This window comes from Chitinophaga sp. OAE865, from assembly GCF_040546735.1.
GTDB classification, from domain to species: domain Bacteria; phylum Bacteroidota; class Bacteroidia; order Chitinophagales; family Chitinophagaceae; genus Chitinophaga; species Chitinophaga polysaccharea_A.
On record NZ_JBEPOF010000001.1, the window covers coordinates 7627630 to 7685300 of the forward strand.

General features: G+C 48.5%; 41 protein-coding genes and 1 tRNA gene (2 of these 42 only partly in view). 22 read left to right on the plus strand and 20 right to left on the minus strand.

Annotation, left to right across the window (positions count from 1 at the left end; all coding sequences use genetic code 11):
• From ABIE50_RS30380 to ABIE50_RS30390, 3 genes are all read right to left on the minus strand, one after another.
• Positions 1 to 2419 carry the 5' portion of a TonB-dependent receptor gene (locus ABIE50_RS30380; protein WP_209862697.1) on the minus strand. 911 nt of this gene lie to the left of the window's left edge, so 2419 of the gene's 3330 nt are visible here — the first part of the coding sequence; the start codon lies at positions 2417 to 2419; its stop codon lies off the left edge, out of view.
• Positions 2420 to 2661: 242 nt separating this feature from the next.
• Positions 2662 to 3828, minus strand: coding sequence for a FecR family protein (locus ABIE50_RS30385; RefSeq protein WP_209862700.1), 1167 nt, complete (start codon positions 3826 to 3828; stop codon positions 2662 to 2664).
• Between the two features lie 147 nt (positions 3829 to 3975).
• The gene (locus tag ABIE50_RS30390; RefSeq protein WP_209862702.1) at positions 3976 to 4569 is read right to left on the minus strand and encodes an RNA polymerase sigma factor; all 594 of its coding nucleotides are present in this window, start codon (positions 4567 to 4569) and stop codon (positions 3976 to 3978) included.
• 167 nt (positions 4570 to 4736) lie between these two features.
• Here ABIE50_RS30390 and ABIE50_RS30395 point away from each other — a divergent pair, with 167 nt between their 5' ends.
• From ABIE50_RS30395 to ABIE50_RS30420, 6 genes are all read left to right on the plus strand, one after another.
• Entirely contained in the window at positions 4737 to 5309 is a 573-nt protein-coding gene (locus ABIE50_RS30395; RefSeq protein WP_209862705.1) for an RNA polymerase sigma factor, read from the plus strand.
• A gap of 81 nt (positions 5310 to 5390) precedes the next feature.
• On the plus strand, positions 5391 to 6407 hold the full coding sequence (locus ABIE50_RS30400; RefSeq protein WP_209862708.1) for a FecR family protein: 1017 nt from the start codon (positions 5391 to 5393) through the stop codon (positions 6405 to 6407).
• An 83-nt stretch (positions 6408 to 6490) separates the two neighbouring features.
• Complete coding sequence (locus tag ABIE50_RS30405) at positions 6491 to 9649, plus strand: TonB-dependent receptor (RefSeq protein ID WP_209862710.1); 3159 nt, start codon at positions 6491 to 6493, stop codon at positions 9647 to 9649.
• Between the two features lie 86 nt (positions 9650 to 9735).
• Positions 9736 to 11376, plus strand: coding sequence for an NHL repeat-containing protein (locus ABIE50_RS30410; RefSeq protein ID WP_354028246.1), 1641 nt, complete (start codon positions 9736 to 9738; stop codon positions 11374 to 11376).
• A gap of 14 nt (positions 11377 to 11390) precedes the next feature.
• Positions 11391 to 12122 (plus strand): DUF4397 domain-containing protein, encoded by a 732-nt coding sequence (locus ABIE50_RS30415; protein WP_209862714.1) that lies wholly within the window; start codon positions 11391 to 11393, stop codon positions 12120 to 12122.
• 11 nt (positions 12123 to 12133) lie between these two features.
• Complete coding sequence (locus tag ABIE50_RS30420; RefSeq protein ID WP_209862718.1) at positions 12134 to 13255, plus strand: IPT/TIG domain-containing protein; 1122 nt, start codon at positions 12134 to 12136, stop codon at positions 13253 to 13255.
• Between the two features lie 125 nt (positions 13256 to 13380).
• Here the strand turns inward: ABIE50_RS30420 and ABIE50_RS30425 are convergent, their stop codons facing one another.
• The 6 genes from ABIE50_RS30425 to ABIE50_RS30450 all read right to left on the minus strand — a co-directional run bounded on the left by ABIE50_RS30425 (position 13381) and on the right by ABIE50_RS30450 (position 20923).
• Positions 13381 to 16551, minus strand: coding sequence for an ABC transporter permease/M1 family aminopeptidase (locus ABIE50_RS30425; RefSeq protein WP_209862721.1), 3171 nt, complete (start codon positions 16549 to 16551; stop codon positions 13381 to 13383).
• 9 nt (positions 16552 to 16560) lie between these two features.
• Positions 16561 to 17427: an ABC transporter ATP-binding protein gene (locus ABIE50_RS30430; RefSeq protein WP_209862724.1), complete on the minus strand. Its 867-nt coding sequence runs from the start codon at positions 17425 to 17427 to the stop codon at positions 16561 to 16563.
• Between the two features lie 458 nt (positions 17428 to 17885).
• A tRNA-Gln gene (locus tag ABIE50_RS30435) sits at positions 17886 to 17956 on the minus strand.
• 48 nt (positions 17957 to 18004) lie between these two features.
• Complete coding sequence (locus ABIE50_RS30440) at positions 18005 to 18481, minus strand: DUF4126 family protein (protein WP_354028247.1); 477 nt, start codon at positions 18479 to 18481, stop codon at positions 18005 to 18007.
• A 67-nt stretch (positions 18482 to 18548) separates the two neighbouring features.
• Positions 18549 to 20201, minus strand: coding sequence for an FAD-dependent oxidoreductase (locus ABIE50_RS30445; protein WP_209862729.1), 1653 nt, complete (start codon positions 20199 to 20201; stop codon positions 18549 to 18551).
• Positions 20198 to 20923 carry an SGNH/GDSL hydrolase family protein gene (locus ABIE50_RS30450; RefSeq protein WP_209862731.1) on the minus strand — a complete coding sequence of 242 codons (726 nt, stop codon included), beginning with the start codon at positions 20921 to 20923 and terminating at the stop codon, positions 20198 to 20200. The genes ABIE50_RS30445 and ABIE50_RS30450 overlap by 4 nt, the downstream gene beginning before the upstream one ends.
• A gap of 186 nt (positions 20924 to 21109) precedes the next feature.
• Here ABIE50_RS30450 and ABIE50_RS30455 point away from each other — a divergent pair, with 186 nt between their 5' ends.
• Genes ABIE50_RS30455 through ABIE50_RS30465 form a run of 3 tightly spaced genes read left to right on the plus strand, consistent with a single transcriptional unit; the run spans position 21110 to position 23014 of the window.
• Entirely contained in the window at positions 21110 to 21763 is a 654-nt protein-coding gene (locus ABIE50_RS30455) for a FadR/GntR family transcriptional regulator (RefSeq protein ID WP_209862734.1), read from the plus strand.
• Positions 21764 to 21774: 11 nt separating this feature from the next.
• Positions 21775 to 22608 (plus strand): sulfite exporter TauE/SafE family protein, encoded by an 834-nt coding sequence (locus ABIE50_RS30460; protein ID WP_209862737.1) that lies wholly within the window; start codon positions 21775 to 21777, stop codon positions 22606 to 22608.
• A 10-nt stretch (positions 22609 to 22618) separates the two neighbouring features.
• A complete protein-coding gene (locus ABIE50_RS30465; RefSeq protein ID WP_209862741.1) occupies positions 22619 to 23014 on the plus strand; it encodes a DUF1634 domain-containing protein in 396 nt (131 codons plus the stop codon).
• Between the two features lie 3 nt (positions 23015 to 23017).
• Here ABIE50_RS30465 and ABIE50_RS30470 read toward each other — a convergent pair whose 3' ends face one another.
• Genes ABIE50_RS30470 through ABIE50_RS30500 form a run of 7 tightly spaced genes read right to left on the minus strand, consistent with a single transcriptional unit; the run spans position 23018 to position 33595 of the window.
• Positions 23018 to 23410, minus strand: a complete 393-nt coding sequence (locus ABIE50_RS30470; RefSeq protein ID WP_209862743.1) for an acyl-CoA thioesterase — start codon at positions 23408 to 23410, stop codon at positions 23018 to 23020.
• A gap of 29 nt (positions 23411 to 23439) precedes the next feature.
• Complete coding sequence (nagA, locus tag ABIE50_RS30475; protein ID WP_209862746.1) at positions 23440 to 24630, minus strand: N-acetylglucosamine-6-phosphate deacetylase; 1191 nt, start codon at positions 24628 to 24630, stop codon at positions 23440 to 23442.
• A gap of 3 nt (positions 24631 to 24633) precedes the next feature.
• Positions 24634 to 25383 carry a glucosamine-6-phosphate deaminase gene (locus tag ABIE50_RS30480; RefSeq protein WP_209862749.1) on the minus strand — a complete coding sequence of 250 codons (750 nt, stop codon included), beginning with the start codon at positions 25381 to 25383 and terminating at the stop codon, positions 24634 to 24636.
• A gap of 7 nt (positions 25384 to 25390) precedes the next feature.
• Positions 25391 to 26851, minus strand: coding sequence for a Gfo/Idh/MocA family protein (locus ABIE50_RS30485; RefSeq protein WP_209862751.1), 1461 nt, complete (start codon positions 26849 to 26851; stop codon positions 25391 to 25393).
• Positions 26852 to 26869: 18 nt separating this feature from the next.
• Entirely contained in the window at positions 26870 to 28891 is a 2022-nt protein-coding gene (locus ABIE50_RS30490; RefSeq protein WP_209862753.1) for an alpha/beta hydrolase family protein, read from the minus strand.
• Between the two features lie 23 nt (positions 28892 to 28914).
• Positions 28915 to 30471: a SusD/RagB family nutrient-binding outer membrane lipoprotein gene (locus tag ABIE50_RS30495; RefSeq protein ID WP_209862755.1), complete on the minus strand. Its 1557-nt coding sequence runs from the start codon at positions 30469 to 30471 to the stop codon at positions 28915 to 28917.
• Positions 30472 to 30490: 19 nt separating this feature from the next.
• Positions 30491 to 33595, minus strand: coding sequence for a SusC/RagA family TonB-linked outer membrane protein (locus ABIE50_RS30500; protein WP_209862757.1), 3105 nt, complete (start codon positions 33593 to 33595; stop codon positions 30491 to 30493).
• Positions 33596 to 33651: 56 nt separating this feature from the next.
• Between ABIE50_RS30500 and ABIE50_RS30505 the strand changes: the two genes are divergently transcribed.
• Entirely contained in the window at positions 33652 to 34752 is a 1101-nt protein-coding gene (locus ABIE50_RS30505) for a LacI family DNA-binding transcriptional regulator (protein WP_354028248.1), read from the plus strand.
• A 46-nt stretch (positions 34753 to 34798) separates the two neighbouring features.
• On the opposite strand, the gene ABIE50_RS30510 is transcribed toward ABIE50_RS30505, so the two are convergent.
• On the minus strand, positions 34799 to 35425 hold the full coding sequence (locus tag ABIE50_RS30510) for a TerC family protein (protein ID WP_354028249.1): 627 nt from the start codon (positions 35423 to 35425) through the stop codon (positions 34799 to 34801).
• Positions 35358 to 35588: a TerC family protein gene (locus ABIE50_RS30515; RefSeq protein ID WP_354028250.1), complete on the minus strand. Its 231-nt coding sequence runs from the start codon at positions 35586 to 35588 to the stop codon at positions 35358 to 35360. The genes ABIE50_RS30510 and ABIE50_RS30515 overlap by 68 nt, the downstream gene beginning before the upstream one ends.
• A 185-nt stretch (positions 35589 to 35773) precedes the next feature.
• Between ABIE50_RS30515 and ABIE50_RS30520 the strand changes: the two genes are divergently transcribed.
• Positions 35774 to 36874 (plus strand): fatty acid desaturase family protein, encoded by a 1101-nt coding sequence (locus ABIE50_RS30520; RefSeq protein ID WP_209862761.1) that lies wholly within the window; start codon positions 35774 to 35776, stop codon positions 36872 to 36874.
• 57 nt (positions 36875 to 36931) lie between these two features.
• Here ABIE50_RS30520 and ABIE50_RS30525 read toward each other — a convergent pair whose 3' ends face one another.
• A complete protein-coding gene (locus ABIE50_RS30525; RefSeq protein WP_209862762.1) occupies positions 36932 to 37759 on the minus strand; it encodes an AraC family transcriptional regulator in 828 nt (275 codons plus the stop codon).
• Positions 37760 to 37850: 91 nt separating this feature from the next.
• Between ABIE50_RS30525 and ABIE50_RS30530 the strand changes: the two genes are divergently transcribed.
• Positions 37851 to 38915, plus strand: coding sequence for an SDR family oxidoreductase (locus ABIE50_RS30530; RefSeq protein WP_209862764.1), 1065 nt, complete (start codon positions 37851 to 37853; stop codon positions 38913 to 38915).
• Here ABIE50_RS30530 and ABIE50_RS30535 read toward each other — a convergent pair whose 3' ends face one another.
• Entirely contained in the window at positions 38916 to 39476 is a 561-nt protein-coding gene (locus tag ABIE50_RS30535; protein ID WP_209862767.1) for an RNA polymerase sigma-70 factor, read from the minus strand.
• A gap of 217 nt (positions 39477 to 39693) precedes the next feature.
• On the opposite strand from ABIE50_RS30535, the gene ABIE50_RS30540 reads away from it, so the two are divergent.
• The 10 genes from ABIE50_RS30540 to ABIE50_RS30585 all read left to right on the plus strand — a co-directional run.
• Positions 39694 to 40773 carry a FecR family protein gene (locus tag ABIE50_RS30540; RefSeq protein WP_209862769.1) on the plus strand — a complete coding sequence of 360 codons (1080 nt, stop codon included), beginning with the start codon at positions 39694 to 39696 and terminating at the stop codon, positions 40771 to 40773.
• Positions 40774 to 40951: 178 nt separating this feature from the next.
• Positions 40952 to 44410 carry a SusC/RagA family TonB-linked outer membrane protein gene (locus tag ABIE50_RS30545; RefSeq protein ID WP_209862772.1) on the plus strand — a complete coding sequence of 1153 codons (3459 nt, stop codon included), beginning with the start codon at positions 40952 to 40954 and terminating at the stop codon, positions 44408 to 44410.
• A gap of 19 nt (positions 44411 to 44429) precedes the next feature.
• Entirely contained in the window at positions 44430 to 46223 is a 1794-nt protein-coding gene (locus ABIE50_RS30550; RefSeq protein ID WP_209862775.1) for a RagB/SusD family nutrient uptake outer membrane protein, read from the plus strand.
• A gap of 116 nt (positions 46224 to 46339) precedes the next feature.
• Positions 46340 to 48802, plus strand: a complete 2463-nt coding sequence (locus ABIE50_RS30555; RefSeq protein ID WP_209862778.1) for an outer membrane protein assembly factor BamB family protein — start codon at positions 46340 to 46342, stop codon at positions 48800 to 48802.
• Between the two features lie 123 nt (positions 48803 to 48925).
• Complete coding sequence (locus ABIE50_RS30560; RefSeq protein WP_209862782.1) at positions 48926 to 49546, plus strand: RNA polymerase sigma factor; 621 nt, start codon at positions 48926 to 48928, stop codon at positions 49544 to 49546.
• A 91-nt stretch (positions 49547 to 49637) separates the two neighbouring features.
• The gene (locus ABIE50_RS30565; protein ID WP_209862785.1) at positions 49638 to 50810 is read left to right on the plus strand and encodes a FecR family protein; all 1173 of its coding nucleotides are present in this window, start codon (positions 49638 to 49640) and stop codon (positions 50808 to 50810) included.
• Positions 50811 to 51013: 203 nt separating this feature from the next.
• Positions 51014 to 54331: a SusC/RagA family TonB-linked outer membrane protein gene (locus ABIE50_RS30570; RefSeq protein ID WP_209862788.1), complete on the plus strand. Its 3318-nt coding sequence runs from the start codon at positions 51014 to 51016 to the stop codon at positions 54329 to 54331.
• 10 nt (positions 54332 to 54341) lie between these two features.
• Positions 54342 to 55781, plus strand: a complete 1440-nt coding sequence (locus tag ABIE50_RS30575; RefSeq protein ID WP_209862791.1) for a RagB/SusD family nutrient uptake outer membrane protein — start codon at positions 54342 to 54344, stop codon at positions 55779 to 55781.
• A 33-nt stretch (positions 55782 to 55814) separates the two neighbouring features.
• A complete protein-coding gene (locus tag ABIE50_RS30580; protein WP_209862794.1) occupies positions 55815 to 56570 on the plus strand; it encodes a DUF4843 domain-containing protein in 756 nt (251 codons plus the stop codon).
• Between the two features lie 27 nt (positions 56571 to 56597).
• Positions 56598 to 57671, plus strand: partial view of a PKD-like family lipoprotein gene (locus ABIE50_RS30585; RefSeq protein ID WP_209862798.1) — the 5' portion only. 432 nt of this gene lie beyond the right edge of the window; 1074 of the gene's 1506 nt are visible here — the first part of the coding sequence; it begins with the start codon at positions 56598 to 56600; its stop codon lies beyond the right edge, outside the window.

The window sequence follows — 57671 nt, forward strand, 5'->3', positions numbered from 1 at the left end:
ACAGGTCCTGTTTATAATGCGCTTCCACTCCCACATTGGTGATCACAGCACGCTCCCAGGTAAATACCGGGTTAGGCAGTACATTGGGCGATAGCGTTTGATAATACTGAGGCACAGTTCCTCCCAAAGAATATCCCGGTGTAGCTCCCAGGGCATAGGTAGTCAGGAACTGGTACGGATCTACACGATCATTACCCAGCTGTCCCCAGGAAGCTCTCAGCTTCAGGAAATCAAGGTTATCGGATACATTATCCATAAAATGTTCTTCCGATAAAACCCAGCCTGCAGAGAGCGACGGGAAAAATCCATACCGGTGATCAGGAGGAAAAATATCAGAGCCATCATACCGGAAATTAAACTGGAACAGGTAGCGCGACGCATAGTTATAAGAAAAACGCCCTACCAGGCCCCTTCTCGCATTCTGTGTGCCGTTGCCTCCGTTGGTTACCCGTGTAGGATCTCCCAGGTCCAGCTGCGATAAACTGGATGATACAAAGCCCGAACGCTGCGTATTAAAATTGTCGCCCGTGTTATTGGTTTGCGTAAAGAGCAGTAAACCGGATAAATCATGCTTACCCAGCGAACGGTCGTATTGTGCGCCGGCTTCCAGTGTAAGGCTCTGTGTTTGCGCAAAGGTTTCCCTCAGGTAAGGCTCTGTTGGATAGGGTGTTGCTTTTCTGAAGTTTCCTGCCGCATCAATAGTGTACATATCGTACGGTGTAGCAAACCGTTTACCAAAGGAATAAAGCTTATCAAAAGCGCCGTTTCCTTTGAGCGACAAGCCCTTTATAAAAGGAACATCATATTGCAGGTTAACTACTGAATTAAAGATATTGGTATTAGTGAGATAATAACCGGATGCGCCTATCGATTGCTGGTAAGCATTGCCCCGCTGTTCCGGTACCATGGCATATAATCCGTTGGTAAAGCGGTTGGCGTGGATAGGAGGCGTAGAGTACATATTCGAAATAACGTATTCTGATCCATACACTGATTCCGCATCCTGCTTGCTAAAGGAGCCGCTTAAATTCATCGTCACTTTCAGGTCGCGTGTTACCTTTGCTTCCAGGTTGCTGCGCAGGTTATAGCGGCTGTAACCTTCCACCGGTACCAGCCCGTTGTTCTTTGAATAGCCTCCTGAAATAAAGTAACGGATATTTTCACTTCCACCTGCGGCCGAAAGATTATAGTTGCTTTGCCATAAGGAAGTGGCCAGTACTTCATCAATCCAGTTCACGTTAGGGTAGCGGTCGGGATCGGAACCATCCTTGTATTTCTGCAGGGCTTCGTCACTGAAACCCATACCTATGCCGGGCTGATACAACCCTTCATTTTTGAGTGCTTCATTGTAGGTGGAGGCATACTCAAAAGCATTCATCTGTTTGTAGTACTGCGTAGGACGCTGGTTCACCACGTTAGCGGCAAAAGTGATACTGGGCTTACCGATGTTTCCTTTTTTTGTAGTTACAAGTATCACCCCGTTAGCGGCACGCGCGCCATAAACGGAAATCGCAGAAGCATCTTTCAATACCGATATTACATCAATATCGTTGGCGTTCAGGTCGTCCAGCCTTCTATCGGGGATACCGTCTATCACCACCAGCGGCGCTGAGTTGTTAAAGGTGCTCAGTCCGCGTACAAACAGCGTGGAACCTGAGCCGGGTGCCCCACCGGACTTTACCGCGTATAATCCCGGCAACCTGCCGGCCAGCATGTCCGATACTGCTATGCTGGAATGATTCTCTGTAAGTTCCTTTGATCTTACGGAAGACATTGATTCCGTTTTGTTACGCGCTGTAGTGACCCCATAACCAACGATCACAGAAGCATTCAATTCCGTAAGTACCGGTTTCAGTGCAATGGTCAGTTCCACCGGGGTGGCGCCTACTTTAATATTTTTTTCATAAGATCCGTAGCCTACGAAAGTCACTACGATGGTATAATTGCCTGCAGCCAGGTTTTTAAAAGCAAAGGAGCCGTCTTCTTTAGTAGCGGTCCCCCGGTTGAATGGCCGCAGGCTCACGGTAGCTCCAGGTATGGGCTTCCCCTGATCGTCGACCACCACACCGGTTATCGTACCTGATGCTACTGCAATGTTTATCAGCGGTGTTACAGTAACTGTTTTCCTGCCGATGACCACCATCTTATTATCTTCATCAATACGCCAGGTAAATGGCTGCCCCTGCATACTTTGCTCCAGTGCCTGCCGGAGCGTGGCGTTCTTCAGCTGCACACTTACAGGCATGGATTCCCGCAGCAGCCGGGCATCATAAAAAAAATGGTAAGTGCTCTGTTTTTTAATACCTGACAGTACTTTTTCAAGTGAAGCCTCTTTCAATGATAATGTAATCTCCTGAGACACCCCCTTTGCGCTTACATGCAGGCAAAGCACAACAATCAGGAAAAAATTCAATCTCATAATGAGCATCGTTTTTTTAAGGAGGGAACGGGCAAAGAAATGCCGATAGCAATTACATAATTGCATACATTTGTAATGTTTGGGTGAATTGATTAAACTTTCTTTAGTCGGATAGTTGTCGGTAAACCCGGATTAAAAACAGAAGTGTTGCAAGCACTTCTGTTTTCTTTTTTATGACGTATTTTTTTTCATTGATGGTTGGTTGTTTTTTGGTTGATAATAAATCGTAGTTGGCTAATTAATCAATCGATGATCCTGATTGTTCTTCCTGTTATTACATAATGAACATTACTGAACTGAAGTATTTCTAAAGCTTTCTCCAGGCTTACGTTGCGGGGTATTTCACCCACAAAGGCCTGTTCTGTATTTTTGGTTTCAAATATTACATTCACATCATACCATCTGGCCAGTTGCCGCATCACTGTAACAATATTGGCCTTGTTAAAAGAAAAATACCCGTTTTTCCAGGCCATCACAGTTTCTGTATCTACATTCCTCAGCAGTTGCCATTGGCTGTTTTCCTGCTGCTGTACCTGCTCCCCCGGTTGCAACACGCCGGCATATCCTGCGCCGGATACCTTTACCTTACCTGTGATCAGTGTAGTGGCAGTCATTGCTTCATCCGGGTAAGCATTGATATTAAAATGGGTGCCCAGCACCAATACTTCCTGTCCTTTCGATTTTACCCGGAAAGGCTGACCAAGCCTGGCTGCTACCTCGAAGTAGGCCTCCCCGGTAAGCTCTACTACCCGCTCTGCGCCATTGAATTCCACCGGGTATTTTAAAGAACTGGCGGCGTTTAGCCACACCGTTGACCCATCCTGCAATACAATCCTGAATTGCCCGCCCCGGGGTGTGATCATTGTATTGTATTCCACGGTATTGTCGGCAGCTGCTGTTCCGCGCTGGTACGCCAATACACCATTATCTGTTTTTACTATCTGTGCACTCCCCTGCCGGCCTACCACGCCATTCTGCGTATCGGAAAGCACAATGGTTTTCCCGTTCGATAACTGCAGCAAGGCCTTATTGGCGCCTGGTGCTATAGCTGCGGCTACTTCCGGAACATGATGCGTTACCTGCTTTCTGTGCTGTAACAGGAACCATGCGCCCGATGCCGCCACGATGAATACTACCGCTGCTGCATATTGCCACCATTTCCGGTACATTATCTTCACAGGAGTATTTCCCGGTTTATCTGCCAGTAGTATATTCTGCAGCACAGGCTCCCAGTTTACAGTATCCACCGCCTCATCACCCGGGATCTCTACCGGCCATGCGGCAGTAGCGCTGTTAAACAGCTCCCGGTTAGCTTCATCCTGAAAAAAAGCGGTCAGTTCCTTCTCCTCAGCTGCAGTCAATACTTCCTCCCTGCTTTTTTTCAATAAAAAAATAATTCTCTGTTCCATAGTGGTTTTCAAAACGTAGTAAAATAATTACAGGTGCACGCCGGCAGGCAGCGTAATATTATAAAGAATGAAAAAAAGGCCGTTGGTACTCATCGGCCTTTCACTTTTTTTAAAAATAACAGGAAATAAAAATTAAGTACTTTATTTTCAGTGTGTTAAGGAGAGGAAAAATAAGAGAGAAAGTATTTTACCGGCAGCAGTAAGGCGTCCGCGGATAAAGCTCAGCGCGGCGCTAAGCGTATTTTTCACATAGCTGGGAGAACAATGCAGGCGGTCGGCAATTTCCTGTATTTTCAATCCTTCTTCCCTGCTCAGCTGGTAGATCTTTTTACGCTGCGGCGGTAATTGAGCCACCGCCTCCCTGATCAGCTGCAGCGTTTCCTGCACCTGTAGCCGGTCTTCCGTGTAGTTGGCAGCTGCAGTACCTTCCTCTTCGTTGATACCGGTCACCCTACGAAGCGCCGCCTGTTTATGGAACCAGGTGAAGCACTCATTGCTGGCTACCCGCACAATCCATGCCTGCGGTTCAAGAAGCCCGGGTAGCTTATCCCTGCTCAGCCAGATCCGGATAAAGGTTTCCTGCACAATCTCCTGGGTCCCCTCCGGCGATTTAACCATCCTTTGTATAAAAGAAGTAAGCCAGGGAAGAGCCCCATAAAAAAGTTCACGAAAAGCCACTTCGTCCCCTTCCGATATACTGATCAGTAATTCTTTTGCTATATAAAACTTGGCACCGCGCAATATCTCCTGAGTTAGACCGGGAGCAATTTAATCATTCTCTTCTTCTTTTTTTAATAAAGAAGAACTGAAAAAAGATATACAACTTGTTCATCTCCCCAAATCCACTCCATTCTCTTTTACTTCTTTTTCTGTTGAGATGCCCCGCAGGCTTAACAATTTCTTAAAACGTGCCTCCCAGCCGATATGGTAACTTTGAGCACACCGGATCGCTTATACATGAAATGGATAACAGGGATGCCATCTTACAACTATACCAGACGCATTATCATATGCTGTTTGCCGCAGGCTGTTATCTTACGGATGATAAGGAGCTGATACGCGACTGCATCCACCAGCTGTTTCTCCATTGCTGGCAAAAACAAGACGAACTTTCAAAGATCCTGCATCTGAAAAATTACCTTACCGTTTCACTGCGCAACCGGCTGCTCACTGCCTTAAAGCAGCAAAACAAAACAGTATCCTACGAGCCCGGCGAAATGGATGGCGTGGAATACTCCTATGAAGAAATACTGATACGCAATGCAGATGAAACAGCCATGCAGCAAAATTTACAACGTGCCCTGCAGAATCTCCCGCCCCGGTACAGGCAGGTGATAGAGATGCGTTTTTTCCGGCAATACAGCTACGAAGATATTGCCCGGATCACCGGACAGCCTGTAAAAACGGCTTACAACTATGTGCATGAAGCCCTCACAGCGCTCCGGAAGCAATTGAAGGGCAAACCCACATTCCCATATTAAGGAATCGTTAACTCCGTTTTTCTACCATGGAAATCCAGCCTCCTGCTTTGTCCTACTAACGGAACTATAAACACAGGATCGTTGAAAGAACAATTTTACGCACTGCCGGAAGACTTTTTATCTGACATCTCATTCTGTAACTATTGCAAGGGCGCGCCCGAAAAGGATGTACGCTACTGGACCAATTGGTTTAAAACACATCCCGAAATGGCGCACATATTCCGGGAAGCGGAACAACTATATAAAATGATAGGCGTTTATGACGAAGGCTATCAGCAGGCTTTCGGGCGCTTCAGCAACGAGATCCATACAACCATACAGCCCAAACGCCGCCCGCTTAATGTACGCAGCGTGGTGGCAGCAGCAACTGTACTGGCACTGGTATCTGTATCGCTTTATTATATCATGCGGCCCGCCGGTACAACTGCTATAGCGCAAACAAGCGGGCCTTTGTATGATACCATAGATGCCGGCATTGGCCAGGTACGCAGCATCCTGCTGGCAGACAGCACAACGGTGGTGCTTAACAGCCAGTCGCGTTTGCTGGTCCCAAAAGATTATAATAAACACGAAAGGAAAATTGTACTTGCAGAAGGCGAGGCTTTCTTTGATGTAACCCATCATGCCAACCACCCTTTCACTGTAAAAAGTAAAGGAGTGGAAACCAGGGTGCTCGGCACGTCCTTTAATATACAGGCCTATACAGAAAAAGAAGGCATGCGTATCACGCTGCTCACGGGATCAGTATCCGTGCATACCGGCATTGCGCCACAGCCCATCCTGCTAAAACCCGATGAGCAGCTGACAATTACGGCTGATCGCACTTATGCAGTGCAAAAGGTATCAGCCGCCAGGTACAGCAAATGGATCAACGGTGAACTGAATTTTTACGAAGAGTCATTGCAGGATATTGCTGCCATACTCTCTTCCCGTTACGATGTCTCTTTTGTATTTACAGACAATCGCTGCCGCAAGGAATTGTTCACCGCCTCTTTTGACAAAAACGTGCCGCTCAAAAAAGTATTGGAACTGTTAAGCATCAGCCGAAATATTCACTTTGTACAAAAAGGGGATACAGTGCTTATTAATATGCGATAACCAAACATTCATATTCATTCCCGGACCTGGTACAACCGCAGCAAAACTGCGGCAGGTCGCTTATTGTCCCATAAAAAACAAATATGTATCACAGAATTTTACACTTTTGCTTAGGCTGGCTCCTGCTGTCCCTGCTCCCTTCATTTGCCGCGAAAGCTATCGTGGAACAGCAGGAAACACTGGAGGCTGTGTTGAACCGTATTGCAGACCATACGGGCTTTCATTTTATTTATGATCCGGCCATTGTAAAACAGAAGATCGTAACCATCCCTATCACCGTTGCCGGTCGTACAGGCATACACTCCTGCCTCGACCGGCTTTCTGCCAACACCGCCATGCAGTTTACGATAGATGGCAACAATATCATCGTATCGCCCAAACCACAGATAATACCGGGCAGGATCACCGGCCGTGTAGTGGATTTTGAAAGCGGTGATCCTTTGATCGGCGCTACCGTAAGAGTGGCCAATACTTCCTTCGCCACTGTTACAGATGAAAAGGGATATTACACGATCGACAAAATTCCGCCCGGCAAATACAACCTTCTGTTCAGTTATGTTGGATACGAAACGGGCAGTCTGAACGGCGTGAAGGTGGAAGCCAGGGCTACGTTACAAGCCAGCTTTAAATTACAGCCCAAACGCGGATTGAAGGAAGTAGTGGTAACCGGTATTCCACATCGTAAGGTGATCAATACCACGGATGCACAGCTGGTAGATGAAGTACGCACGGCACGCAGCGTGATATCCGGCATCTCCAATGAGCAGATCTCCCGCAGCATGGACCGCGATGCGGCTGAAGTGGTGCGCCGGGTAGCCGGTGTGAATATCACAAACGACCGGTTCATTGTTGTACGCGGACTTAACCGCCGGTATAATGTTACCTTTCTGAACGATAACATCGCTCCCGCAACGGAGCTGGACAGTAAAGCCTTTTCCTACGATCAGATCGCCAGCAGCATGATAGATCGTATCCTTATTTATAAATCCCCCGCACCGGATCTTCCCGGGGATTTTGCAGGAGGCGTCGTAAAAATATATACGAAGAAAAGCCAGCTCACACGGCAGTTCGATCTGCAACTCTCCGCTCAGTACCGCCCCGGCTCCAACTTCAGCGATATGCCCACTTATGCAGGCGGCCGTTATGATGTGCTGGGTTTCGACGATGGTACACGTGCATTGCCTGCCGGATTACCTGACCTGGTAAAGTTCAATACCGGTAACCCAAAAGACAATGCACAATACTGGAAAGCCTTTCCCAACAATTTTAAATCATTCAAAATAAAAACCGATCTCGATAAACGGATACTGGCCAATTACTATGATGCATGGAAAGTAGGCCGCAAACATATCAACAACCTCACCTCCATCGCTTACACCAATACCACGCAAAACAATACGATCCCGGTATACGACAGCCGCAATTCAAATGGGTCGGAAGGCGTGATCCGCAGCGGCACACAGTCCGCACGCATCACTGTTATCCAGCAAAACACCCTGCCTGTTGGCGACAGTGCGCACCTGGAATTAAAACAGTTTGCCAACCAGCTGGGCAATAAACAAATGATGTCGTATATCCTGTCGAGAGAAAGTGATTATTCCGGGCAGAGTAAAGACAACCAGCTGATCTTCCAAAGCACCTTCCTCTATACAGCCCAGCTCAGCGCCTACTGGAACCTGAAGAACAAAGGAAACACCCACCTCTTTGCCAATGCAGGGTATACCCTGGTGCGCAGGAATGATCCTGATACCCGTGAAATATGGTACCGGCGGAACAGCCAGGACAGTACCTATCCTGAGCATATCGCCGGCGATCCCTGGCTGGTGGGCAGCGCAGCCCAAACCTTCGGCATACGCCGCATTTACACCCGTATCAACGAAAATACCGCACAGGCCAATGCAGAAGCAGAGCATTGGCTGCTGCCCTGGTGGTCGGCAAAAGCAGGGTTCTTTTTCGAGCAGAAAGAAAGACGGGTAAACCTGCGCCAGTTCGGGCTGAACGAAGGCACTGCATACAACGGTGATTTTGAAAACGGCCATATCGGCTATCAACTCACAGAAGATATGCTGGATCATTATATGTCGCCGGACAATTTCCGGCCAGATAATACCGGCCATACCTGGTTTGAAGAAACCAGTCCTTACGACAGCTATTTTGCAGATAACCGCAACCTCTCCTACTTCCTGGCTACAGACATCCGCATCCCCCATTCCAATCTTTCCATCTTTGGCGGCCTGAGGGTGGAAAACAACCGCCTCCGGATTATTGGCGCCCTGATGGCCGGCCAGGCCAATTATCCCCTGGTGGTAGAAAACTCCCGCACACATATGCTCCCCTCCATAAACCTTAACTGGAAACCGGCGGAGCGTATCATTATACGCGCAGGATATGGTAAAACACTTAACCGTCCCGAGTTCCGTGAAGTGGCCCCATTCCCCTATGCTGATATAGAAAACTACCTGATGTATGTAGGTAACCCTGCGCTGCATCCCGTTAATATCGACAACTATGATATACGGCTGGAATGGTATCCGGAAAGCATGCTGAAAAACGAAATGTTCAACCTCGGCTTCTTTTATAAAACACTGGATAAACCTATTGAACAAATCCTGATCAGGGAAAATTACTACGCATCATTCATCAACGAAATCGGGTTTATCAACTCCGGCCCGACAAAAGTATATGGCATAGAAGCAGAAATGCGTAAAAGCCTCAGCTTCATACCCGGCGCCTTCTTCCGCAACCTTTCCTTTATGATGAACGGGGCATGGATATACAGCCGTGTAGATATGCAACCCCAGGGCTCAGACGGAAACCAGACAGGCCGCAAACGCCCGCTGCAGGGACAGGCGCCTTACATCCTTAATTCGTCGCTGAATTATGAAGATCCCGCCATCGGTACCAAAATATCCCTCGGCTATAACGTTACAGGCCCCATGATCGTACTACTGGGCACCAACAGCCACCGGCCCAGTGAACAGATCACCGGCATCCCGGATGTAATGCAGCGCCGCCAGCACCTGCTTGATTTTACCTGGAGCCAGCGCCTGAACAAACATGTGCATTTCAAAGCCGGCGTGCAAAACCTCCTGGATCAGAAGCGGGAATTATTCCTGGACTTTAACCGCAACTACAAATATGACGGGGTTGTGAAAGATCGCGACAACTGGACAAAAGACAGGCCATACCAGCTTTTCAGCCCAAGACCTTATTATTCTTTTGGTCTCAATTTTATTTACTAATCCTGACCAATCAGTGCATATGAACCACATAAAATATTACCTGCTGCTCTTACTACCGGTATGCTTCTCCTGTAAAAAAACATTCAATGAAGAACTGGATAAACGGGGAGAAAGAATCAGGCATTGTTAAGACCTCCACCACTACCCCCGGTATTGCCATGCGTGGTGAGCCAATCACCCTTTATGTAAAGTCCGGCGAACCGGATGCCAATATGAAAATTTTTATAGGCAACGCTGAAGCAGCCATACTCGCGCATGGGCAAACTCAACTGGATGTGCCCATATCCAAATACACAGACGATAAAGAAACCATTGTAGCCGATACTTTCAGGATGCTGGTGCCCGACTCTTCACAGATCGGCGAAACAAGCATCTACATTGTAGTAAATGGCGTTAGAAGCGCGCCCTTCAAATTCACAGTAAAGAAGCCTGATATCCTTTATCCCGGCGATGTGACCGTAAGCCCACTGCTGATGACAGCCCGGGCTGCCCTGGAACCGGTAGACGGGGCCGTGGGCGTTGCTACCGTGGGCGCAGTACATGATATGGGCATGGATAAGGAAGGAGCCATTTATTTTATTGACAACGGGGCTTTTGATTATAACCCGGATCATGGTTACAACAGGCGGAATATGACCATCCGGAAATTTGCCGGCAACCGCATCGTTACGCTCGGTGGCGGAGGCAGCAATGAATTTGCAACGAAGTTGGGTGATCTTAAACTGAACAGCATCGATGCCATGAAGATTGCAGAAGATGGTACCATCTATCTCGCGGTAACCAATGCCCCGCTGACGCGTATTACACTGCCAGGCACTACCGACGTTATAGAATACGAATTACGTTTTCACCGCATACTGAAGATCAATCCCCAAACTAATGAAGTAAAAACACTGGTAGGGCGTAACGACAAATACTGCCTCGACAACGGTATGCTTTACGAAGCCATCGTGGACGGGCCCGCGGATAAGGCGATGATTGGCGCTGTGCAAAGTATGGAACTGGATAAGGCAGGTAATCTCTATTTCCTTGATGGCGGCCTCGCAGGAGGAGGAGCTGTGCTCCGGAAAATATCTGCCGATGGCATGGTAACAACAGAGGCCGGCGCAATAGACGACCTGGCAGATTATGTATTTTATGACAACGACGGCACCCACCCGGAAACTATAAAAGCCGGCGCCTATGTGAACAATAGCGCCAACACGGCAGACGGCTTCGGCTCAAAAGCCAGGATCTACGCTCCCAGGGGTATTGTGCTGGGAGGGAACGGTAAAATATACCTTGCTCAGGGAGCCGGCAGCGCTGAAATGAAAGAATGCATACGGGAATACAACCCGCTCACCAAAGAGGTAACCACTATCATTGGAAAGGCGGTGAACGCACCGGATCACTTCCTGTACTCCGGCACTTTTAAAGAAGTAGATATGCGCACCATCACTTCCTTTGATGCAGATTTCGATGGCAATATTCTCATCGGGTATGATGAACAGATCTATGTGGAAGAGCCCCGCTGCATTTATAAAATTGATGTAAATAAAGAAATGGTGTACAAAATAGCCGGTTATAAAGGCACATCAGACGCCACAAAGCCCCAGCCTGGTCAAACGGCCATTGTGGGTGCGGTAAGCCGTATCCTGTTCGACCAGTTCGGGAAACTATATGTAGGCTACACGCGATATGATTTCTTTGACCAGATACATTTATCCACCATCTCCATCACCCGGTAATAAACGATCCTGCTATGCGAAACAGCTTTTTTAAATTATTGCTATTACTCACTTTTTGCTGGATAACCGCCTGCAATAAGTCCACTGAAATACCGGCATCTCCTGAAATCACCCACCTGATGATCTATAACGGCAGTACGGCATTTATCGGCAAACCAAGCCAGGTGTTTGTAGATACCGCATTTATAACAACACGCGCCTACAATGATATCAATGGCTCCGGGATGGGGATGTTCAACAATGCCAGCTATAACTGGGTAGCCCCCGGCAAACACCGCATAGGCTTTACCGATACCAGCGGCCAGGTAAAGATCGTGGAGAAATATGCCACACTGGCAAAGGACACCTGGTATACATTTTACCTGGCAGATAGTTTGGGCTATTACCAGGTACTGATGTCTGAAGAAAATATGGCCGACCGCCCCGAGCGCAATGCACGCATCAGGTTCGTACACCTGTCGCCCGACAGCGGACCGGTGGATTTTTTTATCGATACGGTAAAAGTGAGCGGGATGGACAGCCTGGTATATAAAACCATTACTCCTTTTACAGAAGTAGCACCTGCTGAGAATCCATCCTTCCGGGTAAAAAGGACAGGCGCCGCGAAAGATGAGCCACACCTGCTCCGGAAAGCCTTTGCCATGTATGCAGGGCGCTCCTATACCTTCATCTTCCGGGGATACATACAGCAGCAGGGAGAAGATCCCAACACCACCATTAACATGTCTGCAATTATCAATTTTTAAACAGCTGAAAAATGCGTATAGTCTATACCGTTATCATACTAGGAATAATGGCATCCTGCCGGAAGGACAAAGAGGAAGCTCCTGCACTGCCATCACCGGAAATCACAGCAATAAGCCGTGAAACTGTCCAGTCGGGCGATACACTGGAGCTTTCCGGCAAAAACCTTCAACTCCCCAACTATACCACGGAGGTTTTCATCAGCGATCACCCTGCCCGTATTCTCAATCAGTCCGATACCAAACTGCAATTACTGGTTCCTGAAAAAATATTCACCGGCAACATTGTAGTACATATCGGCCCACAAACCACTCAGTGGCCCGAAGTGAAAGTAATTGGCTCTCCCAAAATAAAGACCGCCAATCCCCGCTATGCCTATGCCGGCGACACGATCCTCCTTACCGGCGAAAATCTCGGCTATGATGCAGCAGCGCTGAAAGTGTGGCTCGACGGTGTGCCTGTTACTATTACTGCTGTGAAGCCCGACACCGCCCGCATCGTGATTCCCACCGGTACGGGCCTTCATGCGGCATTAAGCTGGCAAACCTACAATGGCCCGAAGTACAGGCAGGACGGTCTGACCGTGGCAGTGAGGCCCGTTAACATTGCCGCCAATAACATTCTCGAATACCTGCAAAAAGACCCTGGTATGGATCTTACCGGTGCAGTAATGGATTACATGTCGCTCACACCTGCAAACAAAAGCCTGAACGATACGCTTCGCCAATACCTCACGGGGCAGATCCCCTGCATCATGTTCCTTCCCAATAATATTGCGATGAATGCAATAGGCATTTATCAATACAGCGATGCACCCAATGCAGGCTTTAATTTCAACGCCCTGCTGAACGGCGTGCTGAAACGAACCACTGAACCGGAGCCCGACAAACTCTATCCTTCTGAGTACACAAACTATGTGTACGAATACTTTGACGGCTTCCCCGACTGGCATGCGTTTATTGTGATCAGGGAAGGGAACGGCGGGCGATATGTGCTTTCCACGCTCAATACCGGCGCAGACCAGCCCATACAGGAGTTTGGCCAGCAACGGCACATTATCAGGAAGCACCGGTGTGGTAACAGCATCATATATGAAATAGATGGTCCCATGACCTATCCAATTGGCAACTGGTAATAACAACTTCCGCCATAACTAAAACCAAAAAAGCCGTCTCCTGTTCTGAGACGGCTTTAATGTTATACCATTTGATCAGCCGGCACATTTCCCTGCCCGGCATTACATCTTTACAAACATCCTGATCATATCTCCATAAACATCTTCTTTATAGCTTTATGATACCGCGGATCGCTTACTTTCAATATTTCATCCACCAGGTCGGTAGAAAGGGGCCGCGCATTGGGATACCGGTGCAAGCGCAGGAAATTCCGCAATGCCTCATTTACTTTAGCCTCCCCGATAAGCTCACTCAGCTTTACCATTACAACAGCGCCTTTTGAATAGCTGATATGCACATTCTCTGCTGTGACCATATACAGCGGCTGATCTTCCGAAAATCCCTTCTCCGAATCATAGATCTGCTGATGCACTTTTACCCGTTCCTCCATTTTTTCCTTTCCATACATCTTTTTATACATCATCATCTCCGTATACATCGCCAATGTTTCTGTGAGCATTGCGGCCCCTTCCCGTTCGTCTGGCGCAATCTGGTTGCTTCCCCACCAGAGATGCGACAACTCATGCCCGGCCAGCTCATTGATAACATCCTGCTGTTTATCTGCCTTGATATTGGCATGAAATACCATGTTCTCCGTCATAAAAATAACGGCAGGATAGGCGGTAGCCGCAAAACCTCTGGTGAAAGATGATACCTCTGCAAAAGTAACGGACCTGAAAGGGTAAGGGCCAAAATTATCCCTGCAATAATCCATGCTAAGCTTTGCGTTATTCACCAGGTGATCCACATTCTCCGCATGCAGGGGATTGTAAAAAACATGGATGGAAATCCCTTTATACACGGTACTTTTCAGGTTATATGCCGCCGATGATAAAGCAAATCGAAATGGAATAGGCACAGGTGTTTCATACCGGAAGTAATTCCGGTTCTTCCCCTTCCATTGTTCTGCCAGTTCTCCCGTACCTATTGCTGTTTGGTCATGGTCTGTTGAGATTAACATATTTAAATGGATAAAATCATTCGTTGAAGACCTGGGATCACTTAACTTCTTAATTTTTGTTGCCTCCCCCAGCCTATATCGTTTTCTTTGAGAACTATCTGTTATTTCGTTATCCGGCTGATAACCCAATTGCGGGTAATACCTGCTGATGCGCATAAAGGAGCCATTCTCTATAATGGCGTTCATAGATTGCAAACCGTTCACCGCCCACCCGTGATAGCTCATCTCAAAATGAATGCGGGCGCTGTCTCCCGGCTGTAAAGGATATTTCAAAACCAGTACAGAAACGGGATCAATTATCCCGGTGGCTTCCTTCGCGGAAACATACCCCGCTTTAATGATCCTGAAATCGCGGTTAAAGTTAACCAGGATGCTGCTGATCATTTCCCCGGTAAGATTTTTTATAAGATAACTGCCTTCAACAGAGTAGGCATGTTGCCTGGGATACAGGTCTATCCTGGTGCTCACATCTGTAACAGTGGGCTGCGGAAGATGCTGGTACTTACGGTAACTGATCTCGTATTGCGCTGCATCGTTCAACAACGCTTTCTTGTTTTTTGGCGCGATATATCCCTGCAGGAATATTTTCCCCGAAATAAACCCGGCAACAGCCGGCAGCAGCATACATACGAGGATTGCCGGTGTTGGTCTTTTGTTCTTTATTGCATAATGAATAAGCCAGAGCACCGCTATTATACACGTGCCGGACACCAGCCGCCAGACAAAGGACGACAGGTATATTCCATAACCATTGAAATCGCTGTATACACCTGTGTAACCCGAAAAAAAACGTAGCAGCGGTTGCGTGATAAACATCTTTGATAATGGACTGGCAGTAAACAATGCCGCACATACAGATATACCAAGGGCAATGTATCTGTTCCCGACGCCTGTATTGATAAGCAACAGGAAACCCGCGAAAAGCATCAGCGGGAAAGTATTAAATACAAAAACACCCAGGTAAGCATTAATATCTACCCGGAAATAATGATAAAAACACTGGAATAATAATCCAAGGACAATGAGTAAAAGCGTAAAATACAGGAGCAAAATACTAATGCCCCACCAATGCCCGGCCTGTTTTGATGTTGAATAAAAGGCAGTGCTTTCAATCATTGAGAATCTTGCCGTATGGCTTCTCCAAAAAATATCATTTACAAAATAGACGGTTAATAATAAACCCGGCAAATGAAAATTTTCAGATATAGTAGTGGCCATCAACCCGGAGCTGGCATAGTTTTGAGGCAGGCGGATACCTTTCTCAATCTCCGCATACATCTCCATCCCCACAAAAAAAAGCAGCAGAATACTTGCTGCAGGCAAGGCAATATTTTTAAAGATATAAACCAGGTCCATCCGTGCAAAGGAAAACACAGACCGGCATCCTGCAATAAAATTAAATGCAGGGGCTACACAGCGAAGCGGGTGGCTATAGTGATAAAACAGGTCTTCGGGTTTATCTGTCTTCCCTCCCTTCACCACTCCTGCCGAAAACGCAGCGCTTCTATACCCCAGCATAATAAACAATATTGAAAGCCCGGTTACTATTACCCTGTTAAGCAGGAAATAGCCGGACAGCGGCACTATCATTGTGTTCCGCTGAAGCACTGTAAAGCCGTTGCTGCTCAGAAAATAGGCAGATAACCCGAACGGATCGGCAAGCGCAGATGCCCGCTGCAGCGTTACGGACTGCGGCAGGCTGCCCGCCATAAAAGGTGAATTGGAAAATACCAGCAATACCATGTATAATATGTATAGCATCAGACTTCCCATGGCCACCAGCAACTTTTTCCGGCTAAGCCAGGCAAGCAGGTAAAGCACGCTGCAGATGAACAGGCTATTGACCACCCCGAAAACAAGCAGCGGGTACAGGTAATAAGTGATATTGAACCGGGACTGCATTTCAGGGCCTGTTCTCAGGCATTGCCCTGCCATGAAGCCTGCCACCATCAATAAAAACCCCGTGAACGTTAGTACAAAAAAGGAGAGGAAACGCCCGCTCACAAAGCCCTTCAGGGAGATGGGCGTTACAAAAAGGATCCTGTCGAACCCGGTATCCCATTCTTTAAATAACAACTGGTTTGCAAGAACAGTGGCAATAAAAATAACAGCAAGACTTAACATCCCCAGCATAAACCCGGTGGTGTAGGGGGAATTAAAATAAATACCTGTTCCCGGCGACAGGTTGAACCGGCTTCCTGAAAAGAAACCTGTACCTAGCAGGAAGATCATGGCTACATATGCGAAAAAGCTCCTTGTATAGCTTGTAAGATCAAACAGGAAAATAGCTCTCATAAATGCTGATCATTGGTATAAGGCGTGAAAATAAACATGCTCCAGTGTGGGCCGTTGTTCCCGGAAACCTTGCGGGCATTCGTTTGCATATACAACAATATGCATCTCCTTTTCAATAAGCAGGTGACTGATCACCTGGTAGCGGGCCTGATACGCTTCCCGTTCCGACCGGTGGATCTGCTTTGTCCATATTTTTCCTTCCAGCGCCGCCACCATTTCCGCAGGTTTGCCCCATGCCTGTAAGCGGCCTTTTTTTATGATCGCCATTTGCGGGCACAGGTTACGCACATCTTCCACCAGGTGGGTGGAAAGGATTACGATCACTTCTTCACTTGTTTCGCTGAGCAGGGTATTGAAACGGTTCCGCTCTTCCGGATCAAGACCCGCGGTGGGCTCATCCACAATAATGATCTTAGGATCGCCCAGCAGGGCCTGGGCCACGCCAAAGCGTTGCTTCATGCCCCCGGAAAAAGTATGCACTTCCTTGTTCCTGAAAGCGGAGAGGTTCACTTTTTCCAGCAGAGCCAGTATCTGCGCTTTCCGTTCTGCCGCATTACCTATACCTTTCAGCAAGGCAAGATGGTCCAGGAGCCGGTAGGCGGAAACTCTGGGATAAACCCCAAAATCCTGCGGAAGAAAGCCCAGCTGTTTTTTTATGAACTCCGGGTGGCGCACAATATCGGTATCATTAAAATGGATGCTTCCCCCGCTGGGCTGTTGTAAACCAACTATGGTTTTCATCAGTGAAGATTTACCAGCTCCATTAGGACCTAAGAGCCCGAACATGCCGTTGTCAATTTCCAGGGAAACCTTTTCCAGCGCCTGTACGCCGTTCGGATATCTCAACGAAACCTGGTCAATTGATATCTTATTCATTATTTTACTTTTCAGTTTAGACAATGGGATGCCCTGCAATAACATGCATTGCTTTCGGGTTGGTATAATGTTTTGTTGTTCTGGTTTTCTTATAATCCCGGACGCTGCAAATGGCTCCGGGTTTAAAATGTATATCCTGTTCCAGGTATATCCTGTCAATATAAAGCCTGTCCGCGATCTTTACCGGTTCATACATTTAAATCAATGTTCAATATCTCATAAACATTATCATAAAATTATAAATAATTATTGTAAAACGATAATTATTTAATAAATATTAAGAAGATGCTATGCAACTTTCTGCCAGTATATCTCATTATGTAAAGCAGGATTGTTCATTAATGTTGTGGCATTCAGAAGTGATGCGGTTATTATCCGTGCATAAAAAAAGCCGTTACAGTTTTTCGACTGTAACGGCTTTTAAACATCATTGAGCATTATTGGTTCCTGCTCTCCAGTTGCCCAACCAGGATTCGAACCTAGACAAACAGAACCAAAATCTGTCGTACTACCATTATACTATTAGGCATCAATTTTACCGGGGATGCAAATGTAATTTTTTTCTTAAAGAAAACAATTATCTTTTCCTACTGATAGATAATGCTGCTATTCCCACTGCTACTGCATCTTCCAGCCCGCCTACAGCGGCATCTTTTATTTTCAGTCTTTTGCCGGTGGCTTTGCGCAGGTAAAAGAATGCATACGCTGCGGCTACCGCAGCCACGCCGCCGATCACTGCACCTTTCCAGGCTTTTTCTCCCCTGGCCTGGTATAAAGTAGCTCCGGCCAGCGCGCCAGACAATGCCCTGCCTGTAATACCGGTGGCGGCTATACGATCTCCGATACCGGGGGCTTTGTCCACCACCAGCTCACCGGCAGCCATAGTTTGTAAGTAACGTGAAGTTCCTTGCTTCTGCATAAAACCCAATGGCGATTTACGCAGTTTCTCCGATGGTTGCCGGTTAACAAAATAACTGGCGAAAGCAGGGCCCATAGCGCTGCGCATCCCGGCAACCATACCCAGGCCAATAGCCCGGCAAATAGTAGGTATCATAGCTTTTTTCATACTGTTGCCGTCGCAATCATTATGCCATGCATGCCACTCTGCTTCTGTTTGCTATTTACTTTTGCGGCGGCGCTGATAAACGTTGGTGGTCTTTCTCCAGCTGCGCCTTCAGTTGTTCGTAATTCACCTCCTGCACTGCTTTGTTGCCATTAATGGCTAACACCGCTGCTGTAGCCGCGCTTTGCCCCAGGATCATAAACACCGGCTCCATCCTGATAGATCCGTAGGCAATATGTGAGGCCGACAGGCATACCGGTACCAGCAGATTACTGCACTCCTGCTGTTGCGGAAGTATAGACCCGTAAGATACCTGGTAAGGTTCTTTTATGTCCACGCCTATGTCGCCTTCATTCTGCACATAGCCGTCTTTTTTCACATATCGTTGCGCATTATGTGCATCCAGTGTGTAAGAACCCATCCCAATAGATTGCGGTACGGGTACTTCCCCAAGTACTGCCTGCTGCGTCATAACGTGCATGCCTTTCATGCGTCTTGCCTCACGTATATACAACTGGTGCGGCCAGTTATGATTATCACGGAATTCATCGGCCGACAAGCCCCAGGTTTGCATGCGGCGCTGAATAGCAGCGGGCACGCGGGCATCATGCGCAAGGAAATACAATAATCCCTGCTGGTACACTTCATGCTCATGAATAATTTCCTTCCTGCGCTCATAGGATGCATCCGGGTAATCGTAATTCATGCCGATGTTATCAAAACTAAATGGGCCATGATTGTTCACATCCGTTTTATGATTGGGGATAGGGTCAAATTTGTTGAACACTTCATTCCAGCCGCTGTCCAGCACGCGGACAAGCAGCTCATACTGCGTGGAATCGTATCCTTCCGGCTTTGGCAAAGCAATCCTGTTGGCAGGGTTATCGGTAAGGCACATACGAAAACAATAGGCTTGTAACTTTTTATCTGCTGCACCTTTCTCACCGGGATCTTCCCCGGAAACGCGCGGCAGCAAACCGCTGTTGGGATCGCCGGGAATGCGGTAAGGGCTGATGTTCTGTTTGAAATGATGCCCGTGATGTAAAACGCCGGTTTGTACGCCGTTCCAGCTCTCACCGTAGGTAGCCACGGCTTCCCGGCCTGTGGTATAGCTTACGCCGGCGGCAGCCATCAGGTCGCCCTCATAGGTGGCGTCAATAAATACCTTGCCGCTATAAGTATGGCCGCTGAGCGTAGTAATGGATTGTATCTTTCCATCTTTCTTTTTCACCCTCTGTTCACGGTCCAGCCATTCATCCCGGTAAACTTTAATATCATTCTCCCTGATGTAATCTTCAAATACCTGTTCTGCCACATGTGGCTCAAAGATCCACATAGTGCGCTCTGTGCCATCCATTGCCGGCGTGCCTTGTCCTTTATTACCGTATTCCACCTGCTGTTGCCAGTTCCAGGCGGCAGGTTGCTGGTAGTGCAGCCATATGCGGTGATAAAAATCGCGGGCCAGTCCGCCTATTACCGATTTGTTGCCGGTATCTGTAAACCCGAGTCCACCTGAAGAAAGGCCACCCATATGCTTATCAGGCGATACCACTATCACCGTTCTGCCCATTTTATGCGCCTGCACTGCAGCTGTTATAGCCGCAGAAGTGCCGCCGTAAATAATTACATCTGCCTTGTAATCCGGCGCCGCTGCGCGGGAAAACAAACAAGCACTTACCAGGATTGTTGCTAACAGTACTATTTTTCTCATGCTGTCAATAATTTTTTTAGATATGCCGGATAACTTTTCCCTTCTGTGCCGCCATCACCAAAAGTGATGCTGTCGCCGAAGCAAACCACCCTGCCATGAGGCAGTTGCCTTTGTGTAATATATTCATACAACGCCACTGCCATGGTGCGGTATCCTGCCGGTGTGGGATGCACGCCGTCCTGCTTGTTACTGTTGGCCACATTCTGAATCAGGCTTTCCATCCCTTCTCCTACATCTCCTGCCCGTTGAAAAATATAACCCATATCCAGTAAGTCCTGCTTATTATCCGCTGCAATTTTCCGGATCACATCATTCACCTGCTCCTTCCGTTTGGCATGCCCTTCAGGCTCATAAAACGCACGCGGATGGCGGGTATACAAGTAGGGTTCATATACCGGCAGGATAGTCATCAGTAATACCCGGCTCTTTGCAGCTATCAGTTGGCCCACTATATTCCGCAGATTGGCTTCATACTGCGGCAAGGCAATATGCTTCATCGAATTCATATCATTGGTGCCTATCATAAGGATGGTTAGGTCCGGCTGATGCGCCAGGCAATCTTTATCGATGCGCTTCAGCAGATCGGCAGTATTATTACCGCCAATACCCGCGTTGAAAACAATAGTGCCGTTGGTTTGATAAACCTTCCCGGGTAAATACTTCTCCGGAAATGAAAACGTGGCGGTGAGCAATCCGGCCTGTAAAAAATTCCTGCGATGCATTTATTTTCATTTAGAAGAGCAAATAAAATACAGTTAATAAACTGTATTTCTAAGCATTATCTTTTAAACGATAAAAAAACGGCTATTCTACTCTCCCCCATACAAAATGTGAAATTATCAAGGCTTAAAAATAAAACATCTGATGTTTAAATAAACATCATACCTTTGTACTGTAAACGGAAAATTATGGAGCGTACATCCAAATTATCGGACTGCGTTATCAACGCCATCCAGAAAGATATCTCCCAGGGAAAATATAAACCGGGCCAGAAAATACCTGCTGAGCCCGAACTAATGGTACAATACGCCGTTGGCCGCTCTACCATCCGGGAAGCCATTAAAACGCTGGCTATGACCGGCATACTCCGTGTACAGCAAGGGGCCGGCACCTTTGTAAACGAAACCGTACAGGCGGAATCGCTGGACCAACGCCTGAGAAGGGCCGACTTCGAGGAAATTAACCAGGTAAGGCGGATGCTGGACTACGAAATTGTGAAGCTGGCAGCTGAAAACCATACCAAAGAAGACCTGCACCAGTTGAAATCATTGCTGGAGCAACGCAAAAAAGCCATCCTGGAACAGCAATACGAGCAATGCCTGGAAGCAGATATCGCTTTTCATACTGCCATTGCCAAAGCCTCGGGCAACAATGTGCTGGCGGATCTTTTCCGCAGTTTTACTACGGTGATCCGCGACTTTTTCACTAAACGCGATACACAAAGCATCAGCCACTTTGCCATCAGCCATCACCTGCATGAACAGTTATATAAAGCCATCAAAAGCGGTAACGCCAAATTATCCCGGCAGGTAATGGAAGATATCCTGGACAATAACTATTAAAGTATTAATAAATGAACATCCTGATCTTTAGCTTAATACTGCTGGCAGGCGCTTATGTGGCGGGACTATTAGGCTCTCTCACCGGCCTCGGCGGAGGCGTGATACTGATCCCGCTGCTAACGCTCGTATTTCATGTAGACATCCGTTATGCCATTGGCGTAGCCCTGCTGGCTTCTATTGCCAACTCTTCCGGCGCGGCCACTGCTTATATAAAAGAAGGGATTACCAACATCAGGCTGGGTATGTTCCTGGAAATAGCCACTACGGCAGGCGCTGTCGGAGGCGCGCTGCTGGCCATATTCACGCCTGTAAATACCATTGCTATCCTGCTCGGGGTAGTGCTGATATTTTCCGCTGCCATGACCATCCGGAAAAAGCACGAACATGCGGAACAAACAGGCAGTAAATTATCTCACCTTTTAAAATTGAACAGCAGCTATCCAACGCCCAACGGGGAAGTGAGCTATCAGCTGAAAAACGTGGCCGGCGGTTTTGGTATCATGCTTATTGCCGGCGTATTATCCGGTTTGCTGGGTATCGGTTCCGGCTCATTAAAAGTACTGGCCATGGACAGCACCATGCGCATCCCTTTCAAAGTGAGCACCACTACCAGCAATTTTATGATCGGCGTTACTGCTGCAGCCAGTGCGGTGGTGTATCTGCAGAGAGGTTATATTGATCCGGGCATGGCTTTCCCGGTGGTGCTGGGCGTATTGGGAGGTGCCTTCACAGGCGCCCGTTTACTTACGCTTATAAATGCACGCACGCTAAGGATCATCTTTTCCGTAGCCATCACTTTTGTGGCGCTTGAAATGATCTATAACGGATTTAATCACCAGTTTTAATTACTGCCTCATGAATGTATTTAAGAAAATGCTTGGCGACCGCGATATAGAATTGCTCATCGGCAAACAGCTCAGAACCGGCGTAGTTACTGCCAGCTGCATTGCGTTGCTGGGAGGTATCTTTTACCTGGCGCAGCAGGGCGCTGCCAGTGTGCCTGACTATTCACAGTTTAAAGGGGAAGGCGCGGAATACACTTCTTTCCGTGGCATCTTCCACGGCGTGGCTACCGGCAGCCCCACAGAATTTATACAGCTGGGCGTACTCGTGTTGCTGGCCACCCCCATACTCCGTATCCTTTTCTCACTGCTGGCATTTGCGCTGGAAAAAGACAGGCTGTATGTGTTCATCACCACGCTGGTGCTGGGGATTATTTTATTCAGTATGTTCGGTGGGCTGAAAATATAAATACTATTCTTCTCTCAATCGCTCATCGGTATAGGTAATAGCAGTTCTGCCGTGAGGAAAAGGTTTGCCTTGTTCATCCACACTTACAAACACCATTTTATCTACTGTAAGAATTGTTTTTTGTGTGATCTTATTCCGCACCTGGCAGGTGAGTGTGAGAGAAGTCCGGCCAAAGTTGGTGGCCTTGATGCCCAGTTCTACAATATCGCCCTGGCGGGCAGAATTGATAAAATTAATTTCAGACATGTACTTGGTCACACAGCGGTTGGTTCCTAACTGAATGATGGAATAAATAGCTGCTTCTTCATCGATCCAGCGCAGCAAACTACCGCCAAATAAAGTGCCATGCGCATTCAGATCCTCCGGCTTTACCCATTTCCGTGTATAAAAATTCATGCCTCAACAATTTTGAGGGCAAAGCTATTTCATTCTCCGATACGATGCACAACTTTTCCTGATACCATGGTGAGCTGCACCCTGATATCATCGTCAAAAATAACAATATCCGCATCCTTCCCAACTGCCAGTGTTCCTTTCCGGTTATCCACACCCATTATGCGGGCAGGGGTATAGCTCATCATCCGTACGGCTTCCGCCACCGGCACGCCTGCAAGGTTCACCATATTCCGTACGAGGCGGTCGGTAGTAGCCACGCTGCCGGCGAACGCGCTGCCATCAGGGAGTTTGGCCACTCCCTCTTCCACTATAACCTCCAGGCCTCCGTTCAGCGGTCCCAATACGCTTTTGCCGGGAGGCATGCCTGCTGCCCGCATCGCATCTGTGATCAGCGCTATCCTGTCCGGTCCTTTGATTTTATAGATCAGTTTCAGCAACGGTGCAGGAAGATGTGCGCCATCTGCAATCACTTCTGCATCTATTTCATCTATCAGATACACGCTTTCAATAACGCCGGCGTACCTGTACAGGTTACGGCGCGTTACGCCAGACATGGCTGAATAGAAATGCGTAGCCAGTGTATAGCCGCATTCCACTGCTTTCACCACTTCTTCGTAAACAGCATCGGTATGGGCAATGGCTGGTAAAACCCCTTTGCCCCGCAGGTAATTACCCATTTCCAGCGCACCGGGTAATTCAGGCGCTACGCTCCAGCGCACAATATGTTCGCTGTAATCCAGTACTTCCCGGTATTCCGCAGGATCGGGGTTACGGATATAACGCGGATCCTGTGCACCGCGCTGGCTCATGGCAAAATAGGGGCCCTCGAGATGAATGCCCAGGAAAGATGCGCCGTTATGCGGCTGTGCCACTGCCTGCCGGTAGATGTCCAGCGTATGCAAAAGGCCGGATTTCTCTGCGGTTAAAGTAGTAGGTACCATTGCTGTGGTGCCATATCGTGCATGCGTTTCCGTTATACGGTGAAAAGCATTTACAGTACCATCCATAAAGTCATGGCCACCACCTCCGTGAATATGCAGGTCAATAAAACCGGGGGCAATATAATTCCCCCCGGCATCTATGACCCTGTCTGCATAATCCGGGATAGTTCCTTCTCCCGCGGCTGCAATCTGCCCGTCTTTTACCAGCACGCTGCCGGATGCAATTACCCGGAATGGTGTGATCAGGCGGCCGTTTATGATCTTAATGATTTCCTGCATGGATTAAATGGTTTTCTGCGCCGGCTGCAGCTTTGCGGCAGATGCTTCATCCAGATAAAACACACAGCTGGCATGTGTTTGTAAAATACTGGCGGGAAACAAATTGCTTACAGGTTGCTCCAGGCTGTTCTTCACCGCCTGTGCCTTACGTTCACCGGGCACGGAACAAATGATATGTTCCGACAGCATGATCTGGTGCACCGACATACTGATGGCTTGTAATGGCACTTCTGAAACTGCACTGAACCAACCTTCATTCATCTGTTGCTGCCGGCAGGCAGTGTCGAGATTTACTACAAGATACGGTTTAGTGGTGTTAAAATCTGCCGGAGGATCATTAAAAGCCAGATGCCCGTTCTCTCCTATCCCAACTAATGCCACATCAATGGGGTGGGCCTGTATGAGAGTGCTGATCCGGCTGCATTCAGCTTCAGGATCACCTTCCCCGCTGATCAGGCATACTGATTTCAGTGGCGCTACTTTATCAAGGAAACGTTCTTTCAGGTATTTCCGGAAACTGGCCGGATGGGTTACCGGTAAGCCAATATATTCATCGAGGTGAAACATGCTTACTTTTCCCCAGTCGATATCGCTGTCGATCAGTTGCCGGATCGTTTCAAACTGGCTGGTTCCGGTGGCCAGTATAATATTGGCGCTGCCTTTTTCTGCGATGGCAGTCTTAATCAATGCTGCTGCAGCATTACCGGCTGCAGTACCTAATGTTTGCGGGTCTTTGGATTGGATTACTTTCATTGCGCTTTTATTTTTCAGGAGATGATTTCTTTTTGCTCTTTACCCCGGTAGTGCCACCCTGCAGCAGGGAAATATCCGTCGGCTTGTTGTGTTGCCAGGCGCCATTGGTAAAATCTGGAATATCGATGGAAGCGGAACGGTTGGCTACAGACCATTCACTCAGCGGCCCGATGGCGCTCCATGCGGCAGCATCATACACATCAATATCTACCGGCAAACCATTGCGTAAACAATCGATGAGGCGCCAGTCCATTAAAAAGTCCATACCACCGTGGCCACCTATCTGTTTAGCCATCTCACCTAACTTTTTAATAATGGCAGGCGTATATTTTTCTTCCAGTTTTTTAAATTCTTCAGAACTTAGCCATCCTTCGTGGCTCACTGCAATTCTGGGTTCCAGCGGGTATTTCTGGGCGGTGGCTTTTGTGCCGCTCACGAGGTGTAAGCGGGAATAAACCCGCGGGGAGCTTACATCGTGCTGCAACATAATGGTGCGGCCCTTGCGGGTGCGGATAGTAGTAGTGTTCATATTGCCCCGGAAATGCGCGTTTACGTATGGCTTATAAAAATCGTCGGTAGCCGCCTGCTCCACCGTTTTGTTATGCAGCAGAAAATCATTGCTCTGCATAGATACCAGGTATTCCATACTATCGCCACGGTTCACATCCAGCACCTGGCATACAGGCCCCAGGCCATGCGTGGGATACAGGTTACCGTTGCGGCGTGCATTTTGTTTAAACCGCCACATATCGTAACGCTTGCTCTTATCAAAAAGGCTGTCAAAAATATCGTGGATGTAAGCACCTTCACAATGTACCAGTTCCCCGAAAAAGCCCTGCCGGGCCATATTCAGCGTGAGCAGTTCAAAAAAATCGTAGCAGCAGTTCTCCAGCAGCACACAATGCTTTCTTGTTTTCTCAGAAGTTTCCACCAGCTGCCAGCATTCATCAATGGTGATGGCAGCAGGAATTTCTGTAGCTACGTGTTTGCCATGCAGCATAGCATATACGGCAATAGGCGTGTGAAGATCCCATGGCGTGGCAATGTATATCAGGTCAATATCATCCCGCTCGCATAACTGTTTCCACGCATCTGCCGAACCTGTATATTCATGCGGCTGGTAACCGGAACCTTTGATCCTTGCTTTAGTAGCGGCAATCATTTCCGGCCTGATATCACATAATGCTTTTACCTCTATGCCCTGTAAATAGGTAATGCGCTCTACGGCAGCGGAGCCACGGTTACCAAGACCGATATAGCCTATCCGTACCGTGTCAATTTTAGGCGCGGCGTAGCCGCTCATATTAAACTGCTGCGGATGCTTTCTTCCGGCCTGCTTCCGGATCTGGTCCAGTGCCCTGCCCTGCTTTTCCTGGGCCGCGGCGTAACCGGGAATCAATGTACTGCCCCCGACCCCAACGCCTGCCAGTCCGAGCAGCTTTAAAAAATCTCTGCGTTTATTGTTCATAAAGGTGTATTTTTTCCGTTATTGAAAAATGGTTTGCCCCGGCTGTTTACAACGCTTCCTCAACAGGGAAAACTCTTCACGTGGGGCTGCTAATCCGGCATCGCTCAGCAGCCGCCCGGACATGGTTACCGGTTTTCTGAACAGGATATCCTTTCCGGTCAGCGCTGCGGCCAGTGAAATATCTCCCCATACCAGCAAACCAGGTACATGTATGGCCATAGTAAAATAGTCGATACCTGCGCGCTCATCAAAGCGATAACTCAGTGGGCTGCCATCCAATACTACTTCGTTTACTTTGCCTCCCAGCGCAGTAAAAAACAGGGAGGCCACGCCAGCCTCCCTGCTACCGTTAAGCACAACACGGCCCTCACTATTTGCCATTTTCAAATAGTCTGTAATAATCTGCAGATCGCTTACCCATCTCCCCTGTACCGTGGTACCAAGCCACAAAGCGGAACGCGCCAGCGTGTGGTAAGGCGGCAGACTGCCATCTGTGGCGGTAGCGGCGGCAGAGCCCTGTTCACCACAGCCCCAAAGGTCAGCCAGCACAATGCCTTTACCTGCAGTTGTTAACTCACTGATCACTGCCGCCGGTACACTGTCCTTTCCACCCGGATGCGTTACCACTACATAGTCTTTATTTTTACCACGGGGCGCCCTCAGCAGCAAAGGGATCAGTGAGCCATCGGTTGTTTCCAGCGCAATACGCTTCCATCCATCCTGTGATGAATAGTTATGCGCCTGTTTTAATACTCTCTTTTCGTTTATGCGCAACAGTTGGCGGAGCGCTTTTCGTTTTGCCTCGCCATCAATTTTTTCGTTTAACAATCTTTCATGGAGTAATTGTCCCTCCCGGCTGCACCAGGAGGCTGTGGTGGTCACGCTGCTATCGCGCCCGCCATTGGGAAAAGTAAGCAGCTGAGCAGGAGGCAGCAGGCTGAAAACAGGTTCCTTTTTGGGTGCGCCTGTACCAATATGTTTCAACTGCAGATCCATCCAGCCTATCATAGTTTCCCTTATTTCAGGCCAGTACCCATGCACGGTATTAAACAGCTGGTAACTGAGCTTATCACTGGCATGCAATGCTTCGTAAACCAGCGCTGCCTGTTTATAACTGCGCAGCATTTCCGAAGGATAAAATGACCTGCTCGCATCATTCAGGGCATTACAGATCTTCAGCGCGCGAGGGGCTACCATGGCCAGTATCCCCGATTCTTCCGTGTAGGTAAGCCCATCCGGTACCAGTTCACATACACAGTTGCTGTTCATGATGTAAGATTCAAAAGTACCTACGCTCACTACCGGCACAGCGGCCTTAATGCGCTCATCCATGGCCGAGAGCCACATGGTTTGGTTTCCACCGCCACTGGCCCCGGTAGCGCCTATACGTTCTTTGTCCACTTCCGGTAAGCTGCATAGCAGGTCCACTCCCCGCATGTTATCGGTAAGCTGCATTCCCAGCAGCGTGTTGCCCGTATTCATCAGCGAAGCACCGAGGTTAGCGCCATGATACTCCGTTACTCCCTCATCAGTAGTTCTTTCCCCTGCGCCCCAGGCATCGATGTTCAGGCATACGTAACCGTTCAATGCCAGGCTATGTGCAGTGGCCTGCACCATTTCCCCCATACGGGCATCTTTCCAGTGGCCGTGCATATTAATCACTGCCGGGAACGGGCCTTTGCCATCAGGTATGTATAAGTTGGCCGTAGCAAATACCCCCGGCCTCGTCTGGAACAGGATATTACGTATATGGTATCCCGTTAATTGTGTACGCCCTGTTTCTTTTATTTGCAGGGGGAGCGCGTGGTGTTCAACAGCGCCGGTCGACTGCAGAATGGCGGCTTTCAGTTGCCGGCGCCGCTGTGCCCATTCCAGCTCCGGGGCAGGCAGTACCTGCGCCTGAAACGCTGTAGCCGCCTGCTGTTTCAGCTGTTGCTGGATGATATCAGTCCTTTCCCCGGAAAAAACTTTCGGCAACGGCCCCTGCCGGGCATGGAACAGTGAGAACAACACCATGAAAAATGAAACTAACGTCTTCAAGTATAATTGCATTTAGTGATACATCAATCTACATCCCACCACAGGCGGGTAGCAGCATTGTCCGGGCCGCCCAGTAACTGTATACCTTTCTTCAGCTCTTCCCCGTTATTCACTGCTTCAGAAGAAGGATAAGGTAACCGTTTGATAAAAGTGCCTGCCGGTAAATCAGGATTATCTGATTTTACCACCGGGTACATCACCGGGTAACCGCTGCGGCGGTATTCGGCCCATGCTTCCAGTCCGTCGGGGTAAATAGCCAGCCATTTCTGTGTGCCTACCTGCTGGCGCTGTATATTCAACGCTGTACCAAATTTAACCGGTATATTGGCTACAGCGGCAGAATTTTCCGCATCGCCCGGGGCTACCGGTACCGAGGTGGAATTTGTATAAGCGCTGACAACAGCAGCATCTTTCACCCCCCAGTTTTCCATGCTTACCGCAATACCTTTTTCGTACAGGTCTTTCGCAGCCCCACCCATATTCCAGCCATTTAAAGCACCTTCTGCGCGAAGGAAATAAGCCTCGGCAGCCATCATTACATGCTTGGGCGCTTCCAGTGCCGGCAGCCAGGAGAGGTTCAGCGGGTTATAGGTGGCCCAATAAGTGCCCGCATTGGAAGTTTGCGGCGCCTGGTTCAGCGGGTTATTCAGCGATACCGTCGGCGAGCCGTTGCGCACACCCCTGAAACTACCTCCATTTACTGAAGGCTGGTAAAAAACATCCATCCTGGGGTCGTTGTAGCCTTTCATATAAGACGCCATAGTGGCGCTCATGCTGAATTCATTATAGGATGCCACTCTTGCCAGCCCGTTGCCATCGCCACCGTTCAGTGATTTCTTCATCATGGCGGTATGGGCAGCTTCCGTCATTACGCCGGCAGTTACTGCGGCTTCCGCCTCCTGCCTGGCACGCTCCGGTTGTACCTTTGAAATCCGCAGTGCGAGCCGCAAACGCAGCGTATTGGCAAAGCGGATCCATTGCTGTACATCCCCTGCATATATCAGGTCGTTGGCTCCGAAAATATTGGTGGCGCTACCGGCTTTAAGATTTTTTACTGCGTGATCAAGTCTTTTGAAGAAGTCGTCATAAATTTTATCCTGGGCATCGTAAGGGATCACATCCTGGGCTTTCCCGGCATCAAAATAAGCTACCGGACCGAAATAATCCGTCAGGTGATGAAAGGCATACACCCACATGATCTCCGCCAAGGCATACTCGCCGGAAGTTTCTTCTGTGTTCTCAAAAATGGTTCGCAGCTGCGGCACCGTTTGCACATAGGCAATGATGCCCGGCCGCGGCAACCAGCCATCGTTGATCACATAACGGTCTGTTTGAAAACTGTTGGTGTTCAGTGCAAAATACTGTGCATATAAATCCGCATACAGGTTCTGTACAGTCTGATAATATCCCTGGTTAACACCGGCCGATGATTCTGCCTTCGCAAACATAAAAGGCAACTCACTTTTGCCAACACCCGTTAACCCGCTGGGGTCCACGTTCATGGAATCGAAGTTCTTTGTACAGCTGCCCATCATTATCGTCAGCGCAAGTGGAAGTATATATCTTAATTGCTTGTTCATGGCTGTATTTTTTTGTTAACTAAAAGGATACATTCAGGTTCAGGCCAAAGCTGCGCACTGCCGGCGGTAAACCAGCCTCAATGCCCTGGTAGTTACTGGTACCCAGCGCTGATTCCGGATCAATTGGTAATTTACGTTTACCCATGCCCGGTATATCGAGCACCGACTTGCCCCGGTACAGGAAAAACAGGTTACGTGCAGTCAATGAAAGCCGTGCACGTTTTATCAGCTTCTGGTCGAAATCAAAATCATATCCAAACGACAGTTCCCTTAAACGGAAATTGGTGGCGCTGAAAGCAAAGAATTGTCCCCATGCATCGCGGCCACCCTGTGATACTTTTGTCCAGAAATCTTCTGCATCAATCGCTTTTGTATTAACGCTGCCATCTGCCAGCACGCCTGGCAATACCAGTCCGCCGTCCCTGTACCTTGTAGTATAGTCGGCCACCCCGTAGGAGGCCAGCAGCGCATCTGTACCGGATATAACGATACCGCCTACACGACCGTCAATGAGAAACGACATGCTGAACTTTTTATACTGCAGCTGGTTGTTCCAGCCCAATGTGAAGTCGGGATTAAAATTGCCGAGATACTGATTCTGTGCTACTACCGGTAAACCGTCTGTACCTACCAGGTACTGTCCTGTTTTCGGATCCTTTTGCCACGCATAACCATACATATCTCCATACTTACCCCCAACCTTTGCCTGCAGGGTGGCGAAGTTGGTAGCGGGAGAAAGATTGATCTGATCTACCCCTTCGGCCAGGTATAATACTTTGTTACTGTTGGTGGCAAAATTCACACTGCTGTTCCAGGTGAAATCCTTACGCTGAACAGGTGTGCCGCTCAACATAATTTCAAGGCCCTTATTCTCAATGTTGCCGGCATTGATATATTGATCATCAAAACCGCTGGCCTGTGGCAATCCAACATTCAGCAGCTGGTTAATGGTATTGTTCTTATATACGGTAGCATCCAGTCCAAGCCTTCCGTCAAAGAATTTCCATTCCAGTCCTGCTTCCCACGACTTTGTTTGTTCCGGCTTCAGGTTATAAATAGATTTGGTATTATCTCTCGATACAAAGCCTCCGCCTGCGCCAACACTGTAGTAATATGCCTGCAGTAACATATACGGATCCGCATCATTACCTACCTGCGTATATGCAGCGCGCACCTTACCAAATGTAATCCAGGAAGGCATCTTCCACATATCAGATATTACGGCGGACAATCCTACAGAAGGATAAAAATAGCTGTATGGCCTCGGCAGGGTAGACGACCAGTCGTTCCGCGCACTTACATCCAGGTACAGGTATTGCCTGAAATCCAGTTGTGCGCTGCCATATACAGACTGGATCTCTTTCTGCACCGTAGTGTTGGTGGTGGCCGGAGCGGTGGCAAACATGAGATTAAAATGATTCGGGATACTCAGCCCGTTGGCCAGTACCTGCGAATTGTATCCTTTGCTGGTAAGTATGCTTCCTCCCAGGTTATAGCTTACATGGAAATCGCCGGATAACCTGTTACTGCCGGTTAGCAGCAGGTCTATATTCCGTTCCCAGTGATTCACATATGCTTCCAGGTAACGGCCGCCGGGCTGCACCGGGAAAGCTACAGTACCATTGTAATAGGAAGCGGTGATCTTATCGTCGTAACGGTCGAGGCTATACCGGCCCTGTAAACTAAGCCAGTCGGTAAGCCGGTATTTGGCTGATCCCAGCAGCATGATACGGTTGCGCGATTCATCCACCATGTTGCGGTACACGTCCCAGTAAGGGTTCTGGAAGGTAGTGGAGTTGGTCCAGTAAATAGGATAAGGTTGCCCCGTAGCATCCATTCCTTCAAAATGCTTCAGCGAATCCTTACTAAGGTCACGCGGCATCAGGTAGGCTTCATTGGCCACGCCCTGGTCGCCCAGGCGGGGCTTGTTTTTGATATCCTGGCTGATGTAGGTCAGTTTTACATCTGTTGTCAGGCGGGGTAATATTTCAGCGGCAACGCGGAGGTTCAGCGTATTTCTTTCCATTCTGTTCTTCGGGATAATACCACTGATGGCATTATTGGTGTAAGATGCGTAGCCACGTAGTTTTTCGTTGCCGCCGGAAATATCTATAGAATTATTCACTGTAGTTCCCGTGTTAAAAAAGCTTCTCACGTTATCGGAGTAAGTTTGCGCAGGCGCTCCCCAGCTGGCCGGGGCGCGGTTGCCCGCCTGACCTTTGCTGCCGCTGCCGTAGGTATTCTGGAACTTCATCAGCATATTGGGCTGATCCAGCGATACGCCGCCGTTATAATTTACTGCCAGCTTGCCGCTTTTACCGCTTTTGGTGGTGATGATGATAGCGCCATTGGCCGCACGGCTACCGTATAAAGCTGCGGCTGCGGGGCCTTTCAGTACGTTCACAGACTCTACATCCTGTGGATTTATACTGGCCGCGCCATCGCTGCCGGAGTAGCCACTGCTAACGCTTTTAGGCTGTGTACCAATGGTGTTGGCAGAGCCGCCCCCATTTTTTTCGGTGGACATGGTATTATCTATCGGCACGCCATCTACCACGATCAGCGCATTGTTGTTACCGCTGATAGAGCGGTTCCCCCTCAATACCACCCTTACTGCGCCGCCGGGGCCTGAAGCCGCGGGGGTTACCACAGCGCCGGCTACTTTACCACTGAGGGTATTCATGATATTCCCGCCGGGATCTTTCACCGTGTTGATGGTGGCATTGTCCAGTTGTTGCGTAGCATAGCCGAGGGAACGGGTTTTACGCTCTATACCCAATGCAGTTACCACCACTTCATTTAAGCCTGTGGCGCTTTGTTGCAACGCCACATCAATAGTTGTTTGTGCGGATACAGGGATTTCCTTCTTATCATATCCTACATAGGTAAATACCAGCATGGCGCCGGCTGCCGCGGAAATAGCATATTTTCCTTCAGCATCAGTGCTCACCCCGCGGGCAGTGCCCTTTACACCAACGCTTACGCCGGGAAGCGGCGATTTGGAAGCAGCGTCCCGTACAACACCCTTCAGTGATAACTGATCTTGTGCAGATAGCTGCCATGACAAGGCAATTAGCATAATCAGGAAATACAGGTGTGGCTTTTGACTAATACAGCTTCTCATACACTACGAATTTTTAATGGATCCCGGTTGGTAATTGTACACCCAAAATACATCTGATGATTCCTTTCTGCAGAAAATTCACCGAGAACGTTACCGGTGGATTTATTATATTTAAGTATTCCAACCACAGACCTGTAAGAAGAATGCGCCGACACTATGCTACCATAAAAGACATCGCTCATGCATTAAATATCTCTGTATCTACCGTTTCAAGGGCGTTACGGGATACGTATGACGTAAGTGCAGACACCCGTAAACTGGTGCTGGATATGGCTGCGAAGCTGAACTACAAACCCAACTTCAACGCCACCGGCCTGGTAAAGAACAGTACGCACAACCTGGCGGTGATACTGCCGGGAATCACCAATTACTATTTCTCCACCGTGTTTACCGGTATCCAGGAAATAGCCTACAGCCATAATTATAATATCATTTTATATGTGACAAATGATGATGCCGGCCGGGAATTAAATATTATCCGCAATCTTTCCTTCAGCAGCCTGGATGGCCTGCTGGTATCCGTTTCCTCGCAGGCAGGCTCCTGCGATCACTTCCAGGAGATCATTGATGATGGTATTCCTGTTGTATTCTTCGACCGTGTGGCAGCGGATATCCGCACCTCCAAGGTGATGCAGGACGATTATAACGGCGCCTTTGAAGCCACCACGCATCTCATTGCCAATGGGTATAAAAAAATCGCGCATATTGCCGGCCCGGAGGGACTTACGTTCACCGACAGCCGTCTCAATGGCTATCTTGATGCGTTGCGCAGGAACGGAATGCCCATCCGCAAAAAATGGATCATCCATTCAGGGTTTACTCAGGAATGCGGCGAAAATGACATGGAAAAATTATGGAAGCTGAACGATAAACCGGACGCAGTATTTGCAGTAAACGACCGTAAAGCGGTAGGCGCCATTGTTACGCTGAAGAAAAAAAACATTGCAGTAGGGAAAGATGTGGGCGTGATCGGTTTTACGAATGATCCTATGTCTGCGATCATCTCCCCCTCCTTATCTACTATTGCAGAACCAGCCTTTGAGATAGGAAAGAAAAGCTGCCAGCTGCTGCTGAATCATATTAAGAAGAAAAATTTTATACCGGAAGAAATTATCCTGCCCGGGAAATTGATTGTCCGGGAAAGCAGTATACGTTAATAAGCGTATACCCCTTCCCGTTATTTTTTTGAAGATGATCAGCTTATTATTTCTTTTCGGGCATTTCTGCTTCATTACGCAGTTTCACGGGTTTCTCCGAGCGGGATTTTACCTTCAGGTTCAGCACCTCGATGAATACTGAAAAAGCCATCGCGAAATAAATATAGCCTTTCGGGATATGCTGATCGAAACTTTCGGCTATCAGTGAAACGCCTATCAGCAGCAGGAACGACAGCGCCAGCATCTTCACGGTGGGATGGTTATTTACAAAACGGCTGATAGATTCAGAGGCCAGCAGCATTACTCCCACTGCCAGTACAACAGCGATGATCATGATCTCCACATGATCTGCCATTCCTACGGCCGTGATCACGGAGTCCAGTGAAAATACAATATCCAGCAGGAGGATCTGTACAATTACCTGGCTGAACTTCATAGGTTTGGCGTTTGCTGCGGCATGTTCACCTCCCTCCAGCTTTTCATGGATCTCTGCGGTACTTTTATAGATGAGGAACAACCCTCCTACCAACAGGATCAGGTCCCGGCCTGAAATAGCCAGTTTTTCCAGCCATGCCGCATTTTGAACACCTACCCATTCCCCTATATTAAAAAGCGGTTTTGTCAGCGACATGATCCAGCTGATAGACAGCAGCAATAAAATACGTACAAACATCGCCAGCCCGAGCCCAAGACGGCGGGCTTTTTTTTTGCTTATTTTCCGGCAGTTTTCCTGCCAGGATAGAAATAAACACAATGTTGTCGATCCCCAGCACAATTTCCAGGGTAGTTAGCGTTAACAGGCTTATGAGCGAGTCAACGGTAAGCAGATGTTCCATAATTGACAGTTCTATAGGTTATATATGTGCAAACCCGAATATACCTCCTTTTTTGATAGTGATGAAATCTGCTAAACACCTGCTAAAAACATTTATCGTAAATTACATTCAATACAATGATTAGCATCTCTCCCCCACCTGCTTCTTTTCTGTATCAAACACCGTTTTCTGATTAAAATAATAATATGAAAAAAGATGAATGGCATATAGTGCGCTTTGCTTCGCGCGGTAACAACAGCTTTATTGAGTCTGCCAAAGCCGCAGTACAGGATTACTTTTCCGCTAACAACATCTCTGTGTATGCCAACAGGGAAATGTGGATCAAAACAATCGTGATGCTTGCTTTATATTTTGTACCCTATGTTTTAATGGTAACAGGCCTGGGCGCCGGAAATATCTGGCTTTACCTTGGCCTGTGGCTGCTATCGGGCCTGGGAGTTACCGGCATTGGCGCGTCTATCATGCACGACGCCAATCATGGTTCCTTCTCTCCCAAAAAGAGCATTAACAACATCATGGGCCATATCCTGGAGATCATCGGGGGATATGCACCCACCTGGAAAATACAGCATAATGTGCTTCATCATACCTATACCAATGTATCAGGTTTGGATGAAGATATTGACTCAATAAAATTCCTTCGCTTTTCACCCAACCAGCCGCGGCATTGGTATCACCGCTACCAGCATATGTATGCATGGGGTTTTTACATGCTGATGACGCTCTTCTGGATGACCGCAAAAGATTACCTGCAGGTATTGCGCTATAAAAGCCGTGGCCTGCTCTCCAAACAAAAAGTAACGTTAAAACAGGCGATGTTCCGGATCTCCCTGTTCAAGGTGTTCTATTACGGGTACATCCTTGTGTTACCTTTAATATTCTCCGGAATGCCCTGGTACTGGGTGCTTGCGGGATTCTTCCTCATGCACTTTACCGCCGGTTTGCTACTGGCCTGCATTTTCCAGCCAGCGCATGTAATGAGCTCTTCCGCATACGCGATTCCCGATGCGGATCAGAAAATGAAAGACAGCTGGGCCATACATGAAATGGAAAATACAACCAATTATGCGCCACGCAGCCGTGTATTGTCGTGGTTCATCGGTGGGTTAAACTACCAGATCGAGCATCACCTGTTTTCCGGCATCTGTCATGTACACTATCGGAAACTGGCGCCTATTGTGCAGCAACAGGCTACCGCGTTCAACGTGCCCTACCAGGTACAACCCACTTTTATACACGCCCTGTGGGAACATGCCCGCATGCTCAAAAAGCTGGGCCGTCATTAACAAAGAGGGGTGTTCCTGAACGGAACACCCCTCTTTGTTTAACATTGCCGGTAACCGTTATATAACACCCTGCACCTGTTCGCGGTATGCGGAAGGGCTCATATCGTGGTATCTCCTGAAAAATTTATTCAAATGACTCTGGTCATTAAATCCCAGCTCATGGCTGATTTCCTTTAAAGAAAAAACACTGTATTGCAACCTGTTTTCCAACAGCTGCAATTTGTAATGGTTCACATAATCCCGCAACGTGCTACCTGTTTGCTCTTTAAAAAACGCGCCCAGGTAATGTTTGGAAAACCCGAAAAGCTCCGCCAGCTGTTCTACCTGTATATCGCCGGCCTGGTGAATATGCTCATGGATATAGTTCAGGATATGCGTTACCCTTACGTTGTTCTTAGGGCCGGCCCCCGGCAGCTCATGCTCAGTTACCTGCCTGATCATGGTAAACAACGCCTGCAGCAAAAAGAAAACAGTGTCGCTGCTTTCCTTCCACTCCGCCGCCACCAGCCGGATCAGCGGCTCCATACGGTGAATATTTTCCGTGATCATCCTTTTCTGCCTGGCCTGCAGCAGCAACTGATCCAGCTCCTGGTTCCAGCTTTGCTGCAACCGCATATTACCACTGCCATGCAGGTATACATTGATGAATTTGATAAAGGTAAATGTAGTAGGCGCCGTGATTTCAAAATGATGCGCATCGCAGGGCGCCAGCAAAAATAAACAGGGACCGGTATACGGAATATTCATCCCCGAAATACAATGCATGCCACTGCCTTTGTGGATAAAGATCAGCTCAAAATGATTATGGTTATGCACCGGGTGCTCCCACTCACCGGCAGTGAAGTGCGACACTTTCAGGTATTCGTGTTGTATGTATCTCTTCATTCTTTAAAATATACCAATGAACCCCGCAGATATACAAATAATGTCAGACAACGGAGGCTGATCTTTGTACTGTTAAAAATACAACACAGTGATGGAACAGCATAATAATAAGAAAGTAGCCCTGGTAGCAGGCGCACAGGGCGTAATAGGACGTAACCTCATTGACCACCTTCTTACGCAGAACAACTGGGAGATCATCGGGCTATCCAGGAGAGGCGGTACAAACAGCGCAAAGGTAAAACACATTGCAGTAGACCTGCTGAACCGGAAAAACAGTGAACAGCAGCTTGGCGGGCTTACTACGGTAACGCATATATTTTATGCCGCCTACCAGGACCGCGGCAGCTGGGCAGAGCTGGTGGCCCCTAATATGACTATGCTCCGCAATGTGGTGGAAGTAGTGGCTCCCGTTGCTGCCGGCCTGCAGCACATCAGTCTTATGCAAGGCTACAAGGTATACGGCGCCCATCTCGGCCCTTTTAAAACACCTGCACGCGAAACGGATGCCGGCCGTTTTATGCCCCCGGAGTTCAATATGGAACAACAGCGTTTCCTGGAAACGTTTCAACAGGGCAAGCCCTGGTCCTGGTCTGCCATCCGGCCATCGGTAGTAGGCGGCTTTGCATTGGGCAACCCTATGAACCTTGCCATGGTAATTGCCGTGTATGCCGCTGTTTCAAAAGAGCTGGGCCTGCCGCTCCGCTTTCCCGGGAAACCCGGCGCTTACGATAAGCTCATGGAAATGACGGATGCCGGACTGCTGGCCAAAGCAACGGTATGGGCGGCGGAAAGCCCTGCCGGCGCCAATGAGGCCTTTAATATCAACAACGGCGACCTCTTCCGCTGGTCGGATCTCTTGCCACGTATAGCCAGCTACTTCGGCATGGAAACAGCTGCGCCCCTGCCCGTGCAGCTGGACATTGTAATGGCAGATAAAGAACCGCTGTGGAACAGTATGATGGAAAAATACGGGCTGCAATACAGCTATGCGGAGGTATCGTCGTGGAAGTTCGGCGACTTTGTTTTTTCGTGGGACTATGATTTCTTTGCCGATGGCAGTAAAGCCCGCCGTGCCGGCTTCGGGGAATTTGTGGATACAGAAAAAATGTTCCTGGAAATCTTTGAAAATTTTAAGAAGATGAAAGTAATACCCTGATCATGCTTTCTCCAACGTAAAGTTCACGGCAGCCGTAAGGCGCTTCATGGCAATAGCCAACTGGTTTTCCACCGTTTTAACCGAGAGGTTCAGGATGGTGGCTACCTCTTTATAACGAAGGTCGTATTGCTTCACAAGGATATATACCATTTTGCATTTGGGAGGAAGCTGCTCAATGGTATATTCCATCTTCCGGATCATTTCCGCAGAAATCATCAGCTGCTCGGGATCGCTTTCAAAGGCGATTTCCAGTTTATCTTCTTCCGCAAAAATTACCTTCCGGGAACTGGCCTGTTTCCTCATATAATCAATTGCTTTATTCTTTGCTACCACAAACAGGTATACCTGCGGATTTTTTATGTCCGTCAGTGATTGCCTTTTTTGCCAGCAATGCATAAAAACATCGTTCGTAATTTCTTCTGCTACCTCTTTGTTACGGGTAAGCGAAAAGGAAAAACGCAACAGTTTGATGAAGAAATGATGATAGAAAGCTTTAAAGGCCGCCTGGTCATTGTTCACCGTGATGTTCCTGAATAATTCATTGATTGTACACTGATCCATCCCTTTTAAGCCACTGATATTGGTTGCAATAATATATAACGCAGATTACGCTAAAGTTAACAAAATAAATTATCCTGCCATTTATTTTTGGCGCCGGTATTTTTCCGGCGCCAGGTGGCAGTACTGCGCTGGTTTCCATAGAAGATTTTTTTTCCCTGGCTTTTGGGGGTTTTCCATTTTCTTTTCGTCCTTCTGGTATAACACGGACAAAAAATAAATGATTGAACGCAACCGGGTAAATATATTGATGGCCAGGAAAATATCCGGGGAGGCCACCACTGAGGAATTGAAAGAGCTGGAAATGCTGTTGATGCAGTTTCCGGAACTGCAATATGCTTTTACCATTGTTGGTGATATCAGTTCCGTGAACAGTGCCGGCGGGTTTTCTCCTGCTGAAGAAGAACGGCTGGCCAGTGAAGGGATGGATCATATGAACCTGTTCCTGCAGCAGGAACAAGACCTCCCTTCTGCCAAACGGCTGATTCCCTGGCGGATGATCAGCGGCATTGCTGCCGGCGTTGCCATCCTCATCACTGCCTACACCCTGTGGCCGGCCATGCCGCGCAGGCAGTCTTTCCGCAATGAAGTAGTTACCAAAACCGGCTCCAAAACAAGCGTGGTACTGCCGGATGGCACCAGCGTAATACTGAACGCATGCAGCCGCCTGCAATACGACGCCACCCGCTTTCTGAATGGAGAACGCGAGGTAGGCCTTACCGGCGAAGCCTATTTCGATGTAAAACATGACCCTGCGCACCCGTTCATCATCCGGTCCGGCAAGGTAAATATCCGCGTATTAGGCACTGTATTTAACGTAAAAGCCTATACAGAGGATGCTACCGTGGAAACAACATTGCTCAGCGGGAAAGTGGAAGTGGATTTCCCGGATAACAATAATACCGGGGGAAGGAAAACCGTACAGCTGCAACCTGAACAAAAATTAATCATCGGCACAAAAGAAAATATACAAATACCTGTAAACAGAAAAACCAACTTCAGCATCACGCCGGTAAGAACAATGACCGTTACCGGTAACGACACAACAACGGAAAAACCGGCCACCGCCTGGGTAAACGACCGCTTCGACTTTGACAATGTAACATTTGAAGAATTGTCGCACGACCTGGAACGCTGGTTCAACGTAACCCTGCGTTTTAAAAATGATAAATACAAACAGGAAGTATTCACAGGCGCATTCCGGAAACAAAGTATTGAAGATGTATTGCAGGCATTACAACTGATGTCGGGCTTTCATTATGAAGTGAACACGAAAGAAAATGTCATTTACATATGGTAGAACATAACATCCAAATGTCATCTGTGGCTTGCTAATCCACTAATTTTTTATGGAAGACGGCAAATAAAAAAAGGGAAATGCAGCAACATTCCCCTTTCTGAAATGCCGGCTAAACAATGTAAACCGATTTCCTTACGATCTGGTAACGGCTGATTATTTAACCTAACGAAACAAATTTATGAAAAAAAGCTATTGGTGGCCTTCCAATATTCCCCAGCGGAATATGAGGAAACTATTATTGCGTATGAAACTAACCTCCGTATTGCTTTGCGCCGGGTTCCTGCAACTAAGTGCGCATGGGTTTTCTCAGGAACGGATCAGTGTTAATTATCACAATATTAACATTGGTAAGCTGCTGAATGTCATAGGACAGAAGAGTGATTACACTTTCCTGTACAAAAATGCCAGCATCCCCGACAAGAAGATCTCCATTTCTATGAAAGATGCCCCTGTAGCAGAGGTGCTTGACAAAGCGCTGGCCGGCACCTCGCTGGGGTATAAGATCATGAAGGATAACCTGGTAGTGATCCTGGAGGCAGGCGAAACGGTACAGGATGTTCACATAAAAGGACGGGTAACCGATGAAGCAGGTAACCCGCTGATAGGCGTTACCGTACTGGTGAAAGGTACCACTCAGGGCGCCAAAACGGACAACGACGGCCGCTTCAGCCTGACCGTACCCGAAACTGCCACCATCGAATTTTCCTATGTAGGCTATGAAGCCCAGCAGATGAAGGCACGCGAGGGCGCTGTTTTTAATATCGCCCTGAAAGCCAATTCCAGTGGCCTCAATGAAGTGGTGGTAGTGGGTTATGGCAAACAGAAAAGGGCTAACCTGAGCGGCGCTGTAGATGCCATCTCGGGCAAGGAACTGGAAAGCCGGCCCATTGCCAACGTCGGCAACGGCCTGCAGGGATTATTACCTAACCTGAACATCACCAACAACAACGGCCGCGTATCTTCCGCGCCCAAATTCAACCTGCGTGGTATGACCTCCATCAACGGAGGCGACCCCTTCATCCTGGTCGATAACATCCCTTTTACCAATGAGGAAGTATCCCGCCTCAACCCCGCCGATGTAGAAAGCGTAACCACCCTGAAAGACGCCGCTGCCGCCGCTATTTACGGTGCGCGCGCCGCCTTCGGCGTAGTGCTCATCACTACCAAATCAGGTAAAGACAGCCGCCTGCAGATGAATGCCAACGCCAATTACGCCGTGCGCACATTAGGCCTGGTACCAAAAATCATTACAGACCCGCTCACCACCATGCAATACAAGCATGATGCCGCCACCCCGCTGTATGATCTGTACCCCGCCGCCGACAGGGCCTACGCGGAAAAACTGGCCCAGGACCCCTCTTTACCAAGAGTGATCGTAAGCCCCACCGATAAAACAAAATATGCCTACTACGGGTCTACCGACTGGCTCCATGAAGTATACCAGAAAACAGCGCCCGCCTATAATGCCAATTTCAGCATCTCGCGCGGCGATGAAAAACTGAACTACTACTTCTCCGGGGATTATTACAAACAGGATGGTATGCTCCGCTATAACCCGGACCAGTACACCCGCTATAACATGCGCGCAAAGGCCACGTATACTATCAACGACCGTGTGAAAATTGGCAGTAATACCATGTACACCAATACCACCTATTCACAGCCGGCCAGTACAACTGATTATTTATTTTTCCATAACGCCAACCGCACGCCTTCCTTGTCAGTACCCCGTAACCCGGACGGCACCTGGACTTCAGACGGTGCAGCATTGCTCGGTAACCTGCAAAGCGGTGGCCGCTCAGCAGATACCTGGAGCGAATTCATGACCACTCTCAACGCAGAAGTAAACCTTGTTAAAGACGTATGGACTATAAAAGGCGATGCTACCTTCCGCCGCGGAAATGACGTAGGTAACGCCTATACGGTACCCGTTCCCTACAGCACCGGGCCTGATCAGCCTACCCAGTATACCAACGGCAACCAGTCGTCTGCCACCAACAATACCTATGAAGTGAAGTACAATGTGTATAACGTTTATACCGACTTCCACAAAACATTCAATAAAAAACATGCAATAGGTGCACTCGCCGGCTTTAACCAGGAATATCATTACACCAATATGTTCAATGTAAGCAGGCAGGGGCTCATCAGCACACAATACCCCACTCCGCAGCTGGCTACCGGGAATATCACGGAAAAGCAAACCATTGAGGACTGGGCTGTAAGAGGTATCTTCTATCGCCTGAACTATACCTTCGACGATAAATACATCGTGGAAGTAAACGGCCGTAACGACGGCTCATCGCGCTTCCGTGCAGATAACCGCTGGGGCTTCTTCCCCTCTGCCTCTGCAGCCTGGGTGATCTCCAAAGAAAAATTCTTCAGTGCCATTAAAGGCATCGACCTGTTGAAACTCCGCGGCTCCTACGGCTCCCTGGGCGATCAGCAATGGAAAGCATATGGCTACATGCCCCTCATGACTGCCGGTAACATCAGCTCCGTGCTGAACGGGCAGCTGCCTATCGGCGTATTTGCACCTACACCGGTTACCGCTACCTACACCTGGCAGTCGGTGAAAACCGTGAACGGCGGTATCGATTTCAGCATGCTGAAAGAAAGACTGTTCTTCAGCTACGACCGCTACACCCGGTACACCAATGGCATGTTCGCCAAAAGCCGGGAACTGCCCAACGTATATGGCGCTCCTTCACCCAGGACCAATTCTGCCGACCTGAAAACACGCGGGTGGGAAATGACCCTCTACTGGCGCGATCAGTTTAAGATCGGCAACAACGATTTCGGATACGGCGTGAAATTACTGGTGGCCGACAGCCGCTCCTTTATTACCCATTACACCAATCCTACCGGTACCCTCGCCAACTACGACGCAGGTTCACTGGAAAACCGCAACTATTACAACGGGCAGGAAATAGGAGACATCTGGGGCCTTGTTACAGAAGGATTTTTCCAGAATGAAGATGAACTGAAGTCACATGCCAATCAGTCTAAAGTAGGCTCCGACGACCAGCAGTACCAGTTCTACGTGGGTGATCTGAAATTCAGGGATCTTAACGGTGATGGTTCCGTGGATTATGGAGATAATACCATCAGCAATCCCGGCGACAGGAAGATCATCGGTAATAATATGCCGCGCTTCCCTTACAGCATCGACCTCACCGCCTCCTACAAAGGATTTGATTTTCGCGCACTGATCCAGGGCATAGGGAAAAGAGACTGGTACCCTAATCCCGGCAATCACTACTTCTGGGGCGTATATGCGCAACCGTGGACAAATGTACAGGTACATAACCTCGACCGGTGGACGCCGGAAACACCCAACGGCTATTTCCCCCGCCTGAAATCATACATCGCGGAAGATGCCAGCGAATTGGGCGCGCCACAAACAAGATACCTGCAGAATGCAGCGTATACCCGCCTGAAAAACGTTTCCATCGGGTATACCATTCCCAGATCTGTTACAGAGAAGTATAAGATAAACCGCTTCCGCGTTTACTTCAGCGCAGAGAACATTTTTACCATCTCCCACCTGAAAGCGAATATCGATCCGGAAGGACTGGACGGTTCTGTATATCCTTACCAGAAAACATACTCGTTCGGCTTAAACCTGAACTTTTAATTTATTCAAACTACGGAACATGAAAAAGAAAAGGCTTTATTTATCACTCATCATACTGGGCTGTGCAGCAGCATCCTGTAACAAGGACTTTCTGCAACGCGACCCGCAAACGGAAATATCCCCCGACGCTTACTTCAATTCACCACAGGATCTGAACACTTACATCAACGGCCTGTACGATGATAACCTGTCTGCCCCCTACGATGATAACAATTCCGACAACGTTTCAGGCAACACCGGCAGCGAAATGGATAAACTGGTGCACAATACCCTGGACCCTACTACCGTTGGAGGATGGGACGACTGGAGTGTGCTGCGCAATATTAACTTCCTGCTCGATAACGCCGGTAAAGCAAAAGGCGACGCTGCCGATATTAATCACTACATCGGCATTGCCCGTTATTTCCGTGCAAGATTTTATTTTGAAAAGATAGCTGCTTACTCCGATGTACCCTGGTATGGCCATGCGCTGACGGACGTAGATCCTGATCTTTACAAAAGCCGCGACCCCCGTGCTGCAGTAGCCGATTCTGTGCTTGCCGACCTGCAGTTTGCCGTAGATAATATTAAGGTAGATGATAAAGACAATGGCACCCGCGTAAATAAATACGCCGCCCTTGTCCTTATGTCCCGCTTCTGCCTCTTCGAAGGAACATTCAGAAAATACCATGATGAAATAAAGCTTGCCGGCACCGCAGACGCCTTACTTCAGAAAGCCGTATCAGCTGCACAGGAAGTAATAAACAGCGGACGCTATGTTATTTACAATACCGGGAAAGGCGGGGAAGATTACCGCGCTTTGTTTTGCAGCCTTTCATTAAATGGCAATAAGGAAATCATCCAGTGGAGAGATTACCCGCAAAGCCTTGGCAAAGGGAACAACTCCCATACCGTGCTCGGCTGGACCTGGTCGCTCAGCCAGAGCCTTGTATACAGCTACCTGATGAAAGATGGTACACCGTTTACTTCACAACCAGGTTATGATAAAATTGGCTTTACGGCTACTTTTAAAAACCGCGATCCACGTTTAGCCGAAACCGTAGCTTATCCCGGTTTCTCCACCACCCAGGATAATAATCTCTACATCGCGAAGCCTAACCTCGGCGCCTACGACCAGCTGAAGTTTTATCCCCGTGATCCGAAACAACGCCAGGGATGGGGCCTTAACTACACTGCCCTGCCTGTATACCGTTATGCGGAAGTGCTGCTGAACTTCGCGGAAGCCAAAGCCGAACTCGGCACCCTTACACAGGGCGATCTCGACGTCTCCGTTAACCTGCTCCGCCGCAGGGTACAGATGCCGGATCTTAACCTGGCTAACGCCAACGCAAATCCCGACCCGGTGCTGAATGCAGCCTACACGGTAAGTGGCGCCAATAAAGGCGTGCTGCTGGAAATACGCCGCGAAAGAAGAGTGGAACTGGCCTGCGAAGGGTTACGTCTTAAAGATATCAATCGCTGGAGAGCAGGCGCCCGTTTACAGGACGCCCCACAGGGCATGTATGTTCCCGCGCTCGGTGGTATTGATATGACGGGAGATAATATTGCCGATATCGCGATACTTCCCAATCTTACTGATACTTCTTCCATTGCCGGGTTACCTGCCGATGTAAGAGCAAAGTTGGCGCGTTTCTACCTCATCGATAAAACCGGGGAGAATAATTTCTACCTCGAAAACGGCAGCAGCGGCCATATTAAATTTACTGCCGACCGCGCAGGCCGTACCTTTAAAGATCCGCAATATTACTATCGGCCTATTCCCAAACAACAAACAGTATTGAACGATAAACTGCACCAGATATTCGGCTGGTAAACCGTGTATAGTGATGAACAGGATTACCATGACCCTGTTTTGCAGCGCATCCTGCAAAACAGGAATCATGGTAATCTCATTTATACCATAATCATGCTTATCAAACAGATCCATTCATGAAAAAATTATACTTAACCCTTTTTGTTGCCTGCAGCCTGCAAACAGGTGTGGCACAGGGTTTCAGAGGACGGGTATTTACAGATACCAATGCCGACGGGCAGCTGAATAACCAGGAAAAAGGGCTTGCAGGCGTACCTGTATCCGACGGTCTGCATGTGACCATCACCGATGCCAATGGCAATTACCAGCTCCCCGGTCATACCAGGACTAGATTTATATTTATGACCACACCGGCAGGATACCGGTATACCAGCTCCTTTTATATTCGCGCCGACAGCTCCCTGCCGGCCTTCAACTTCGGGGTTCAGCCGGTTGCCAGGGCCAATAACGCCGTTGCAAAATTCGTGCGGCTAGCTGATACAGAAACGTACCAGTTCAACAACTGGATCACTGATGCCAGGGAGTATGCCCGCAACGAAAACGCCGACTTCATGATCCATACCGGTGATATCTGTTACGAAAAAGGAATGGCCTTCCATGCCCAATACATCAACACCCGCACCATGGGAGTACCGGTATACTACTGCATAGGTAACCACGACCTGGTAAAAGGCCCTTACGGTGAAGCACTGTACGAATCGCTCTTTGGACCTGTATTCTATTCCTTTGACGCCGGGCCTGCGCACTTCATTGTAACGCCTATGCGTTACGGCGATTACCAGCCCTCCTATACGGTAGACGATGTGGTGAAATGGCTGAAAAATGATCTTGCCAACACTGCTCCCGGCAAGCCCGTGATTGTATTCAATCATGACCTGCTCACCTACGACACCCTCTTTACTATCCGTTCAAAAACCGACAGCATCAACCTGAATGAGCATCACCTCAAAGCCTGGATCTATGGCCACTGGCATATCAACTTTGCCCGTGAACATGGCAGCAGCGGCATCCGCTCCATCTGCGCAGCACCACCACCCGATGGCGGTATCGACAACTCCGCCTCCAACTTCGATGTAATAGGCATAGACAAGAACGGAATTTCGTTTGTACAGCGGCGTTACACCTATGTGCATGATCAGCTGGTACCCGTATCACCCGCTGCTACAGGCGTTGCATTCGATGGAGACAAAATGGTGATCAGCGTAAATGCCTATAATACCTCATCGCCAGTAACTAATGTGCTGTTCAGCTTATTTGATAAAAAGGGAAACCTTGTTAAGCAGCTGCCACTGCAACCGCGCACGGACTGGAACTTGTTTGCCGCCACTGCCATCCCCGCCGCATGGATGAACGGCGTGTATACGGCCACGTTAGAAGCCACTTTAGGCACCGGCAGGGTGCTTTTCCGCAGGGATACATTTACACTGGCAAAAAGTACGCCCGTAAAAATCAGCAAGCCATCTTCCGACTGGCCGGAAGCCTTACAGAACATACAGCGTACCGGCATTACCGGCATCACTACCGCCGGGGCATTGCATTTACACTGGACTGCAAACCTGGGAGGTAATATCTGGAAATCATCTCCCATATGCGCAGCCGGTAAAATATTTACCGGCACCATCGATGATGAGGGCAACCATCATAGCAGCATCACCGCGCTGGATGCGCAAACCGGCAAACAACTATGGCAATTCCCTACCGGCAACTCCATCAAACACAGCATCAGCTATCACAATGGCCTGCTGCTGGCCACCGATGCGGAGGGCGTTACCTACACCCTGGATGCCGCCACCGGGCAGCTGCGATGGAAACATACCGGCGATCACAATAACCTGCCGGCCTATAATTCAGGCGGCGCTGTTTATAACAACATGTACTACACCGGCGCAGGCAATTACCTCCAGGCCCTGGACATTAATACCGGCCAGGTAAAATGGACCAACCACGACTGGACCGGCGGTGAAGGCACACCAGCCGCCATGGCCATTCACGATGGCCGGCTGATTACCTCCTCTAACTGGAATCACCTGTTTGCCCACAACGCCGCCACCGGTAAACTGCAATGGAAACGCGCCGATGAAGGCATCCGCTTCCGCAGCGGTACCCCCGCTTTCTTTGATAACCTGCTGTATGTGTACGGTATCAATAAACTTCATATACTGGACCCCGCTACCGGCAAAACAACAGACAGCATCCCCGTTACAGAAGACCTTAAAACCATGACGGCCCCGCTGGTAACAAACAACTATATTATTACCTGCACTGCCGCAGGCGGAATGATCGCCTTTAACAAAAAAAGCAAAAAAGAACAATGGCGCTTTGTTCCCGGCGAAGCCCTGTTTTACTCAGCGCCCTATTCATCGCCTTCATCCGCCACCATCGAATCCACTCCTTTACTGGTCGGCAACCGCCTTATCACAGGTGCGTCAGACGGGTATGTATATGTGATAGATCTCAACACCGGGAAAATGATCAGCCGCTTCAATACGGGTGCGCCGGTATTTGCCGACATGGCGGTGTATAATGGAATGCTTTACGTGGCAGATTTTTCAGGTAATGTGAATGCTTTCTCACTGTAAACGCTTTCCTCTCATAAAAAAGGATATCTCTTCTAACAGGGATATCCTTTTTTATATAACAAATTCCTATCCTGTGAATATTGCTTCCCTTTTTTAGATTTTTTATTATAGTTTGCAGGAGAAGTGGAACATGAATACGGAAAGCAATTGCCAGTCAACCAAACATATAACGAGAGGACGCTTCTTTTACAAATAGCAGCGGGAGATGAACTTGCCTACAGGCAGGTGTTTAACAGTCACTGGAACCAGATCTACCAGGTAGCCCTCAGCTTCCTCAAAACACCCGGTGAAGCGAAAGAGGCCGTACAAACGGTGTTCATCAAACTATGGGAAAAAAGACATAAACTGCCGGAAGTAAACAATTTTGATGCATGGCTGTTTATCGTTGCCCGTAATACTATTGTCAACATCCTTCACCAGCAGACCTCCTTTGTGGATGTAGCGCAGGTGGGAGATACCGTACCGGAAGATTATCTCACGCCCGACTCCCTGCTGGAATACAAACAAACAGCCTCCCTTATACAGGACGCCATTGCACTGTTGCCACCACAACAGTCGGTTATTTTCCGGTTAAGCCGCGAACAGGGCTTAACACATCCGCAAATTGCACGGGAGCTGAACATTGCGCCGGCCACCGTAAAAAGCCATATGGTACGTGCGCTTAACACTATCCGGGAATATGTCCGGAAACAGGGTGGCAACGCGCTGCTTATCATCTGGCTGCTGGAAAAAATAGGAAAATAAAAAAAACTTTTCCCTCCACTGCACCTATCGCCCTTTTTTATGGTCTTTATAATAAAGACGCTATTAACTGATGTCTTAAATGTAATCGTGTATGCATCCTTCCGGGGAATTCCAGTCATTAATGGATAAATACCTCACCAACTCCATCACAGCAAAGGAGAAGGAACTCCTGTTTGCCATGATCAGGAGCAGGCAGCATATGCCTGTATTGGAAAAAGTAGTGGAAGAGGCATTGGAAACCCCGATGGAAATACCGGAAGACACAGCCCTCCGGGAAGAGATCTTTGCTTATGTGCAGGCGCATAAGCGCCCGGTTAAGCAAATAAGATACTGGCAGCGTTATGCAGCGGCGGCAGCCCTTTTACTGCTCATCGCCACCTGCGCTTATTACTGGCTTCAACCACCCGCCCAATCGCCCCGGCAGGTGGCTACCTATATCAGCACCGCTAAGCCCGGCGCCAATAAAGCCATCCTTATACTGGCCGACGGGTCCAGTATTACGCTTGACAGCACCGGCAACCAGCAATTACAGCAAGGCGCCACTTCTGTGCGCCAGCAAGGCAGCCGGCTGGTATACGATGTACAGGGTAGTCCGCCCGGCGTAAGCTATAATGTATTACGCACCCCCCGTGGAGGACAGTTCCAGGTAACATTACCCGATGGTACCAAAGCCTGGCTCAACGCCGCCTCCTCCATCCGGTACCCTACTGCATTTACAGGTAAGGAAAGAAAAATAGAAATTACGGGAGAAGTATACCTTGAGGTAAGCCCTTTTAATACAGGCACTGCGGAAGCCATGCCATTTGTAGTAGTATCCGCACATCAGCGGGTTACCGTGCTCGGTACGGAATTTAATATCAACGCATACGAGGACGAAGGAACTACCAGTACCACCCTGATTACAGGGAAAGTAAAAGTAGCCGTACAAAACGGCAATGCCGGTATTATACTGGCGCCCGATCAGCAGGCGGTAATAGCCCATAACAGCGCTATTACATCTGTCCCGGTGAAACAGGTAGAAACATCGAAAGTAATTGCATGGAAAAATGGCTATTTTGATTTTGAAGAAGAACGCCTGGCCGTTGTTCTACGCCTCCTGTCGAGATGGTATAACGTGGATTTTGAGGCAGATCCCGCAGTACTTCACCTGAAATTCAGCGCCGTAATAGCCCGCTCCTCGCAGATCAGCGAGGTACTGTCATTATTATCGGCCACCGGGGCTGTGAAGTTCAGGGAAGAAGGAAATAAAATTAAAGTATACTGATTTTTTTATACCGGCTGCCGTTTTTAGAGTAACCATGCGCACCACCACGCATGGGGTAAGATCTGCCATGCACTGCAGGCTGCGCAGATAATACCTCCATTCGATAACGCGATTAAACCAGAATCTACACAAATGAAAATTTGTGGCTTTATCATCAGTTCCTGCACTATGGTGGCAGGACAAAGACCAAACCATTATCAACCATGAAGTCTAAAGCTATTTTTCTGCTGATGACATGTCTGCACATAGCGGCAACAGGCATCTCACAGATCACGATCTCAAAAAACAGCACTACGCTGGCAGAAGTATTTAAAGAGATCCGGAAACAATCGGGGTATGTATTTATTTATAACAACGATATGTTGCCGGAAGAAAAGCGGTTCGACCTGCACGTAAAAAATGCGCCGGTGAAAGAAGTACTGACGCAATGCCTGAAAGGCCTGCCGCTTACCTATACTATCCGCGATGCCAATACAATTGTAATAAGCCCTTACAGGTCGTCGGGCAGCACGGAAGACCAGGTGCAGCCTATTATACTGAAAGGCCGTGTAGCCGATGTAAGCGGGCAGCCATTACCCGGCGCCAGCGTAATTGTGAAAGGAACCCGCCTTGGCGCCTTCACCCAGGCAGATGGGACTTTCCTGCTACGTATTCCGGACGAAAAATCCGTTATCCTCATCACCTTTGTGGGTTTCAAATCGCTGGAACTGAAGCCCTGGAAGGAAGGGATCCGCACTATCCAGCTGGAACGGGCTGCAGTAGACATACAGGATGTAGTGGTGCGCACAGGGATGTTCGACAGGAACAAACTGACCTTTTCCGGTGCAGTAGCCTCTTTCAGCGGAAAAGACCTGCGGCGGGTAGGCAATCTTAACGTAGTGCAAAGCCTGAAAACACTGGACCCTTCCTTCATTGTTACCACCAATAATATCCAGGGCTCCAACCCCAACCAGCTACCCAACATAGAAGTGCGCGGAAAAACAAGCCTTTCATCCAGTACGGTAAGAGATCAGTTTTCCAATGATCCCAACCAACCCCTGTTCATCCTGAATGGAATGGAAACAACCCTGCAGCAGATCGTGGATCTCGACATTAACAGGGTGGCTTCCATTACCCTGCTCAAAGATGCGGCATCCACCGCGCTGTACGGTTCCCGGGCAGCCAACGGGGTAGTGATCGTGGAAACCATACAACCCAAACCCGGTGAGCTGAATGTGTCTTACACCGCTGATCTCCGCTGGGAAATACCCGATCTCCGCGATTATAACATGATGAATGCGGAAGAGAACCTGGAATTCCAACGCCTGGCCGGGTTGTACAGGAAAGACAATGTGAGCTATTCCGGCATCACAAATGATAACCTCTATAACCAGCGACTGGCAGCAGTGCGCAGCGGCGTTAACAGCTACTGGCTCAATGTGCCGCTGAGAAACAGCTTTACCAACGGGCACTCGCTGCGCGTAAGCGGCGGCAGCCAGGAATTTCAATATGGCATAGGCCTCAATTACCGTGGCCTGAACGGCGTGATGAAAGGGTCTGACAGAACTACCTGGGGCGGCACCGTAGACCTGGCCTACCGCAGGAAAAAACTGAATATCACCAACCAGTTGTATGTAAACGGTACCAATTCCGATGAATCGCCTTACGGCACTTTTAATGATTTCGTAAACATCAATCCCTACTACCGGAAAAAAAGAGACGACGGCAGCCTGAATACCGACAGGTACCTGGAAACCTACCTGGTAAACACCAACTCCTTTATTCCGGATACTGTTAAAGTAGGCAACCCGTTATACAACGCCACACTTAATTCAAAGAATAATACCAATACGCTCATACTTCAGAACAACCTTAACTTCATATACGATTTCACCCGCACCTGGCGCTTTTCCGGCGGCCTCCAGGTACAAAAAGGATCTACCAAAGGAACGCTTTTTATTCCCGCAGCCAATACCATGTTCGATACCGTAGACACTTACCGCAAAGGCAGGTATACAGATTCACGGACAGACAACATGAGCTACCAGGCCAACCTGATGCTTACTTACCGGAAAGTATTCAGGGATGTGCATAGTCTTACCGGGAACGCCAGAACGGAAATGCAGGAACAAAGTCAAACCTATTCCGCTTATACGGCCACCGGGTTTCCCGAAGGCGTAAACCCCAATCCCGCTTTTGCTTATGGTTTCCTGCCCGACAGCAAACCGGTGTACCAGAAAACAACCGTAAGAAGGGTAAATGCCCTGGCCAGCGTTAACTACGCCTACGACAACCGCTATTTCGCAGATGCCAATTTCAGGATCGACGGCTCCACCTCTTTTGGCGCCGAAAACAAATACTCCCCTTTCTGGTCGGTGGGCCTGGGCTGGAACATCAGCAGCGAACATTTTCTATCGGACCAGCAATGGCTAACCATGCTGCGTATCAGGGGAAATATAGGTACCACGGGTAACCAGGCGCTTGGCAGCTATGCTTCCACTTCCGTTTACGGGTATGAAAACAACCTGAACATCTATGGCCAGGGACTTTATCTTACCCAGCTTGGAAACCCTCTGCTGGAATGGCAGAAAACACAAAGTACCAGCGTTGGCGTGGATGCCGCCCTGTTCGACAACCGCCTCACTGCTACTTTCAACGCATATGAAAAATTATCGAAGCCACTGATCACCAATGGCTCGCTGCCCGCATCCTCCGGGGTTTCTACTTATGTGCTGAATGTAGGCAACCTGCGGACCCGCGGAGTGGAAGCTATTGTCAGATACTCACCCGTTTACCAGCCCCGTAAAAATATCCTGTGGACGCTCGGTTACACCGGTAGCTTATACAAAAGCCGGTATGAAGGCTTCTCCAACATTCTCAAAAACCTCAATGATGAAGCACAGAAATCCAAATCCCTGCAACGCTATCTCGATGGTTACAGCCCTGATGAGCTCTGGGCAGTAAAATCTCTCGGTATAGATCCCGCTTCCGGAAAAGAAGTTTTCAGGAAAACAAATGGCGAAAAAACACTGGTATACGATCCTGCCGACATTGTACCGCTTGGCAATGGCAGGCCACAGATAGAAGGCGTGATAAGCTCCAATCTCAATTTCAAAGGATTTCTCTTCGGCATTAATTTACGTTACAGCATTGGCGCCTATATTTTCAATTCCGCCCTGTACAATAAAGTAGAGAACATCAGCTTCGACCAGTTGCAGTACAACCAGGATAAAAGAGCATTGGAGCTCCGATGGAAACAACCAGGCGATGAAGCACTGTTCAAAGGTATCAGTCTTACTGATGAAACCCCGATGTCGTCGCGCTTCATCCAGAAAGAAAATTATCTCACCGGCGAATCCATTAACGCAGGTTATGAATTCCGCGCTGTACAATATCTGTGGGTACGGCAACTGAAACTGCAAACCATCCGGGTGAACGCATATATGAACGATATTTTCCGCCTATCGAACATCAGGGCGGAAAGAGGGATCGATTACCCTTTCAGCAATGCAGTTTCTTTTAGTTTAAACATCTTCTTCTAAATACTTTTTTATGCAACCGATACAACGCATATTTCCGCTCCTGTTGCTTACGCTTCTCTTTTTTACACTGGCATCGTGCAACAAATACCTGGATGTGCAGCCGGAAGACAAGTTCCTGGAAAACCAGGTATACGGCAGTCAGACATCTATCCGTAATGTGATCAACGGTATTTATCTCAACCTTGCAAAACCAGCTGTATACGGCCGCGAGCTCACCGCCACTACCCTCGATGTGCTGGCTCAGTATTATAACTGCAACGCTACTTCACATCCATTTTATACAACAGCGGGTTATAAGTACGGGGATGCCACTACCATGCAGCACACTGCCGGTATATGGAACAGCTCCTACACAGCCATTCTCAATATTAACCTCTTTATTCATAATCTTGACAGCGCCAATAATGTGTTAAGCGCAGAAGAGAAAAATCTGCTGCTGGGAGAAGCATATGGGCTCCGGGCGTTTGTAGCTTTCGATATACTGCGGCTTTTCGGCCCGGTATACGCCACAGACTCCACTAAAACAGCCATCCCTTACCCTGTTACACCGGATTCAAAAATAGAGGCCCTGCTGCCTGCCAATACCGTTGTTGCCAATGTACTGGCTGATATTGCCACCGCAGAAAAACTGCTTGAACACGACCCGGTACGAACTACAGGTATACAGGTGCCCGATGCTGTTTCAGATAAATTCTTCAGCCTGCGCAACCGCCGTATGAACTACTACGCGGTGAAGGCCCTGCTGGCCAGGGTATTGCTGTACCGGCGCGATAATACAGGGGCAGCTGCAGTGGCAAACAATATTATCAATGAAGCCACACCCTGGTTTCCCTGGAGCCCGGCGGCACTGTCTGCACCAGGTATCGCAAACCCCGACCGGATCTTCTCTTCAGAAGTAATTTTCGGACTGGAAAATGCAGATATGTATACTACTCAAACCAGCTGGTTCGCAGCAAGCCTTAACACCAGCCTGCTGGCGCCCCTGCCGCAAAGGCTCACCGCCATTTATGAGGATTACAGTAACGATTACCGTTACCGGATCAATTTTGATGTAGACAGAACTTCTATACGTACAGACAAAACTTTTTTCAAGTATGCAGATATACAAAACAAAAACCTGCTTTACCGGAAACTCCAACCGCTTATGCGTATTACAGAATTGTATTACATCGCTATCGAAGGAGAAACAGACGACAGCAAAGCAGGCGCACTGCTGAATTCGGTCCGCTATAACAGGGGCCTGCCTCCCCTTACCATCAGCGGCGATAAAAGAGCGCAGATCACCAAAGAGTACCAGAAAGAATTCTGGGGCGAAGGACAACTGTTCTACTATTACAAGCGTATTAATCAAACCGCCATCAACAGCGGCGCTTCTGCCAATGCCACTATTACCATGACGCCGGATAAATACGTAGTGCCGCTTCCGTTATCCGAAACCACCTTCAGGTAATAGTCTTTTTCTTAAATGTATCAATGCAAAAACATGAAATATTTTCCAATATACTTTCTCTTCACTGCCGCTTTCATAACAGGATGCGCCAAAAGTGAGCTGCTGCGTTACACAGACGAAAACAATGTATATTTTTCTTATACACGGTCGGACGTTAACTATGATACCATTTATATCAACTTCGCTTTCAGGGGGAACAAAACCGAAGACAGTGCTGGCTTTTATGTGAATCTTCTGGGAAAAGTAACGGCAGGCGACAGATCATTTAACATGACGGCAGACCAGGCTACCACTACCGCTACAGCAAATAAACATTATCGTTTACCCGTTACCGATAGCCTGTTCATTCCAGCCGGTGCTAACCGGAAACTGGTACCCGTAAAAGTTTTCCGGCCTGCCGATCTCCGGGAAAAAACAGTATCACTTTTCCTGAAGCTCAGCCCTGATAAAAATTTCCAGACAAATATGAGCGTATTTGATGCTGCGGCCGCAAATGTAATATCGGCCACCAACCTGGAAATCATTATAGCAGATATCCTTCCCAAACCAGACCTCTGGGATAACAATAGCAGCGCACTTGGTGCCTATTCCCGTAAGAAACTGGAGCTGCTCATTGCTAACCGGTCGCTCGTACTAACACGCTTTTACTCCGGTACGTTGTATTCCACTACGCAGCTCACCAACTATGCACGCCAGTTCCAGATCTATCTTACCAGCCAGAAGAACGAAGGTAAAATGATAACAGAAGAAGACGGGACCGAAATGAAGATGGGACCTGCCGTTCAATAACATTCATTCATCTTATTAACAACGCTCATGAATACTCATCATTATAAATCAATACTCCTGTCTTTCTTTTTTGCATGCCTCCTGACAGCATGTATGAAAGACAAAGGCAATTACAACTATACGCCCATCAACCGCGTTACAATACAGGGAGTAGATTCTGCTTACTTACTGGATTATGGTACACGACTGCAGATTAAGCCGGTGCTGAAATTTTCGGAGGATACACACGAAGATACCGCTAACTATACCTATACCTGGGTGGCCGATCACCTGGTAGGCTACACAATGGCGCCCACCATTATTTCCACGGCAAGGAACCTGGATACCACCATCACCCTTGACTATGGCCTTTATGCCATGTATTACCGCGTTACCGATAAAAGGACCGGCGTATTCACCGACAGCTATTTTACCCTCAACGTAGGAGCGCCTTCCTATGAAGGATGGATGATGCTGTGCGATATGGAAAACGGTAACAGCCGCCTGGATATGATTTCACACAGGGGCAACTCCGATACATTGTATCCCGATATCCTCAAAGAAGTACATTCAGCATATAAAACTACCGGCACGCCTTCTTTTATAGCTACCCAGTTCGCTTACCTGGGAGGCCCCACTAACGGGTCGCTCGGCATATTTGTAGCCACCAGTAAAAATGCCGTGCTGCTCGGTCTGGACTCGCTGGACTATGTACCGGCTTATGACCTGAAAAATTTCATGTCGGTATCGGAGCCCATCACCGACTGGACCGGTGCGGATATAAACCTCCGGATGTATGGCGGTTTGCTGTACGTTAATAAAAATATCTATGCCATAGGATTCAGCTCTATTACAAACCCCATAAACACCCAGGACGGCGGCACTGCATTGTTCAATGCATCACGCTGGGTAGGACAAAATCCTTCTTCAGGAGCCGCTATCATCTTCAATGACGACAGCAAAACCTTCCTGCGCTATCCCGGCTCCGGTACTACCTGTCTTACCCTGCCCAACGGCGACCTTTTCAATTTCAGCACAGGTATGGACCTGCTCTATGCCACCTTTGTTCCTTATAACAGCGGGGAGGTATTTGCAGTACTGAAAAGTCATGCTACCGGTAAG

Excerpts from the sequence above, each read along its gene's own strand:
- ABIE50_RS30440 (WP_354028247.1), bottom strand. The coding sequence starts at position 18,481 with ATGATACCTACTATTTGCCGGGCTATTGGCCTGGGTATGGTTGCCGGG.
- ABIE50_RS30450 (WP_209862731.1), bottom strand. The coding sequence starts at position 20,923 with ATGCATCGCAGGAATTTTTTACAGGCCGGATTGCTCACCGCCACGTTT.
- ABIE50_RS30385 (WP_209862700.1), bottom strand. The coding sequence starts at position 3,828 with ATGGAACAGAGAATTATTTTTTTATTGAAAAAAAGCAGGGAGGAAGTA.
- ABIE50_RS30565 (WP_209862785.1), top strand. The coding sequence starts at position 49,638 with ATGCATCCTTCCGGGGAATTCCAGTCATTAATGGATAAATACCTCACC.
- ABIE50_RS30485 (WP_209862751.1), bottom strand. The coding sequence starts at position 26,851 with ATGAACAATAAACGCAGAGATTTTTTAAAGCTGCTCGGACTGGCAGGC.
- ABIE50_RS30545 (WP_209862772.1), top strand. The coding sequence starts at position 40,952 with ATGAAAAAAAGCTATTGGTGGCCTTCCAATATTCCCCAGCGGAATATG.
- ABIE50_RS30510 (WP_354028249.1), bottom strand. The coding sequence starts at position 35,425 with ATGTTTGTACGTATTTTATTGCTGCTGTCTATCAGCTGGATCATGTCG.
- ABIE50_RS30505 (WP_354028248.1), top strand. The coding sequence starts at position 33,652 with ATGATTCCTTTCTGCAGAAAATTCACCGAGAACGTTACCGGTGGATTT.
- ABIE50_RS30530 (WP_209862764.1), top strand. The coding sequence starts at position 37,851 with ATGGAACAGCATAATAATAAGAAAGTAGCCCTGGTAGCAGGCGCACAG.
- ABIE50_RS30580 (WP_209862794.1), top strand. The coding sequence starts at position 55,815 with ATGAAATATTTTCCAATATACTTTCTCTTCACTGCCGCTTTCATAACA.
- ABIE50_RS30540 (WP_209862769.1), top strand. The coding sequence starts at position 39,694 with ATGATTGAACGCAACCGGGTAAATATATTGATGGCCAGGAAAATATCC.
- ABIE50_RS30425 (WP_209862721.1), bottom strand. The coding sequence starts at position 16,551 with ATGAGAGCTATTTTCCTGTTTGATCTTACAAGCTATACAAGGAGCTTT.
- ABIE50_RS30550 (WP_209862775.1), top strand. The coding sequence starts at position 44,430 with ATGAAAAAGAAAAGGCTTTATTTATCACTCATCATACTGGGCTGTGCA.
- ABIE50_RS30465 (WP_209862741.1), top strand. The coding sequence starts at position 22,619 with ATGAATGTATTTAAGAAAATGCTTGGCGACCGCGATATAGAATTGCTC.
- ABIE50_RS30515 (WP_354028250.1), bottom strand. The coding sequence starts at position 35,588 with ATGGAACATCTGCTTACCGTTGACTCGCTCATAAGCCTGTTAACGCTA.
- ABIE50_RS30570 (WP_209862788.1), top strand. The coding sequence starts at position 51,014 with ATGAAGTCTAAAGCTATTTTTCTGCTGATGACATGTCTGCACATAGCG.
- ABIE50_RS30520 (WP_209862761.1), top strand. The coding sequence starts at position 35,774 with ATGAAAAAAGATGAATGGCATATAGTGCGCTTTGCTTCGCGCGGTAAC.
- ABIE50_RS30410 (WP_354028246.1), top strand. The coding sequence starts at position 9,736 with ATGAAGAACTGGATAAACGGGGAGAAAGAATCAGGCATTGTTAAGACC.
- ABIE50_RS30500 (WP_209862757.1), bottom strand. The coding sequence starts at position 33,595 with ATGAGAAGCTGTATTAGTCAAAAGCCACACCTGTATTTCCTGATTATG.
- ABIE50_RS30405 (WP_209862710.1), top strand. The coding sequence starts at position 6,491 with ATGTATCACAGAATTTTACACTTTTGCTTAGGCTGGCTCCTGCTGTCC.
- nagA (WP_209862746.1), bottom strand. The coding sequence starts at position 24,630 with ATGCAGGAAATCATTAAGATCATAAACGGCCGCCTGATCACACCATTC.
- ABIE50_RS30460 (WP_209862737.1), top strand. The coding sequence starts at position 21,775 with ATGAACATCCTGATCTTTAGCTTAATACTGCTGGCAGGCGCTTATGTG.
- ABIE50_RS30470 (WP_209862743.1), bottom strand. The coding sequence starts at position 23,410 with ATGAATTTTTATACACGGAAATGGGTAAAGCCGGAGGATCTGAATGCG.
- ABIE50_RS30575 (WP_209862791.1), top strand. The coding sequence starts at position 54,342 with ATGCAACCGATACAACGCATATTTCCGCTCCTGTTGCTTACGCTTCTC.
- ABIE50_RS30420 (WP_209862718.1), top strand. The coding sequence starts at position 12,134 with ATGCGTATAGTCTATACCGTTATCATACTAGGAATAATGGCATCCTGC.
- ABIE50_RS30455 (WP_209862734.1), top strand. The coding sequence starts at position 21,110 with ATGGAGCGTACATCCAAATTATCGGACTGCGTTATCAACGCCATCCAG.
- ABIE50_RS30535 (WP_209862767.1), bottom strand. The coding sequence starts at position 39,476 with ATGGATCAGTGTACAATCAATGAATTATTCAGGAACATCACGGTGAAC.
- ABIE50_RS30480 (WP_209862749.1), bottom strand. The coding sequence starts at position 25,383 with ATGAAAGTAATCCAATCCAAAGACCCGCAAACATTAGGTACTGCAGCC.
- ABIE50_RS30555 (WP_209862778.1), top strand. The coding sequence starts at position 46,340 with ATGAAAAAATTATACTTAACCCTTTTTGTTGCCTGCAGCCTGCAAACA.
- ABIE50_RS30430 (WP_209862724.1), bottom strand. The coding sequence starts at position 17,427 with ATGAATAAGATATCAATTGACCAGGTTTCGTTGAGATATCCGAACGGC.
- ABIE50_RS30445 (WP_209862729.1), bottom strand. The coding sequence starts at position 20,201 with ATGAGAAAAATAGTACTGTTAGCAACAATCCTGGTAAGTGCTTGTTTG.
- ABIE50_RS30525 (WP_209862762.1), bottom strand. The coding sequence starts at position 37,759 with ATGAAGAGATACATACAACACGAATACCTGAAAGTGTCGCACTTCACT.
- ABIE50_RS30415 (WP_209862714.1), top strand. The coding sequence starts at position 11,391 with ATGCGAAACAGCTTTTTTAAATTATTGCTATTACTCACTTTTTGCTGG.
- ABIE50_RS30495 (WP_209862755.1), bottom strand. The coding sequence starts at position 30,471 with ATGAACAAGCAATTAAGATATATACTTCCACTTGCGCTGACGATAATG.